The sequence below is a fragment of the Bacillus sp. L381 genome (assembly GCF_030284525.1).
Taxonomy (GTDB): domain Bacteria; phylum Bacillota; class Bacilli; order Bacillales; family Bacillaceae; genus Bacillus; species Bacillus amyloliquefaciens.
This window is the reverse complement of the sequence record NZ_CP127224.1, coordinates 1,437,539-1,495,209: the sequence shown is the minus strand read 5'-3', so window position 1 is coordinate 1,495,209 and position 57,671 is coordinate 1,437,539. Positions and strand designations below refer to the sequence as shown.

Sequence of the window (57,671 nt, the reverse complement as noted above, 5' to 3'; positions counted from 1 at the left end):
TTGGTGATGACGAACTGCTTTTTTTCTTTATCTTCTACGATGACGGTCATCATTTTGCGGACGGAGTCAAACGGAAACTCGGCAACCACCCGGTATTGTTCACTGAGCCAGTCGTTTGAATAGCCGCCTTTTCTCGCAGCCGTCAGCAGCGCACCTTCTGTCGGATCGCCGTCGAGCACATAATGGCCGTCTTTCAGTTCAATTTCTGACGTATTGCATAATGCGCCGAACACCAGCATCTGTTCAAGAATCTTCTCATCTTTCGGCTTGATTTCCCGCTCATCACACGTGAACTCACCCGCTGGCTCATAGCCGATGCCTGACACTTTAAATGTTTTTCCGCCTGACCACATATGGGTGACGGTCATTTTGTTTTGTGTCAGCGTGCCGGTTTTGTCAGAACAAATGACAGAGGCGCAGCCCAATGTTTCAACTGCCGGGAGCTTTCTGACAATTGATTTTTGTTTAATCATGCGCTGGACGCCGATTGATAACGCCACCGTGACAATAGCGGGAAGCCCTTCCGGAATCGCGGCGACGGCCAATGACACCCCGGCCAAAAACATACTGTAAAGCTCATGTCCCTGTAAGACACCGACCGCAACGACCAATACCGTCAAAAGCAGCGCGATGATAATTAAAATTTTGCCGAGCTCTTCAAGTCTTCGCTGCAGCGGTGTTGAAAGGTTGCCCGCGGATTCCAGCATATCGGCAATTTTCCCCATTGCCGTATTCATTCCTGTCCCGACGACGACGCCGACACCGCTGCCGCGCGTCACGATCGTACCCATGAACGCCATATTATTAATATCGCCTAAAGAAACATCCGGCTTTCTCAGCTTATCAGCTTGTTTGACAACCGGAATTGATTCCCCTGTCAGCGCCGATTCTTCAATTTCAAGGCTCTTCGCTTCAACGATCCGCACATCCGCGCCAATCCGGTCGCCGCTTGTAAATTTCACGATATCGCCGGGAACGAGCTCCTTGGACTGAATTTTCTTCCAGCTCCCGTCCCGTAATGCTGACACATACGGCGTTGACAGCTCTTTTAATGCATGTAAAGACTTTTCCGCCCGCCTCTCTTGGAAAAAACCGAGCACCCCATTGACAAATACAATCGCCATAATAGCTACGGCATCTACATATTCGCCTAAAAACCCGGAAATTAAGGTTGCCACCAGCAGCACGAGCACCATAAAATCCTTAAATTGGGCGAAAAACACGACGATCGCCGGTGTCCTCTTGCCCTCCTGAAGCTCGTTCGGTCCGTGCTTTTCAAGGCGTTTTTTCACCTCTTTTTCGGTCAATCCCTGTTTAATGGACGTATTTGTTGCTTTCAGCAAATCGGTTTGTCCCATTTCATGAAACTTCATTCTTCTCGTCCACTCCCCCTGCTCGCTTTAGAGATGTCACTCTACAAACAAGCTTATTCTGACTCGTCCCTTTTCATGCTATAATTATCGAATGCAGGAAGAAGGAAAGGGTGTTTTATATGTCTTTTGATGGCATGTTTACATACGGAATGACACATGAATTAAACAGCCGGATCGCCGGAGGCCGGATTACGAGAGTCCATCAGCCTTTTAAGCACGATGTGATATTCCATATCCGCGCTAACGGAAAAAACCATAAATTATTATTATCGGCGCATCCGAGCTATTCACGGGCGCACATAACGAACCAGGCCTATGAAAATCCGAGCGAGCCCCCAATGTTTTGTATGCTGCTCAGAAAGCATATAGAAGGCGGTTTTATTGAGAAAATAGAACAGGCCGGATTAGACCGGATTATGATATTCCGCATAAAAAGCAGAAATGAAATCGGCGACGAGACCGTAAGAACACTGTATGTTGAAATTATGGGGCGGCACAGCAATATTATTCTGACTGACGGAGAAGGAGCCATCATCGACGGGCTGAAGCATTTATCTCCGTCGATGAACAGCTACCGGACCGTTCTGCCGGGCTATGATTACAAGCTCCCTCCCGCACAGGAAAAAATTTCGCCGCTGGCCGCGGACGAAGAGGATATTTTGCGTTATCTCAGTTTTCAGGAAGGACGGCTTGACCAGCAGATTGTCAGACATTTCTCCGGAGTTTCTCCGCTGTTTGCAAAAGAAGCCGTTCACAGAGCGGGCCTCGCGAACAAAATAACGATGCCGAAGACGCTGACAGAGATGTTCCATGCCGTAAAAGATTGCAGGTTTACACCGAACATTACGACAGCCGCCGGAAAGGAATACTTTTATCTTCTGTCTCTCACGCATGTAAATGGAGAGGAGCGCACCTTTCACTCACTGAGTGAGCTGTTAGACCGGTTTTATTTCGGCAAAGCGGAGCGCGACCGCGTCAAACAGCAGGCTCAGGATCTCGAGCGTTTTGTCGCAAATGAACGGAAAAAGAACGCCAATAAGATTAAAAAGCTGGAAAAGACGCTGGACTACTCAGAGAACGCGAAAGAATTTCAGTTATACGGCGAACTGCTGACGGCGAATTTGTATATGCTGAAAAAAGGTGACAAAGAAGCGAATGTCATCAATTATTATGATGAAGAGAGTCCGACGGTGGCCATCCCTTTAAATCCGAACAAAACGCCGTCAGAAAACGCGCAGATGTATTTTACAAAGTATCAAAAAGCGAAAAATTCCGTTGAGGTTGTAAAAGAACAGATCCGTCTGGCCGAGGAGGAAATCGCTTATTTCGATCAGCTGATTCAGCAGCTTTCCTCCGCTTCCACAAAGGATATTCACGAAATAAGGGAGGAGCTTGTTGAAGGCAAATATCTGCGTCCGAAACAGCAGAGAGGACAGAAAAAACAGAAACAGCACGTTCCTGTTTTAGAGCAGTATGAATCTTCACAGGGATTGACGATCCTGGTCGGCAAAAACAATAAACAAAATGAGTATTTAACGACAAAGGCCGCCGCAAGGGATGATGTATGGTTCCACACGAAAGACATTCCGGGATCCCACGTTGTGATTAAAAGCAGCGACCCCGATGAACAATCCATATTGGAAGCAGCTGCGATCGCCGCTTATTTTTCCAAGGCGAAAGATTCCGGCTCCGTGCCTGTTGATTATACAAAAATCAGACATGTGAAAAAGCCAAACGGCGCAAAACCCGGATTTGTCACCTATGACAACCAGCATACCGTATTTGTCACACCTGATGCCGACCTTGTCATACGGCTGAAAAAATAAACGCACCTCCAAGCTGATACCCGCACTCAGCTTGGAGGTGTTTTTTTATTTCCTTATTTCTGAACATAAATGGAGACGGACCCTCCATTTACATGAAACTCTCCCCAGCCGTCAGATCCGATTTTTACAGTATCTGAACGGTTGCCCGTTATGTCATACCATGTCTCGCCGGCATTTTTCAGGCCGGCATACATCCGCTTCGATCCGCCGGGTCCGTCCGTGATTAAAGCGGCCAAACCTGATTTGGCGGCGGAGCTGTCGCCTTCCCTCGTCCATCCGATCACATCCGGGTGGTCAATATAATCGTGCTGGGGCCCGTATGCATACTCCTTACGCGCTTTTAAAATCGGCTCTATCTTATCTTTCAGTGAGGGAATTTCCTTTGGCGATGTCCCTTTTGTCCCGTACATATCCCCATAGAACACCTGCGGATAACCGGATTCTCTTGTCAAAATAAAGGCGTATGCAAGCGGTTTAAACCAAGTTTGGACTGTCGATTCCAATGACTGTCCCGGCTGTGTGTCATGATTTTCAACAAATGTAACCGCCTTTTCCGGATGCCTGGACACAACGGTACCGTCCAGCAAACGCCTCATATCATATCCGCCTCCTTGTGAGGAAGCCGCCTGTAAATTGAAATGAAGCGGAACATCAAACACGGACTGATTAAAGCTTGTTTTATTCAAGTAGTTTTCGAGTTCCCCGGCATTATTCTGCCAATACTCCGCAACCGTAAACATTTCTTTTCCCGTCGCCTGCCTGACCGCCTGCACCCAATCGCGGAGAAATGAAAATTTAATATGTTTGGCGGCATCAATACGGAAACCGTCTAATGACAGTTCATTCGCATACCAGACACCCCATTTTTTTGTCTCTGCCACGACATCAGGGTGGCCGTAGTCAATATCAGCGTACATTAAATAGTCATAGTTGCCGTTTTCACTTGATACTTCCCAATCCCACGCCTTTCCTTCCCCACGAAACTTAAAGATGCGGCTGAGCTTCCGGGATTCATCCCAGTCCGCTCCGTCGAAATGATACCAATGCCACTTAAAATCACTGTACGTGTTTCCGCGGCCCGGGAAACGAAAATCCGTCCACGCTTTGATTTGATACTCCCCCGAAGTTTCCTGATTTCTATTGGCCGGATTGACTTCGACGGCAGTTACATCTTCTGTTGCATCAGCACCAGCCTTATGATTCAAAACGACATCTCCGTATACTTGGACGTTCCGGGCATGCAGTGAGCCGATCGCATCTTGAAGCTCTGATTTTGTGCCGTATTTCGTTCTGACCGTCCCTTTTTGCTGGAATTCTCCTAAATCATACAAATCATAAGGTCCGTATCCGTTATCGGATTGGCTCGTTCCTTTGTATGCGGGAGGAATCCAGACGGCGGTGATTCCGATATCCGATAAATGTTCCGCATCATTCTGCAATCGCTTCCAATGCTGGCCGTCGTTCGGCGTATACCATTCAAAATACTGCATCAGCGTGCCATTTACGGCTGATGTTTTTGTAATCGGCAAACTGACAAATAACAGCGTGCACATAAGCACAAGTCTGAACGAAACTGTCCGCTTTCGTTTTTGAATCATGTTTCCTCTCCCTCTCATTTTCTTAAACAAATTATATTTTACATAGCAGTAAAATAATAACAAACCCCCTTTATTCCTATTTTTCACATCAGCGGACAGTCTGGACAGCATAAAAAATACCCTGTCTGATGACAGACAAGGTGTTTTTTATGGTCTTCTTCTTTTCTCAAACAATCGATCCACTTCTTCAGCCAAATCATCAGTCATCAGAGGCTCAATGTTTTCAGCTAGTCTTTTCGTATGTGCGGGGCTTGCGCCGCTTGTTGATACTGATACTTGAATGCGCCCTTTGCGGATGATTTTCGGCATATATACGCTGCCCTGTTCAGCCTTGCTTACACAGTTGACCAGCTGCGTTTCAGAAGCGTTTGCGGCTATCTCCTGATTCACGCTTCGATCATTTGTCGCGGCAATAATGAAAAAAGCGGGCTTGAGATCTTTCATTTCAATTCTCCGGGGAATCCAGCGGATGCGTCCTTCATCCGCCAGCTTTTTAATTTCAGGCAGGACCTCGGGACTGATCACGGTAATATCAGCTCCTTCCGGAAGCACCGTTTTCAGCCTTCTTAATGCAACATTGCCCCCGCCAGCGATGATGATTCTTTTTCCGCCGAGATTAATGTGAAGAGGCAGCATACTGTCCCCCCTTAAAATCAAACCGCCCGCCGGGGTTTTGAACAGCTTCTGTCACACGGTTCAAAAACGCCTGCTTAATATGCGGGTGAAAACCTAAGTATGAAGCGAGATGCACATTTCGATTGACCGCTTGAAGCTTTTGGACTTCCCGTTCAATCTCAGTCATCAAAAGCCCGGTAAACAGAAGATACGGGACGATAAAAACCGGTGCTCCGTCATCCACTTTAAGGCTGGTAAACACTTCTTTATAATGCGGGTCACAGGCTGTTAAAAAGCAAGGAATAACTTCTTTAACAGATGTGATCGCCTCAAGTTTTCCGGCAATCTCACTGACGGCGTTTTTAACCGCCGGATCTCTGCTTCCTCTTCCGATCAGCACCACTTTCGCCTGCTCAATCGGCACTCCGGTATCCTCAATGCGATGATGCACCGCTTTTACGACTTCATCATCCACTCCGATCGGAACACCATATGTCACTTTTATATCGGGATGCCGGGCCGCTGCGCGGGCTATTTCAGCCGGGATGTCATGTTTTGCGTGGGCAGCGGTCAACAAGAGCAAAGGCACTGCGGCAATATGAGTGGCGCCTTGTTTGACACATGCTTCAAATCCCGCTTCAATAGACGGTTCCTGCAGTTCTAAAAAACAGATTTCCTGAATGGGAGCGTCTGCGTGCGGCCTGCACCCTTTTAAAAATGCGGCCGACTCTGTCTGCGCTTTTTTCAGCCGGCTTCCGTGCCCGATGTATAAAATCGCCTGCTTCATTTACAACGCCTCGCTCAGATCCAGATTTTTCAGTTCAGATTCAAACCAGTCCAGCTTACAGTGATAATTGACGACATCACCGATGACAATTAAGCTCGGGTTTTTGATCTCTTCTTTTATCACTGTGTCTGAAAGTGTGCTGACGGTGCAGATGACTGTTTTTTGCCTGTCCGTCGTCCCCCAGTGAATAAAGGCTGCCGGGGTGCCGCCGTCTCTGCCGTTTTCCAGCAGCATTCTTTCAATCTGCCGGATATTTTTAATTCCCATATAAATCACCAGCGTATCAATACCCGTCGCCAGCGCTTTCCATTTTTCTTCAAAGTCGTCTTCTTGTTTATAATGTCCTGTAACGAATGCGACATTGGAGCTCGCCTCCCTGTGCGTCACTGGTATGCCGGCGTAAGCAGCTGCCGCAATTCCTGACGTAATGCCGGGAACGATCTCAAACGGAATGGCGTTTTGCGCGAGAGCCTCGGCTTCTTCGCCCCCGCGGCCGAAAACAAACGGGTCGCCCCCCTTGAGCCTTACAACGGTTTTTCCCTTTTTCGCATACTTCACGAGGAAACGGTTGATCGTATCCTGCTTCATAATGTGAAAATCCGGGAGCTTGCCGCAGTAAATCAGATCCGCTCCTTCTCTTGCATACTGTAAAATCTCTTTGTTTACCAATCTGTCATATAAAATAACGTCCGCTTTCTGTATGGCTTTCATTGCCTTCACCGTTAATAAGTCCGGATCTCCCGGACCGGCTCCAACGATAAATACTTTCCCCATAGCATGTCTCCCCGATCCGTTTTGACATCTCTCAGAACAGCCGCGAGGCCGCACTTCAGCTATTTTACCATATCCCGCCATTCGCAGGGATATCCGGCTGATTGCGCGGCCTTTTTGGACTTATTATGCTAAGCTGTTTTTCACAAAATCAATCAGTCTGCCGGTGCATTCCTCACGTTCATATTTGCCTGAATCAAGTACGAGCTCAGGCGCTTTCGGCTCTTCATACGGTGAGTCGATCCCCGTAAAGAACGGGATTTCACCGTTTCTTGCTTTTTTATATAAACCTTTCGGATCGCGCTTTTCACATATATCGAGGTCGCATTTCACGTAAATTTCATTAAATTCGCCTTCTGCCACAAGCTCTCTCACCTGATCTCTGTCCTCACGGAACGGAGAGATAAAGGCTGTAATGACGATGGTGCCCTGCTGAACGAAAAGCTTCGCCACTTCCCCGATTCGGCGTATATTTTCCTTGCGGTCATCATCAGAAAAGCCTAAGTCTTTGTTTAAACCGTGGCGGATGTTATCGCCATCAAGCACAATGACTTGATAGCCTTGTTCAAACAGCTCGCGCGCTGCGGCGTTTGCAATCGTGGATTTCCCTGAGCCGCTCAAACCCGTCAGCCAGAGGATAGAGCTTTTATGCTTATTTTTCTGCTGGTATTCTTCTTTCGTTATTGAAGCTTCATGCCATACGATATCACGATTTGTCACTCTTTTTCCTCCTTAAGAAACGCCTGCTTCTTCTTTCGTTTTCATCCCTTTAATTAACACCTCGACAACTTCGGGACGGCTGAATTCCGCCGGCGGCATGACGCCGCTTCGCAGCATTTCTCTGACCTTTGTTCCTGACAGAATGACGTGGTCTTCTCTGTCATGCGGACATGTTTTGGCCGTTCCCATGTTGCCGCATTTTTGGCAGAAGAAGCTGTGCTCGAATTTCATCGGTGTAATCCCAAGCTCCTCCGCTGTAAATTGATCAAACAGCTCTTGCGCTTCATATGTGCCGTAGTAATCACCGACGCCGGCGTGATCGCGGCCGACGATAAAATGCGTGCAGCCGTAGTTTTTGCGGACAAGCGCGTGGAAAATGGCTTCTCTCGGTCCCGCATACCGCATCGCTGCCAAAAATACACCGAGGAAAACGCGGTCTTTCGGATAATAATGATCGAGCAGCACCTGGTAGCTTTCCATTCTGACATCCGCCGGAATGTCATCTGATTTCGTTTCACCGACGAGCGGGTTCAAAAACAGCCCGTCAACCGTCTCAAGAGCGGTTTTCTGGATATATTCGTGAGCGCGGTGAACCGGATTTCTCGTTTGGAAACCGACGATGGTTTTCCAGCCTTTTTCTTCGAAGCTTCGTCTCGTTTCAGCAGGTTCAAATGTAAACTCCGGAAACTGCTTTGACGCTTTTTTAATTAATGTGATCGGCCCGCCGACATACGTATCGCCGCGTGAAAATAGTTTTTTCACGCCGGGATGCGCGGCATCATCGGTTTTATATACGTGAACGGCTTCTTTTTGTTTATCCGGCGTATAAATATCTTCGATGTCAACGACGCCGTATGTTTCTCCGCCGTAAATCAGTTTCACGGTGTCTCCGACGGCAAGCTCAGCCGCTTTTTCTGAATCGACCGGAAGCGTGATCGGCAAAGACCAGACGGCACCGGATGCCAATCGCATATTTTCTACGACTGACACGTAATCTTTTTCTGTGAAAAATCCTTCAATCGGGCTGTAGCCCCCGATCCCGATCAGTTCTAAATCAGCGAACGAAATCAAATCAAGCTCAATTTCTTTTTGAACGGATGTAAGATCATACTGCTCATTCACCCGATTAATTAATGTGCCTCCGTGCGGTGCTAAACTCATAATTCATTATTCCTCCCAGTTAACAGATAAATAAACTCAGATTAATAGTTAAATGCCCCCGCCTTGTTCATGGACAGAGCGTTTCTCTTTTCGGATGGCTTTCATCAGACTGGCGGCTCCGCCAGCTGCCAAAAGCACGCTGGCCATCATAAAGATGGAATAGTAATCTCCTTTTAACAGCAAAGAGACAAGCAGATACGAAATCGACAGTGACAAAAACGGGGAAACGACCCATACTTTGAGCATCGTTTTCACGACTTCTTTATGAAAAACGTTCGGCCCGTTTTTGGCCATTCCGATACCGATAATTGATGATGATGTCACCTGCGCCAAAGGGACAGGCAGACCGAAGACGGAACTGATAATGACAAGCCCCGCGCCGGTTCCGGACAGCAGGATGCCTTCGCCGGCTGAAAATCTCGTAATCTTTTTTCCGTTGGTTTCAAGCACTTTGCGTCCTAATAGCAGAGCGCCGAGAGCGACAAATACGCCTCCGTACAGCGTCCCTTTGGACACGCTGAGCACGCCGGCCGCAACCAACGGTCCTACCGCATTTGCGACGTTGTTCATTCCGGCTGAAAAAGCTTCCCAAAACCCCGCAATAAGCAGCACAATCCCCAATATCTTCTGTTTCCGATTCGAAACGACCCGAATATTCAGATAACTGAATACCTTCGATACGAGAAATGTGAAACAGAACGCGACAAACGGAACAAGCACCCAAAAGATCACAATCACCAGAAGATGCTGTAAAAACAACACTTTGTATGCGACGCCGACACCGACAATCGCCCCGACAGTGACCTCACTCGTCGACAGCGGAATGCCGAGCACATTCGCCGTGAATAACGATAGCGCCGCCGCCCCGATAATAATGCAGACAATGGTGAGCGTAATCGTCTGTTCGGGAATGATTCCGCCGCTGATTGTCTTAACGACTTCTCCGCCGCCGATAACCGCCCCTGACAGGACGCCGGCTGCGCAGATGATCAGCGCATACGTTTTCTTTTTAACGGCGCCTGACCCGTAAGCGACTCCCATTGAAGCTGCGGCTCCGCTGGCTCCGATATTCATGGCAAAAAACAGGCTGAATAAAATAGCGGCTAATTCCATCTTGCAGCTCCTTTATTCATGCAGTCCGCATTCTGTTTTCGCCATGCCGTTCCATCTGCCGCTGCGCAAATCTTCTGCGGTAAACGCAGGTGAAGTGCACGGTTCACAGCCGATGCTCGGATAGCCCTGATCATGAAGGATATTATAATCCAGCTCATGCTTGGATGTATATCTCCAGATGTCTTTCCATGTCCAATGGATCAGCGGGCATACTTTAATTGATTGAAACTTGTCGTCTTTATTCAGGAAATTCGTATTCGCCCGGCTCGGCCCTTGATCGCGGCGAAGGCCTGACAGCCATGCCGGACGCCCGGCGAGCGCTTCTCTTAATGGCAGAATTTTTCTAATGAAGCAGCACTGGTTCGGTTCTCTTTCCCATAGTTTATCTCCGTGAGCCTCGGCCTGTTCCTCAAGCGTAAGGCCGGGCTGTTTCAGGATGATGTTCAGTCCCGGGTAACGTTCTTTCACTTTTTCGATCGTTTCATAGGTTTCTTTAAAGTGAAGGCCCGTATCGAGAAACACGATTTCCGCGTCTTTTTTCACTTTAGAAATCAAATCGATCAGGACGATGCCCTCAATCCCGAAGCTGCACGCGTAAACAAGCTGGTCTCCGTAGTGGCCGTACGCCCATTTTAAAACGGACAGCGCGCCTTTATAGGAATCGTCTTCCGGAAATGTAATCGCCGGTTCTTCCCATGTGTCATACGTTAGCATTTTTTCTTTCCTCCTCCCGGAGACAATCAAACAGCTGATGTTTTCTGCCGGTTGTCTTATCCCTCAATCTTTTTTTCATAAAAAAACTTTCAATCCAGCGGAATGAAAGACAGTGACCCGATATAGCCCTTATCTTCAAAATGCTGTGCATTTTTCTGGATGCGGCACCTTGCAATACATGCAGGTTGCCGGGCGTCATCGGTCCAGTCCCTCAGCCGCTCTTGATAAGCTTTTAGATTTGTACTAAATTTTAGCACAATTCTAACAGAAGTCAACCCGAGTTTTTTGATAGGAATAATAAAAACAGGCTCTGAGGCCTGTTTTTATTATCATTATTTTTTAAACCAATCTTTTGACTCGGGATTCTGTTTCCATGATTTCAGTTTCTCAATGTCATCTGAATGAATCGTTCCGTTTTCTAGCGCCACTTCAATCAGCGTGTCATAATCCGTTAATGAGTAATACGGCAGACCCGCTTTTTTAAAGGCTTCTCTTGCTTTCGGCAGGCCGTATGTAAAAATGGAAATGACGCCGAGGACTTCCGCACCCTCTTTTTTAAGGGCTTCCGCAGCTTCGAGCACGCTGCCTCCGGTAGAAATCAAGTCTTCAATCACGACTGTTTTTTGCCCTTTTTTAACGGCGCCTTCTATTTGATTTCCTTTGCCGTGCGCTTTCGGCTTGCTTCTGACGTAGCACATCGGCGCGCCTGTACGGTCTGCGAGAAGCGCAGCGTGAGGAATGCCTGCCGTTGCAGTTCCCGCGATCATCTCCGCCTCTGGGAAATGATCTTTCAGCAGTTTGCTGAGCCCGTCCGCTACATCATTTCTCACTTCCGGATACGATAATGTCAGACGGTTGTCACAATAGATCGGTGATAAAATGCCGCTCGCCCAAGTAAATGGCTCATTCGGACGTAAAAAGACAGCTTCAATGTGTAATAGATGTTTTGCGATAGCTTGTTTCATCGGCGAACACCCTCCCATTCCAGTTTAATTGCTTCATATGCTTTAACGGGATTTTCCGCTTTTGTAATTGAGCGGCCCACGACAATGGCTGACGAGCCGTTTTCTTTCGCAAATGACGGAGTCGCCGTCCGGACTTGATCGTCAGCTGCGTCACTAGCGGTGCGGATGCCGGGCGTGACTGTCAGAAATGACGGCCGGACCGCTTCATAAATGGCTTTTGTTTCATGAACCGAACATACCACTCCGTCCAGACCGCACTCTTCCGCCATTTTTCCGTAATGAACAACCGTTTCTAAAAGCGGCTTTTGCAGCAGAAGCTCTTCCTTCGCCATCTGCTCTGAAGTGCTGGTCAGCTGGGTGACTGCAATTAAAGACGGGCGTTTTTTGCCTCTCGGTGTGCCCTCTTCAAGCCCTTCTAGAGCCGCTCGCATCATACGTGCGCCTCCCGCTGCATGGACATTGACGAGATCAACGCCGAGGCCGGCAAGCCGTTTCATCGCTTTATTGACTGTAGTCGGAATATCGTGAAGCTTCAAATCTAAAAATATGTCACAATTCCGTTCTTTTAATTGGTGAATGATGGCCGGGCCTTCCTGATAAAAAAGTTCCATCCCCGTTTTGACAAACAGCCTTTCCTTTTCAAACAAATCTAAAAACGCTAAAGTTTCTTCCCCTGATGCAAAATCAAGCGCGATGATGGGCAGGTTGTTTTTCATGTTTCCAGCTCCTTCCGATGCATTCACTTACAGATTGAAAGCCGTATTGGCGCAGCACACGAGGGAGCTGTTCTATGATTTCCGGGCAGACAAACGGATTGACGAAGTTTGCCGTGCCGACCGCAACCGCACTCGCCCCGGCAAGTAGAAATTCCAGTGCATCCTCTGCGGTCTGGACGCCGCCCATCCCGATAATCGGAATTTGAACGGCCTGACTGACTTCGTATACCATCCGGATGGCGACCGGTTTGATTGCCGGGCCTGACAACCCGCCCGTTTTATTTGCTAAAATCGGCCGTCCTGTCTTAAGATCGAGCCTCATCCCGACGAGTGTATTAATCATCGTCAGGCCGTCAGCACCGGCTGCTTCAATCGCCTTGGCAATTTCGGTTATGTTGGCGACATTAGGCGAAAGCTTCACATATACAGGCACTGCGGAAACTTCTTTTACCGCCTTTGTCAGATCAGCCGCCATGACGGGATCAGTGCCAAAAGCAATCCCGCCCGTTTTGACATTCGGACACGAAATGTTAAGTTCAAGCGCATGCACATTCGGCGCTTTGCTGATATGCTCGGCCACTTCTTTATAGTCTTCCACCTGAGAACCGGCGACGTTTGCGATAATCGGCGTATCAAACTGTTCAAGCCAAGGCAGCTCATGTTTGAGTACATGCTCAAGTCCGGGATTTTGCAGGCCAATGGCATTCAGCATTCCCGCGTTTGTCTCCGCTACTCTCGGTGTCGGATTTCCGAAACGCGCTTCGTTCGTAGTGGCTTTAATCATGATGCCTCCGAGGCATGATAAATCATAAAATCCGGCATATTCCTTTCCGAAACCGAAACATCCGGAAGCGGGGATGATCGGGTTTTTCAATCGGAGACCCGGCAAATTCACCTCTAACATTACAGCGCCACCTCCTCAGCTTTAAATACCGGCCCGTCAAGGCAGACTTTCACATATGATGTATCGCTTTCGCCCGTACGGCACACGCAGGCGAAGCAGGCCCCTATTCCGCAGCCCATCCGCTCCTCCATCGAGAGATAAACCTCTTTATGGCCGTACTGCTGCTTCAGTGCTTTCAGCATCGGTGTCGGCCCGCAGCTGAGCAGGACATCGAATTCGAGCTGCTTTTCGCGGATGATGTCAGTGACAAATCCTTTTTCTCCATATGTCCCGTCAGCCGTCGCCACATAGGTGTCTCCGTACGCGAGACATTCCTGTTCATAAAAAACATCCTTTGCTGATTGAAACCCCAGCACGTGAATGACGTTTACGCCTTTTTCCGTCAGGCGCTTTGACAGTTCCTGCAAAGGCGGAACCCCGACTCCGCCTCCGACTAACAGCGCGGTTTTGCCGGGTTCAATCCGCCGGACGGGGAATCCGTTGCCGAGAGGGCCGAGAACATCTATCCTGCTGCCCTCTTTTTTCTCGGACAAAAGACGCGTTCCCTCACCGTCAGTTCTGTAGATAACGGATACTTCATTCACGGCGAAATCGACGTCCGCAATGCTGAGCGGCCTTCTTAAAAGCGGCGTGACCGCGTCACTCACCTTTAAATGAAGAAACTGTCCCGGCTCGGTAAAGTGCCGGACAAGTTCTCCTTTCAGCACCATCTTATAGATCCGGTCGGCAATTTCCGAGTTGGATTGAACAGTCAAATGCGCTTTTTTCATATCGTGAGAGCCGCCTTTTGATTGGTTTCAGATGCAGGCATATGATCCGCACAGAATGTCATGCTTTCCAATACCCGCAAAATGGCTTCGGCCGTATCTAAAGATGTCAGGCAGGCGACTCCGTTCTCAACGGATTCGCGGCGGATTCTGAAGCCGTCTCTGGCCGGCTGTTTGCCTTTTGTCAGCGTATTGATGACAAATTGCGCTTCACCGTTTCTGATGACGTCGATGAGATTTTTTCCTTCTTCGCCGATTTTCCCGACGACCTGAGCCGGAATCCGAGCGTCTTTCAAATAAGCCGCCGTTCCTTCCGTCGCCAAGATGTTATAGCCGATTGCATGGAACCGCTTTGCGATCATAAGTCCTTCTTCTTTATCTTTATCGGCAACGGTCAATAGCACTGAGCCGTAATTCGGGATTTGAATGCCAGAGGCAATCAGCGCTTTGTAGAGCGCTTTTTCCAGGGTTGAATCTTTGCCCATGACCTCTCCCGTCGACTTCATTTCAGGCCCTAATGTAATATCCACTCTTCTCAGCTTCGCGAATGAGAAGACAGGCGCTTTCACGTATACCCCCTGCTGTTCAGGCTGCAGCCCTTCTTTGTAGCCGAAATCAGCAAGCTTTTGGCCGAGAATGACCTTTGTCGCCAGATTCGCCATCGGAATCTTTGTGATTTTGCTTAAGAACGGCACGGTTCTGCTTGACCGCGGATTTACTTCGAGCACGTACACTTCACCTTGCGAAAGTACGAACTGGATGTTCAGCAAGCCAATGATGTTGAGGCCTTTTGCTAAAGCTACAGTGTATTGTTCGATTTTTTTCTTAATGTCTTCGCTTAAAGACTGAGGCGGATAGACGGCGATTGAATCTCCTGAGTGGACGCCGGCCCGCTCGATATGCTCCATAATTCCCGGGATGACGACTGTTTCGCCGTCGGATACGGCATCGACTTCGATTTCTTTCCCCGTCAGATAACGGTCAATTAACACCGGATGCTGCGGGTTGATTTTGACCGCGTTTTTCATATAGTGAAGCAGCTCTTCTTCATGATAGACGATTTCCATCGCCCGGCCGCCGAGCACGTATGAAGGGCGGACAAGAACCGGATAGCCGATGGATGCAGCAATTTTGACCGCTTCGCTCACCGATACAGCGGTTTTTCCGAGCGGCTGCGGCACATTCAGCGCCTCAAGCGCCTGCTCGAACTTATCCCTGTCTTCCGCACGGTCTAAATCCTCAAGTGATGTGCCGAGGATTTTGACGCCGCGGGCGCTCAATTCTTCCGCAAGGTTGATCGCCGTCTGGCCGCCGAATTGGACGACAACTCCTACCGGCTGTTCCAAATCGATGATGTGCATGACATCTTCAACCGTCAGCGGTTCAAAATACAGCTTGTCTGATATGCTGAAATCAGTGGACACCGTCTCAGGGTTGTTGTTGATAATAATCGCTTCATAGCCTGCCTGCTTGATCGCCCAGACAGAATGAACGGTCGCATAGTCAAATTCGACGCCCTGTCCGATGCGGATCGGACCTGAGCCGAGGACGACGACACTTTTTCTTGGTGTAACCTCAGACTCATTTTCTTCCTCATATGTGCTGTAGAAGTACGGGGTTTCTGATTCGAATTCCGCCGCGCATGTATCCACCATTTTATATACAGGCTTGATGGCTGCTTCTTTTCGCATTTGATACAGCTCTCGTTCCGGCATGTTCCATTCCCGGCTGATATATTTGTCGGAAAAGCCGAGTTCCTTCGCTGTCTGAAGGACGGCGAGGCTGCCTTTTTCCGCTTTCAGCTTTCTTTCAAAAGCGACCAGCTTATAGAGCTTGTGCAAAAAGAAAACGTCAATTGCGGAAAACTCATGAAGCTGCTCTACCGTGTAGCCTCTTCTGAAAGCTTCAGCGAGGTAAAACAGCCGTTCGTCTCCGGCCTTTCTGATCCGTTTTTCCAAAAGCCCGTCAGAAATTTCTTCCGCATCCTTCAGTTCGAGATGATAGACATCGGCTTCCAGTGAGCGGACTGCCTTTAACAGCGATTCTTCAAGGGTGCGTCCGATGGCCATGACCTCTCCGGTCGCTTTCATTTGTGTTCCGAGTCTGCGGTTTGCCGATTCAAATTTATCAAACGGCCAGCGCGGGATCTTAGAAACGACATAGTCAAGCGCAGGCTCAAAAGCCGCATATGTTTTTCCCGTTACGGGGTTCATCATTTCATCAAGAGAAAGCCCGACTGCGATTTTCGCCGCAAGTTTTGCGATCGGATAACCCGTTGCTTTTGAAGCGAGGGCAGATGAGCGGCTCACCCGCGGATTCACTTCGATAATGTAGTATTGGAAGCTGTCGGGATCCAGCGCGAGCTGAACATTACAGCCGCCTTCTATGCCGAGCGCGCGGATCAGCTTTAATGAAACATTGCGCAAAAGCTGATATTCCCTGTCGCTCAAAGTCTGACTCGGAGCAACGACGATGCTGTCGCCCGTATGAATGCCGACCGGATCGATATTTTCCATGTTGCAGACGACGATCGCATGATCTCTGCTGTCTCTCATGACTTCATATTCGATCTCTTTGTAACCGGCGATGCTTTTTTCCAAAAGGCATTGATGAACGGGGCTGAGTTTTAATCCGTTTTCGACGATCTCCTTCAATTCCGCTTCATTCGAGCAGATGCCGCCGCCCGTTCCGCCTAATGTGTAAGCGGGGCGGACGATAACCGGAAACCCGATCCGGCTGACAAATTCCTCAGCTTCCTGCAAAGTGCGGATAATCTCACTTTCGGGCACCGGTTCATTCAGCTCATTCATCAGCGTACGGAACAAGTCGCGGTCTTCCGCTTGCTGGATGGCTGACAGCTTTGTGCCGAGCACTTCCACTCCGCATTCTGCAAGAACTCCGAGATCAGACAGCTCGACCGCAAGATTCAGCCCTGTCTGTCCTCCCAAAGTCGGCAGGATGGCGTCCGGCCGTTCTTTTCTGATAATACGCGTGAGAAATTCCGGCGTCAGCGGTTCGATATATACCCGATCGGCCATTTCCGTATCCGTCATAATCGTTGCCGGATTTGAATTGACGAGAATGACTTCATAGCCTTCTTCTTTTAAAGCAAGACACGCCTGTGTGCCTGCATAATCAAATTCCGCCGCCTGTCCGATAATAATCGGGCCTGATCCGATCACTAATATCTTTTTAATATCTACGCGTTTTGGCATGCCGCTTCCCCTTCTTTCTCAGTTGTTTCGATCAAGTCGATGAATCTGTCAAATAAATGATTGGCATCTTCCGGCCCCGGTGAAGCTTCAGGGTGGTACTGAACCGTAAATGCCGGCAATGTTTTATGCTTGAGTCCTTCGATCGTTTGATCATTAATCGCAATATGTGTCACTTCAAGCTCTGTCTCGTCTATAGAAGAGACTGTATATCCGTGGTTTTGGGCGGTTAAAGCGACTTTCCCGGTCGCAAGCTCTTTAACCGGATGGTTGGAGCCCCTGTGTCCGAATTTCATTTTTTCGGTATCCGCTCCTGATGCCAGTGCAAATAATTGGTGACCGAGGCAGATTCCGAATAAAGGCACTTTTCCGAGTACTCCTTTTATCATCTCAATCGCTTCCGGCACATCTTTCGGATCTCCGGGTCCGTTAGAAAGCATAATGCCGTCCGGCTTCAGCTGGAGCACTTCTTCCGCCGTTACATTGTACGGCACAACGATGACATCGCATTTTCGTTTGTTTAATTCTCTTAAGATGCCATGCTTCATGCCGAAATCAACGAGTACGATGCGTTTTCCGCGGCCTGGACTCGGATATGCCGTTTTCGCTGATACTTGAGCGACTTGATTTCTCGGAAGTTCCGTTTCTTTCAGACGTGCAAGAACCGCTTCGACATTCTCCTCACATGATGCAAACGTTCCTTTTAATGCACCTGCCGTGCGGATCATTCTTGTAAGCTTTCTCGTGTCAATCCCTTGTAAGGCGGGGATATTTTTCATTTTCAAATACTCATCAAGCGTGTAAGCCGATCTCCAGTTGGATGGCAGCTCGCACAATTCTTTTACGATCAGCCCTTTTACAAACGGAGTGATGGATTCAAAGTCATCTCTGTTAATCCCGTAGTTGCCGATCAGAGGATACGTCAGCGTCACGATCTGCCCGCAGTAGGAAGGGTCTGATAAAATTTCCTGATAACCGGTCATTCCCGTATTGAATACGACTTCACCCGCGGTATGCTCCAAGCTCCCGAATGCTTCTCCCTCAAATACCGCTCCATTTTCCAGCACTAGTCTTCTTTTCATTTGACGAGTCTCCCTTCTTCGTATGCAAGCTTTCCGCAAGCCATCGTTGTGACAGGCCAGCCGAAGCACTTCATCTTGTTGAATGGCGTATTTTTTCCTTTAGATAAAAATGTATCTTTGTCAATAGCCGCTTCTTTTTCCAGGTCGATCAGGGTAATGTCAGCCGGCGCGCCCGGTGCAAGTGTTCCGTACGGAAGACCGAACGCCTCACAAGGTTTTTTCGTCATGAAGTCAATCAGCTGCTTCAGCGTCCACGATCCGTTTTTCACAAAGTGTGTGTACAGAAGCGGGAAGGCTGTTTCTAAACCGACGATACCGAAAGGCGCAAGCTTCATGTCCGTGTTTTTCTCTTCTTCGGTATGCGGGGCATGGTCAGTGGCGATGAAATCAATCGTGCCGTCCAAAAGCCCTTCAATCAGCGCCGCTCTGTCCTCTTTGCTGCGAAGCGGCGGATTCATTTTAAAATTGGTATCAAGTCCCGGAATATCTTCGTCACAAAGCAGCAGATGGTGCGGCGACACTTCGGCTGTCACGCGGATTCCCGCTTTTTTTGCGTCTCTTACGGCTCTGACGGATTCTTTCGTGCTGATATGACACACGTGGTAATGGCAGCCCGCCGCTTCCGCCAGCAGCACGTCACGGGCGATATGTACCGCTTCACAAATGGAAGGTATGCCGTTCAGGCCGTTCGCTTTTGAAAAAGCACCTTCATGCACGCTTCCGCCGTAAATAAGAGAGTTATCCTCACAATGAGCGACAATCGCTTTATTCATTGAAGCCGCCCTTTTCATTGCTTCATACATCATTCCGGCAGTCTGAACGCCGACGCCGTCATCGGTGAAAGCGAATGCGCCGGCTTCGCGAAGCGCCTCAAAATCTGTCATTTTTTCCCCGGTTTGTCTGATCGTAATCGAAGCGTAAGGAAGAACCCTGACAGATGAGGTTTCTTTGATCCGGTTTTGCAGCCATTCCATCTGCTCCTTCGTATCCGGCACTGGCCTTGTATTCGGCATGGCGGCGACTGTGGTAAAACCGCCCCGCGCCGCAGCTTTAGAGCCTGTTTCAATCGTTTCTTTTTTCTCACCGCCCGGTTCTCTGAAGTGTACATGAAGGTCTACGAGCCCCGGTGAGACGAACAGACCGGAAGCGTCGATCACGATTTCTCCGTCTTTTGCCGTCAGAATGCCGGTTTCCGCAATGATTTCTCCTGTTACCCGGATATCCTGCGCCACTTTTTCTCCCTGTTCATTTAACATCCAGCCGTTTTTAATGAGATAAGACATAAGCCGCTTCTCCCCTTTTCGCATTGGTTTGCAGTGCTCTTTTTAAGACTGCCATTCTGATATACACACCATTTTCCATTTGTTTAAAGATTCTTGATTTTCCGCATTCCACTAATGTTGTGTCAATTTCGACCCCTCTGTTTACCGGTGCGGGATGCATGATGATGGCATGCCGCTTCATGCTTTCCGCACGCTTTGCGGTCAGCCCGTATGCTTCCAGGTAGCCTTTTTGGTCTGCTTCTGTCTGATGCCTTTCATTTTGAATGCGGAGCAGCATGACGACATCTGAAGCTTGTATGGCTTCATCCGTCTGAACACAGGTGCCGAAGGAGTTTTTCTCATCCTGCCATTGCGGCGGACCAGAAAACAGCACGCGTGCGCCGAGCCTTGTCAGCACCTCGGCATTTGATCTTGCCACCCTGCTGTGTTTGATATCGCCATGAATGGAAACCGTCAGGCCCTGAAAATTCTCAAATTCCTCTTGAATCGTCATTAGATCGAGCAATGATTGGGTCGGATGCTGGCCGCAGCCGTCGCCCGCGTTTAAAATCGGAATATTGACTTTGCCAGTCAAATCCTTGTAATATTCATCCGTGCTGTGTCTGATGACGCAGGCGTCCGCTCCGATTGCTTCCAGTGTTTTAATCGTGTCGTATAAAGACTCGCCTTTTTGAACGCTTGTACTCGTGCCGTCTAAATTGAGCACGTTCATACCGAGCTTTTTTTCCGCCACTTCAAAGCTGAACCGCGTTCTCGTGCTTGGTTCAAAAAACAGATTCGCAACGAATTTTCCCGAGAGATCGGGGCACTCTGTTCCCTCTTTTATCGCTTTTGCCTCACGCAGCAATTCTGTAATTTCAGCCGTGCTCAGTTCAGACATCGCCGTTAAATGATTCATGTTTTTTTCTCCTCCGTTTCCGATTGAAGGCCGTAAAAAAACACCCCGGCCTACAGACTCGGGGTGCGGTTAAAGAGAGAAGCAGCGTACAGCTTCTTCCCGTTATAACCCTTCCAAGCCTCTCTGGACTTTCTTTAAAAGGTTTACATATTATTTTGTTGTTCCGTTGCGTCCGCGTCTTCATCATTTGTGTGCGGCAGGATCAGGTTCAGGATGACTCCGACGATTGCCGCAAGCGCCATGCCGGATATTTGAAACCCTCCTTTTGATACTTGAATGAAAGCACCGCCGACGCCGATCACGAGGATGACGGATGTGATAATTAAGTTTCTCTTGTTTTCATAATCAATGTTGTTGTCAATCAGCATTCTCAAGCCGCTGGAGGCGATGATTCCGAAGAGCAGGAAGGAAACGCCCCCCATAACCGCGGACGGAACAGAGCTGATCAGCGCTGAAACTTTGCCGATAAATCCGAAGCACAGCGCAATCACACCCGCGCCGCCGATGACAAAGACGCTGAAAACCCTCGTAATTGCCAGTACACCGATGTTTTCGCCGTACGTTGTCGTCGGCGGGCCGCCGATTAACGAAGCGATGATCGTCGCAACACTGTCCCCCATTATGGAGCGGTGCAGCCCCGGCTTTTTAATGAAATCCTGTCCGACAACTTTACTCAGCACCATTTGATGGCCGATATGCTCTGACATCGTCACGAAAGCGACCGGCACCATCGCAGCCGCAATGCCCAATGTCACTGACGGCGTATAGTCTTTGAAAGGTATGATAAATTCAGGAACGGCGAACCATTTTGCATCAATGACCGGCTGGAAATTGACGATGCCCTGCGTCAGCGCAAACAGATAGCCGCCTATAATGCCGATCAATACCGGGATCAGGCTTAAAAACCCCCGTAAAAAGATGGCGCAGATAATGGTGATGGCCAAGGTGACACCGGCTACACTGAAATGCTTCAGACTGTAGACGAGCTCTTTCGCATTCGGATCGGCATACATTGCCATATTGACGGCTGTGCTTGCCAGTCCGAGGCCGATGACGATGATGACCGGCCCGACGACCACCGGCGGCAGCAGCTTCATCAGCCACCCCGTTCCAAGCTGCCTGATGAAAAGCGCGATCAGCCCGTACACAATTCCTGCCAGGAAAGCGCCGACCATGGCAGCCCCCGGTCCCCCCGTCGCTTTCACCAAGATAATCGGTGAGATAAAAGCGAATGATGAGCCGAGATAAGCCGGAATCCGGCCTTTTGTCACCAAGAGGTAAGCGAGTGTTCCGATTCCGCTTGTGACAAGCGCGACTGCCGGGCTCATCCCGACCAGTTTCGGCACGAGAATGGTTGAGCCGAACATGGCGAATAAATGCTGCAGGCTGAATGACAGCCAGGATAATGGATTGGGGACGTCCCTGACTCCCAGGTTTACTTTTTTCTTACTCATGGCGTGTTTCCTCCCGGTTGACTTTCAAATGGTATAAAAAAACCTCTTTGCTTTATGTGCAAAGAGGCATACAAAACCCGGCCGCGTCGATCCGCCCGGCTTTGTGTTTTAAAATCCTCTTCGCAAACTCTCTGGAATGCATTTAAAAAGGGTGATTATTCATTTTCGTAAATGGCGACCATATCAGTCTGATCAACTTCGCTCAGCTGAACCATCACTTTTTCAGCTTTTGAGGTGGGAATGTTTTTCCCGATATAGTCCGCTCTGATCGGCAGCTCCCGGTGCCCTCTGTCGACAAGCACGGCAAGCTGTATCGATGACGGCCGCCCGACATCAACGAGTGCATCCATCGCTGCTCTCACCGTCCGGCCGGTATAAAGCACATCATCAACCACAATGACCTTTTGGTCTGTAATATCGGCCGGAATGTCCGCGCCTTTTACAAGCGGTTCTTCATTGCTCGTTTTTTTCGTCAGATCGTCACGGTAAAGGGTAATATCGATTTCTCCCACGGTGACCGGATTCCCTTCAATCTGCTCAATCCGTTCGGCCAGCCGCTTTGCTAAATAAATGCCTCTTGTTTTAATCCCTACAAGAATGCAGTCATTCATTCCTTTATTCCGTTCAATCATTTCATGGGCTATCCTTGTCAGCGCCCGTCTGATGGCCTGTTCGTCGAGAATAACAGCTTTTTGATTCACTCGTGACACCTCTCCATTCGTATATAAGAAGAAAAAACCCCTCCTGCCAGAGCATAGAGGGGTTCCTTTCCAGGACGAAGACACACACGTATCTCTTCTGTCCTATCCGTTATCCTTCTCAGCCTCTCTGGACTGTGTTAAAGAATCTATTCAGCTTGTTTTTATTATTTCAGAAAAGAAACTCGCTGTCAATGACTATTTCTCAAAAGTTCAATGAGTTTTTTCATATCTTCAGGAAGGGGCGCTTCAAACTCCATGTATTTGCCCGTCCGCGGATGATCAAAGCCTAATATTCCGGCATGCAGCGCCTGGCCGTTGAAATCAACCGTTTTTCTCGGCCCGTACTTCGGATCGCCCGCCAAAGGAAATCCGATATATTTCATATGGACGCGGATCTGATGCGTTCTCCCGGTCTCAAGACGGCACTCTACGAGCGTGAAATCTTGAAAACGCTCAAGCACGTGGAAATGTGTGACCGCGTTTTTGCTGCCTTCTCTTGTTACGGTCATGCTTTGACGGTCTTTTTTATCCCTTCCGATCGGAGCGTCAATCGTTCCGTCATCGTGTGAAATCACTCCGTGGACAACCGCTGTGTACTTTCTGGTCACGGTTTTATTGACGAGCTGGTTAACGAGTGATTCATGCGCCATATCGTTTTTGGCGACCATTAACAGGCCGGAAGTATCCTTATCAATCCTGTGGACGATTCCCGGGCGCATTACGCCGTTAATGCCGGAAAGGTCATTGCAGTGAGCCATCAGCCCGTTTACAAGCGTCCCTGTCACATGACCGGGCGCCGGGTGTACGACCATCCCCCGAGGTTTGTTCACAACCAAGACATCCTGGTCCTCATAGTAAATGTCCAAGTCCATCGGCTCTGCAAGCACGTCCAGTTCTTCCGGTTCAGGAATGGTGACGTTTACCTGATCGCCGGGCTGCATTTTATAATTGGCTTTGACGGATTTGCCGTTAACGGATACCAATCCTTCTTTTACCCATTGCTGCACTTGAGTGCGTGACCAGTTTTCGCCTGTTGAAGCCAAAAATTTATCAATCCGTTCGCTTTTTTGTTCAGGCTGAACGGTTATCTCAAATTGATTCATGTTATTGCTCCTTCTTTTTCCCGCTGTCAAACAGCATATGAATAAATAAAAGTATCACACCGACGCACAGTGATGAATCCGCGATATTAAAAATCGGATATTGATAATTCACGATGATGACATGAATAAAATCCACCACTTCTTGGCGCGCCGCCCGGTCGATAAAGTTTCCGGCCGCGCCTCCCAGCATTAAGCCGAGAGAAATCCCGAGTAACATCTGCCCTTTTGCATAACGCTGTATGTAATAAACGATTCCGATAATCACGGCGATGGTAATGACGTAGAAAAACCACATTTGCCCGGCTAAAATTCCCCATGCCGCTCCCGTGTTGCGATGAGAAGTGATATAAAGCACCTGATCGATGACAGGTATGCTTTGTCCCAATTCCATATGGCTGACGACAAGCCATTTGGTCAATTGGTCGGCAATAATAATAAAAAGAGCGATAAGATAATAAAGCACACACGTTCCTCCAGTATACAGTTACTTTTACCTTTATGAATTTTATCAGTAAAAGATGGCGGAGTAAAGGCAGATCATAAGCGCATGCAGACAGACGCTGTCACTCATACAGCGCCTGATCATATGCATAATCTCCGGGTACCCAGTATGGAAGGGTTTTCTTTTCAAATTGAGCGGGATAATAAAAATCATCAGCGGTTCTGGCCGTCGGCAAAACCGCAAGCTTGTCAATCGGAATGGGGGCGCCTGTTTTTTCACAATAACCGTACGTATTGTTTTCAAACTTAGACAGGGCAAGAAGAACGTCCTGAAGTTCTTCTTTAATATGATAGATCAGAGTTGCTTCTTGGTCGTTCATTGAAGGTTCAACAGATGCTGACATGTGAAAGCAAGAATATTCGAATAATCTTGATTGAAGTTCTTCTTTCATCATGAGAAGCTCCGTGTGGATTGCGGTCAGTTGATCATTCATTCATCACAACTCCTGCTCTTGATGTTATAGCTTTATTGTTGCCCCGGCTGCGTCATTTGAAGCCCATAAGATTTTTCCTATCGTTCTAATCGATGACATTGCTGGCATGTAAAAAAAGCGCCCGGCTGACCGGGCGCTTTCTCATTCATTATTTTTGATAATATTTTTCAACGATTTCCGCATTGCGCAGTGATAATGTCGGATACTTCGGATTGGCTCCGACATCTTTAGAAATCACGCGGGACCGCTCACACATCTGGCCTTCCGCTTTTTCTACGGTCATTTTTCCTGTCGTGAAGCTTTGCGCTGTTTCCGGCGCTTCACTTTCGTCTTTTACTGTCAGTTCTGAGACGATAAACAGCTGCGCGATATTTTCTTTAATGGATGACAAAAGGTCGCGGTTTTCTTTGTTCGGATACAAAGTCAGGCTCGCTTCCAATGATCTTCCGATAATTTTCTCGTTACGGGCTGTTTCCAAAGCCTTCAGCACGTCGTTGCGAAGCTCCATGAAGCGGTCGAATTTTTCTTCTGTCGCTTGACTGTCCGGAACAGAGATGGTTTCCGGCATATCTGTCAGCTGTACGCTCGCTTCTTCAACAAATGATAAGTGAGACCACATTTCATCCGCCGTATGCGGGAGGATCGGCGCCGTCAGCTTCACTAACGCCAGCAGCGTTTCATAAAAGACGGTCTGCATGCTGCGGCGGTCCGGATGATCCGCATGCTCGATGTACACAACATCTTTTGCGAAATCAAGATAGAAAGAGCTGAGCTCGATCGTGCAGAAATTGTGAATACTGTGGTAAACAACCGCAAATTCGTATTCATCGTACGCTTTTTTCACCTTATCGATCAGCTTATTGAGCTTGATCAGCATATATTGATCTACTTCCCGAAGATCTTTAACAGCAACGGCATTGACACTTGGATCGAAATCGAACAGGTTGCCGTGAAGGAAGCGGAACGTGTTGCGGACTTTCCGGTATACTTCAGCGACCTGCTTCAGAATGTCTTCAGAAACCGGGTGGTCGGCCTGATAGTTTACGGAAGATACCCATAAACGCAGAATTTCTGCTCCAAGCTGTTTTGCGATTTTTGTCGGGTCAATCGTATTGCCGAGTGATTTACTCATTTTACGGCCGTTTGCATCAAGTGTAAATCCGTGGCTTAATACGCCTTTATACGGTGCTTGGCCGGTGACTGCAACAGCGGTTGAAAGAGATGAGTTAAACCAGCCGCGGTATTGGTCAGAGCCTTCAAGGTATAAATCAGCCGGGCGGACGAGATCATCACGTTCTTCAAGAACGGCCTGATGAGAAGAACCTGAATCAAACCATACATCCATAATGTCTTGTTCTTTCGTGAAAATTCCGTTCGGGCTTCCCGGATGTGTAAACCCTTCCGGCAGGAGGTCTTTTGCCTCTCTTTCAAACCAGACGTTTGAGCCGTGTTTTTTGAACAGCTCAGAAACGTGTTCAATCGTTTCGTCAGTGATGACCGGCTCACCGTTTTCAGCATAAAATACAGGGATCGGAACGCCCCAGACGCGCTGTCTTGAAATACACCAGTCACCGCGGTCGCGCACCATGTTGTAAAGGCGCTGTTCGCCCCACTCCGGAACCCACTTCGTTTGTTGGATGGCATCAAGCAGATCGGATCTGAAATCTTTAATTGATGCAAACCATTGCGCTGTCGCTCTGAAGATGGTCGGTTTTTTTGTTCTCCAGTCATGCGGATAGGAGTGTGTAATAAACTCGAGCTTCAAGAGCGCGCCGTTTTCTTCGAGCTTCTCTGTGATCGGTTTATTGGCTTTATCGTAAAACATTCCTTCAAAGCCCGGCGCTTCGTCGGTCATGTTTCCTTTTTCATCAACAGGGCAAAGTACTTCTAAGCCGTACTTTTGGCCGACGATAAAGTCATCTTCCCCGTGGCCCGGAGCAGTATGAACACAGCCTGTTCCGGCATCGGTTGTGACGTGGTCACCGAGCATGACGAGTGAATCTCTGCCGTACAGCGGATGTTCTGCAGTGATGTATTCTAATTCTCTGCCTTTATATGATGCGACAACTTCCGGATTTTCAAATCCGCATGCCTGCGCGACGCTTTCGATTAATTCAGCCGCCACTACGTAACGCTTGTCTCCAACCTTGATGACATTGTATTCAAGGTCAGGATGAACGGAAATTCCGAGGTTGGCAGGGATCGTCCAAGGCGTCGTCGTCCAGATAATAAAGCTTTCTCCGTTTTCCAGAACGCCTTTGCCGTCTTTTACCTTAAATGCAACATAAATAGACGCGGAACGTTTGTCCTGATATTCAATTTCCGCTTCTGCTAAGGCAGATTCACTGGAAGGCGACCAGTTGACAGGCTTCAGGCCTTTATAAATATAGCCTCTTTTCGCCATTTCACCGAAAACGCGGATCTGCTGCGCTTCAAATTCAGGCTGAAGCGTAACATATGGGTTTTCCCAATCGCCTCTGACGCCGAGACGCTTAAATTGTTCGCGCTGTCTTTCGATCTGCTGCCATGCATATTCTTCGCAAAGCTTGCGGAAATCGGCTACGGACATTTCTTTCCGGTTTACTTTTTTATTTTTCGTCAGCGCCGTTTCGATCGGCAGGCCGTGTGTGTCCCAGCCCGGCACATACGGTGCATTATAGCCGCTCATTGATTTATAACGGACGATAAAATCTTTCAGAATTTTGTTCAGGGCATGGCCCATGTGGATGTCTCCGTTTGCATAAGGAGGTCCGTCATGCAATACGAATTTCGGGCGGTCTTTCGTCCGTTCTTGAACAAGACGGTAAATGTCCTGCTCCTCCCAATCTTTTTGCATGTCCGGCTCACGGTTCGGCAGATTTCCGCGCATCGGAAAATCTGTTTTCGGCATTAACAGCGTATCTTTGTAATCCATTTTCATTCCTCCACAACATTATTCAGAAAATAAAAAAAGCCCTCTCATCCCATAAGGGACGAGAAAGCTTATCTCGCGGTACCACCCTTTTAGAAAAAACGGGTCAGCCGTCCTTTCCTCTCGAACATCGTAACGTGATGGAACGTCCTTTCCTACTGGCGGTTCAGAAAGGAAACTAAAGGGCTGATCTGCATGCTTCCGGCCATCCCGGGCTTTCACCTTCCCCGGTTCGCTTTATAGCCTGTTTTGAGTCATGCCGGTCCCTTTCAATCGTCTTTTCATCTGAATTTATGAACGTATTATATTCGAACGGGCCGGAGAATGTCAAGAAAATCAGAAAATTATTCTTTTTCCTCAAATACCGCGTCGACTTCGTATTCTAACAGATGATCCCAATCATCGTTTTTCAGCAGGTCGAGCTGCGCTTCAATCAGCATTTGGAAACGCGTTCTGAACACTTTAGACTGTTTCTTCAGCTCTTCAATTTCCATTGCGATTTTTCTTGATTTGGAAAGCGACTCATTGATAATGCGGTCGGCATTTTTTTCAGCTTCACGGACGATCAGCTTCGCTTCTTTCTGCGAGTTGCGCTTTACGTCTTCTGCCGCTTCCTGGGCTACGAGAATTGACTTATTCAGCGTTTCTTCAATATTGGCAAAGTGGCCGATTTTTTCGTCCAGCTCGTTCACTTTCGCCTCAAGCTCCGTTTTTTTACGGAGTGCAATTTCGTAATCTTTTCTGACCTGCATTAAAAATTCATTTACTTCATCTTCATCATATCCGCGAAAACCTTTTGTAAACGTTTTGTTATGGATATCATTCGGCGTTAATGGCATATTGCCACCTCCATTTTTACATTTCTGTACGGTTATCTAGTTCACATTATAAAACAAATACGGCACAGATGGAGAAAAAAACTGAAAAAACGACTTATTTTTGCCGTTCAAACGTAACTTTCCATTTGTCTTTTTTCGTTTTTCCGTCAACTTTTGTCAAACTGCATCGTCCGAAGCCCCGAATCGAAAGCATGTCCCCTTCAGCAACCTGATAGGAAGGATCCTCAACGGCTTTCCAATTCACCTTAACGAGCCCGTTTTTCACAAGCGTCTGGGCTTTCTGCCGGGATTGCCTGCTCATTGAAGCGCAGACGGCGTCAAGGCGTAATGAAGAAACCGTGTCATCCCTTATTTCGACATCTGAAGCGGGAATGTGAAGTGCGGAAAGCTCGATTTTCTCAAGCTTTACCGGCGCTTTGCCCGCTTTGGTCAGCTGGGTGCCGACAAAATCGGCGATTTCACCTGAGACGATAAGCTGCACGGCTTCCTCCGAGAAAATCAGATCACCGTATTTCTGCCGCTTTAAGCCGATTCCCATTAATGACCCGAGAAGAGAGCGGTGGTCGATGCTGACGAATTTTTCAGCGTATTGAACTTCAAAAGCCCGGAGCTCAAAATCATCCTGTTCAGGTTCCATATATTCAGGGTATAAAATCGCGCGTTTGCGTTCAGCCCTGTCATAGCCTCCGAAAAACGCAAGGCCGCAGGTATCACCGATAACGGCTTTTACAATCACCTGTTCCCGGGGATCTAAGAAATCAGTCAGCTTCATCCGGTACTGGTCCAGGACAATCTGTTTCCATTCAAGCACCTGATCAATAAAAGGCCGCTCGTCTTGTCTGAAGTGCTGGTAAATATCGCTCATGTTCTTTCCTTTCTATGTAAAGAGGCTTGGCTGGTGCCAAGCCCGTATCAAACTGTCACATTCAAGTATACATTGCGATCATGCGGTACAGGCCCCAAAGTCCCGTCGTGGCAAATCGAAGCACGATAATCGCTACAATCGGGGATATATCCAGCATGGCAATGGGCGGAATGATCCTTCTGAACGGTTCTAGGTACGGTTCGCAAATCGCTGCGAGAAACCGTCCGACCGCCGTTTCTCTCGTACTCGGCACCCATGACATAAAGATATAGATAATCAGGGCAAACGAGTAGATGTAAATTAAATAACTCAGAACGGAAAAAATTTGATAAAGAATCATCCTGCTTTACCACCTCTGATGTTCGTCTTCATTTATGAGCTCCGAAATCGTGCCGGAAACATCGACATTATCAGGCGTGCACAGAAAAATATCCGAACCGATTCTTTGAATGTCGCCGCCGATAGCATAGACGGTTCCGCTTAAAAAGTCGACGATTCTTTTCGCCTGATCATGCTGGATGCGCTGTAGATTGACGACAACCGCCCGCCTGTTCTTTAAATGATCGGCGATTTCCTGCGCTTCCGCATATACACGCGGTTCACTCAACACCACTTTAGAGGATTTCTGAACACTTTGCAAGCTTACTACGTTCTGCTTCCCCGCCGGCTTCTGGGCGTAGGCAGGCTGTTTATCTTTCTGCTGTTCGTGTTCTTCCGGATGATCCTTCTCTGTTTCAATGTATTCGTACTCGTACTCCTCCTCATCCATTGAGAAAAAGTTTTTCAGTTTATTTTTCATGCTCATTTGTTTACACCCCCCGTTTCATTTCCGACTAATGAAGAGCCGATTCGGATAAAAGTAGCGCCCTCTTCAACAGCGATTTCATAATCATTTGACATGCCCATTGAAAGTTCCCGGCACGGCGCGTTTGTCTGATTCAGCTGCTGCACCTGTTCCCTCAGATCACGCAATTGCCGGAAGCAGGCTCTGATCGTTTCTGTATCGTCTGTCAGGGGAGCCATCGTCATCAGGCCCTCTACAGAAATGTTTCTAAAGTCAGAAAGCTCTCTGATAAAGGGGATGACCTCCTCTGTTTTCAAACCGTGCTTAGACGGCTCAAGCGAAGTATTCACCTGCACAAAACAGCGAACCGCATGCGGCGCCCGTTTTTCAATCTCTTTTGCCAATGACAGTCTGTCTAAGGAATGAATATAAGATACACGGTCAACGACCGCCTTCACCTTTCTGGTCTGAAGACTGCCGATAAAGTGCCACTCCGGGCTGCCTTTGATGACATCCTGCTTGCGGATAAGCTCTGCATCCCGGTTTTCTCCCAGACTTGTAATACCAGCATCGACGGCCTCTTGAGCCCTTTCGGCTGATACGTATTTTGTAACCGCGATGACGGTTACATCTTCGGGGCTTCGGCCCGATCTGTTACATGCTTCGTTTATTCTTTCGTTTATATGTCGTAATTGATCAGCAACACGCAAGATAACTTATGCCTCCTTCATTCCGATAAAGGACATCATGCGTCCCGTTTTCCCTTTGTCGCGGCGGTGTGAAAAGAATAATTCACGCTCTCGTTCAGTGCATAAACCGCTGACTGAAATGTTTTCTTCCGGAATGCCGCAATGTATCAGAAGAAGGCGGTTGACCTCTTTTAAATCAAGCTGATACTGGCCTTTTTCCGTTTCACATATGGCGGATTCAGCCGAAAAAGGCAGCGCCCGGACTTCATTGATGACGCGGTCGTCGACGGTATAGCTTCCTGCACTGATAGACGGACCGATGACAGCCTGAATATCTGTTAAGCGCGAGCCTTCTTCGTTTACCCAGCGTTCCGTCATGATGCGCCCGATTTGTCTGACCGTCCCCTTCCATCCGGCATGGGCAGCGCCGATAATGGAATTCACCGGGTCATAAAAATACAAGGGCACACAGTCTGCAAAACACAGGGCCAAAAAAAGATTCGTATCTTTCGTATAGAGCCCGTCCGTCCCGCGGAATGCGGAGGAATAGTCTCTCGCCCCTTTTCCTTTATCCCCGGCCGTCACGTGTCGGACGCGGTTTTCATGTGTCTGATCTGCGAATACCCAGGAATCCAGATCAGTACCGCATAAGGACGCTATGACTTCACGGTTTTTCACAACATCATGAGCTTCGTCCCGGACGTGCAATCCGGTATTTAATGACTCATACGGAGGATTGCTGACACCGCCGTTTTTGGTTGTGAATCCGGCGATGACCTTTGTGTTATGCTGATTCACACGATTCCAGTCTTCTATCATGAGTGCCGAGGGGGTGGTAAAACTAAACGGGTGATATGTATTCATGAGGATCCAACCTTTCGACAAACATTAAAAAAGCGTAATTTCCCACTCATTTTAACACAATTTCAAGCATACGTTTAGCGGCTGATTGAAAAATCGGATAAATAAATGTGCCGGAAACATTGAGATTTCCGGCATTTTACAAGTAAAGGGAGGATTACGCTCCCCCCTTTGGTTCGTTTACACGCACTAAGATGACATCTTCCCCAATTTTAACTATATTTCGCCAAGGAATGATCATTTCCTCTTCTTTTCCGAAAAAACCGAGAACTTTTCCGCTGCCGCCTAAAATAATCGCCTGAATTTTCCCCGTCGTCACGTTAATATCAATATCACCGATGCTGCCGAGCTTTTTTCCGTTCGACACGTTTACCACATCTTTTATTTGAAATTCAGATATGCTGATCATTCGTATCACGCCCTTCGCCCATTCTTTTTCCCATTATATGAACGGCCGGGCTGAACCTTGTCACATCGGGCAATCTTTTTTGCGGTTACACCAGGTGAGGATAAAGCTCAGCATGACTTTTGTATAGTCCATAAGCTCATCAACGGATACTTCCTCGTTTACGGAATGGGCGTTTTTTAAATCACCGGGCCCGTATATTACACTCGGAATCCCGGCATTATGAAGCCACCCTCCGTCAGTTACGGTTTGGGAAACATCAATGACCGGCTCCTGTTTTTTGACAGCTGAGTGTGATGCCGCCAGGACAGAAACTGCCGGATGATCGGGGTCGATTTCAAGCGCGGGGAACACCTCGCCTCTGTCTTCAATCATGGAAGATCCGCCCCATTTGAACACCGGCCTGTTCTCCCTGAGCCACAGATCGCTGTCAGAAACACGGTTTATATAGTCTTCGATTTCAGCGGCTGCTTGTTCGTGTGTTTCGTTCGGATAAAAGTGGACGGTAATCCATAACCGGCATTCATCGGCGACAAACGCTGCGTGTCTTCCCCCTTCAATGACGGCGGGGTTGATTGTATTGGTGCCGGGCGCAAAGCCGGGATAGCTTTTCGTTACCGCCCAGTGGCGCTCCAGCTCACCCAAGGCAGTGATGATTTTCGCCATTTTTTCGATTGCGCTCGCTCCGAATGCGCCTCCGCCCGCATGAATCAGATTACGCCTCATGCCGTCATGAAATGTTTTTTTGCTTTTCAATTCTATCCAGCCGGTGATTACACCGCCCTGCCCTTGAATATGCAGGCTGCTTGTATCCGCGACAACCGCAAAATCCGCGTGATAGCCGCGTTTGCAGCACTCCAGCGTCCCCGCCTCACCGACTTCTTCTCCGATCACAGACTGTACAATAAGGTCGCCCGCAAGCTTAATGCCCGCATCATGTATCAGCTTCAGAGCAAAAAGAACACACGCCAATCCCCCTTTCATATCAGCAGCGCCCCTTCCGATCAGCATGCCGTCTTTTACGAGCGGCTGAAACGGGTCAGAGTCCCAGTCTTCACCCTGAACCTCGGCGACGTCAATGTGTCCGTTTAAAATCAGGCTTTGATGCCGGTTTGAATCTGTCCCTTTTAAAACGCCGACTACGTTCGGATCTTCCGGATACACATCCCACATATCGACCGAGCAGCCGGTTTCTTTTAAAAATCCGGCCACCCACTTCTGAGCTTCTGCCGTATTTCTTGCCGGCGGGGCCGGAGTCGGAAAGGCTATCAACCTTTCAGCAATATGTATTAAGTCGTCCCGCCGTTTTTCCGCTTGGTGCAGCAGCATGTCAAGCTGATTCATTGAGCATCTCTCCTTTGGCTGTATCAAAAAAACCGTTTCATCAAATGAAACGGGTAAAAAACGGATCTTCCTCCGCTTTTTTCACCGCTTCCCTCCGCCGGCATGATCCGGATCAGGTCCGTTAAGGGTTGAGACAAACGTCTCTCTCAGCTGCATGGCAGCACCCCCAGGGTGAACGTTATGTTATTTTACGGATGATGCCGCTTTTACACGTGTTAAAAACGGGCGGCCGTTGTTCCATAAGACATTGACAGGCATATCAAAAAACGCTGTAAGCCGCTCATCTGAAAGCATGTCTCTGATTTTCCCGGAGGCGAACACCTCGCCTTGTTTTAAAAGCAGCGCCTGATCAAATACCGGCAGAATTTCTTCAGCATGATGGGTGACATAAAGGATGGACGGCGCATTTTCTTTTTCAGCGATAGACGTAATCGTGTCCAGCAGCTGCTCTCTTGCCATAAAATCCAGACCCGTCACGGGCTCGTCCAAAATCAGCAGTTCCGGATCAGCCATAAGCGCCCGCGCAATCAGCGCTCTTTGCCTTTCCCCCTGTGATAACGTCTCATACCTTCTGTCGGCGTAACTGATGGCGCCTAAATCCTTCAGAAGACCGATCGCTTTTTCCCTCACCTGTTCACTCGGGGTTTCGTACAGCCCGATTGAGGCGTACGCGCCGCTCAGGGCGATTTCAAAAGCGGAATCCGCGGTATATAATTTGTGCTGAAGTCCTGCTGAAACAAGGCCGATTTTCCTTCTGAGTCTGTCACCGAGCTCTGTTTTGCCGAAATGGTGGCCGAGCACCTGCATCTCTCCTGAAGTGGGGAAGTAATATGAGCATAACATATTCAGCAAAGCGGTTTTTCCGGCACCGTTTAATCCGTACAGCACCCAATTTTCGTTTTTCTCAACGCGCCAGTTGATATCTTTCAAGATCCATTTGCCGTTTCTTTTTAATGATACATTGTCCAGATGTAAAATCATTGCGGTTTCCCCCGTTTATTTATTTAAATTTTCTTAAAACTTTTACACATTAGAATACAGTACTTTTTTACAGACGTAAACCGGCGCATGAAAAAAGCCTTTAACACAATGTTTAAAGGCTTTTTCCGTTATTGATGGATATTCTTATTCATTTGTTTAATGGCTGCCTTTTCAAGCCTTGAGACCTGAGCTTGGGATATGCCGATTTCTTCCGCGACTTCCATTTGGGTTTTCCCCTGGAAAAAGCGTTTTCGCAAAATCATTTTTTCCCGTTCGTTCAGTCTTCTCATGCCTTCTTTCAAAGCCAGCTCCTCAATCCATTGTGTATCCTTATTGCGCTCATCACTGATCTGGTCCATCACGTAGATCGGATCGCCGCCGTCATTATAAATCGGCTCAAACAGTGATACCGGATCTTGGATGGCGTCAAGGGCAAACACAATTTCTTCATGGGGCACTTCAAGAACTTTGGCGATTTCCTCTGCTGTCGGCTCCCTGCTTGTCTCACTGATTAACCGCTCTCTTACTTGAAGCGCTTTATATGCGATATCGCGAAGCGACCTCGAGACGCGGATCGGATTGTTATCCCGCAAATATCTGCGGATTTCTCCGATAATCATCGGTACAGCGTATGTTGAAAACTTAACATTATGGCTGAGGTCAAAATTATCAATGGATTTCATTAGTCCGATGCAGCCGACCTGGAATAAGTCATCAACATACTCTCCTCTGTTGTTAAACCTCTGAATGACGCTTAAGACAAGGCGCAGATTGCCGTTTACAAGCTTTTCTCTCGCTGAATCATCGCCCTCATCCTGCAATTGCTTAAACAGCTTTCTCATCTCTTCATTCTTGAGCACCGGTAATTTGGAGGTATCCACCCCGCAAATTTCGACTTTATTTCTTGACACGTTTTTCCCTCCCACTAGGAGCTGCTGTACAACGTTAAGTATCTCCTCGGGTGGGAAAAATATGCACCGGCATTTTACAGAAATAAACATCCGTCTCCGACAATCCTTGCAGCAGTAAGGGCCGTCAGATGGAAAAAATTTTACACCATTTTGTTAAACTCTTTTCGCAGTCTTTTGATAATCCGCTTTTCGAGCCGTGAGATATAAGATTGTGAAATCCCCATCATGTCGGCTACATCTTTTTGGGTTTTTTCTTCTTCTCCGATAAGCCCGAAACGCAGTTCCATGATCTGCTTTTCTCTATCGTTTAATTGCTCAAGCGCTTTTTTCAGAAGTTTTTTATCCACATTGGCTTCAATGTCTTTTGTAATAATATCATCATCTGTACCGAGCACATCCGAAAGAAGCAGTTCGTTTCCGTCCCAATCAATATTCAGCGGTTCATCAAAAGACACCTCTGAACGGATTTTATTATTTCGGCGCAAGTACATTAAAATTTCGTTTTCAATACATCGTGACGCATAAGTCGCAAGTTTTATTTTCTTCTCAGGATTAAAAGTGTTTACCGCTTTGATCAAACCGATTGTGCCGATGCTGATTAAGTCCTCGATATTGATGCCCGTGTTTTCGAATTTGCGGGCAATGTAAACGACAAGGCGTAAGTTTCTTTCAATCAGGATGGCCCGCGCCGCCTGATCCCCGCTCGGCAGCTTTAATAAGAGCACCTGCTCCTCTTCTTTAGACAAAGGCGGCGGCAGCGCCTCACTTCCTCCTATGTAATACACTTCATCACTTTTCAGTCCGAGTTTCATCAGCCATTTATACCACAAATATGTCAGACGCAGCTTTAGTTTTTTCATCTTCCTCCCCCTTCTAAATACAACTCGTTTTGAGTATGATGAATAACAGACTTTTCGTCAGGATACATGTTTCACAGCCTTTCCGGTCAGCATCTTCGGATGAACGATTCCGTCAAATTCACCGTCCGCTGATAGTTGTTTCGTGCTGATGCCGATCAGGCATTTTTCACATGCGATCATCTCGTCTTTTGTTAAAATCGTGACGTAATCCGGCTTTAAACAGAGTAAAAATTGATTGTCCTGGCCGACGCCCCTGTATGGAATCAGCCTCAGCTTATCCGCATGGCGGAACGATTCATCAAGCTGCTCTATCACTTCAAGCGGACCAGCGGAATTGATGATGTCCGTTTCCTTTTCGCTGAGAATCGGAGCGAATTTGTCAATGTGGAGAATCATGACCGGCGTTTTCGTCAGCGGATCATACAGCTGATTTCCGGAATCCACCAAACCTTTCGCGCGGATTGTCTGTCCGCTGAATTCTGCCTGAACCATGACAAGTTCATCGTACTGAATGGACTTTGTCTCGATGTCTTCGATCCTCTTTTTCGAAAAAAACCATACGGCCGGAAATCCGATGACAACAAACATCCAGCTGATCGGGTCGCCGAAGCCGGTCTGGCTCGTGACCATGACGCCATTTTGCACAATTGATTCTGTCTGCAGCAGGGAATGTACGCCGATCATTCCCCCGCCGACGAGAAAGGTCGCGAAATAAAAGGCGAACAAATTTTGAAAAAAGTACCGAAACCGTTTAAACCCGAAAGCCGTAAGCACGATCACAACTGAAAATGCCATTTTTCCCGCCGGATGCTCCACGAAGGGAGAAGCAGGCGTAAACATCAGAAGTACAATGGTTGACCCGATGAAACCGCCGGCGGCCACTCTTCTTTTTTTGACCTGACGTTTTAAAATAAAGGCGGTTAATAAAAGCAAAAGAGAATCAAAACAAAAGTTCAACAGCCAAATGACATCCAGATAGATTTTCACATCTGACCCCTTTCCTCTTTTGTCTTACATATCTGTTTCTCTCTCTTGTTTCATAAGTATAAAGCAAGCTCTGTGGGAAAGTCTGTCAATTAATGTTGAGGGGAAAGTACAATTTTTAAGGGATAATCGTTTTATTTGTCGAGGGCCGGGGGGATTGATTCCTATTGACCGCCGCAACAAAAAAAGCGCTGCCGTGTCTTGGCAGCGCTCTGTTTTAATCGTTAATATAGAGTTTTCCTTTTGCTGTCTGTCTCGTTTCATTTCCGTAGTCGTCTCTTACGATAACGTCAATTTTTGCTCCGCTTGCTTTGATAGAAGAAGTCGCCGTCCAGTAACTCTCATATCTTCCCGGAGAAATTTCTCTCAGCGGAAGCTCCGTTGCGTTTAGGCTCCCTGCCCGCGCGTTTGTCAGAGGCAGACGGATAACGAAGGATGCGTCTAATTTCTTCCCGCTTGAAAAGGCGATTTTCACTGATTCTCCGGCTTTTAATTCTTTATCCGCTCCGGGAACCAGCCCCGAAATGACGGGAGCGTTGTAATTGACATCGATCACCGTCTTTTTCGTTGTTTTGTTACCCGCTTCGTCTGAGGCCGTGACCTTGATCTCATTGCTGCCGTTTTCCAAAAGGATTCTTGCTTGATAAGAGCCGTTATTCACTTCTGCTTTTTTGCCGTTCACCTTTACCTCTTTTAAATGGGCGTCATAAGCTTTTCCTTTTACGGTCACTGCTTCTTTATTAGTTTTATCTCCGTTTGCCGGACTGTCAATCGTCACATCCGGCTTATCCTGGTCCAGTATGACCGTGACAGGGCGTGACTCATCTGTTGATCCCCTGTCTGTCACAGATGCCGCCGTCAGCCGATTGGCATCTTTACGGAGTGTGACATCAGCCTGGAAATTGCCGTCTGCACCGGCTTTCGTTTCAGCGGCGGTTTTACCGTTATTGGTAAGGCGGACAGCGGTTCCCGGAGAGGCCGTTCCTTTTACCGTGATTGTCTTCTTGTTTGTAAACGACCGGTCATCAGGCGACGTAATGTCAGGCACAATAGCTTCGTAGTCGACCAGAGCCCGGATCATAAAGTTTCCGTCTGATTTATCGGCTTTTGACCAGCTGCCGTCGAGGTATTGCCAATTTCTGTTCGAATACGGACTGCCGTCATCAGATGACAGGGCCGGTGAATAAGGATCGGGTTTCGTCTGGCGGAACACTAAATAAAAATCCTTTCCGACCGCGATTCCTTTTGAGCTGAGATCCACTTTGGTCCATTCTCCGTTTCGAAGCGCTTCAGCTTGGAACGGACCGGCAATTTTGCTGCCCGGAGCCCCGCCAGGTCCGGATGAGTCATATACTTCTGCTTGAAATTCGGTGCCGCCCGGATCAGGCCAGTCCGCGCCCCAAAATTTAAAGAGACCTCCCGTCAGCATACCGTGTTCTTTTCCGTCTTTAAGCGTCATCTTGACCGCGGATTTGCTGCCTGCCTTAAAATATGACAGCGCGGCTTCTTCGGTCCCGTTATCATAGGCAATTTCCCCTTCATAGCCGATATACGGCTTAAGCTTGGCGTTTTTTTCAGCAGCTCCTTTGATATCAACAGAAAATTCACTGTTGTAAAAGCCTTTTGCGGCTGCTTTAATTGTATAGGACCCCTCGTACGCCTTAAGCGAATATTCCCCTTTATCATTTGTCACCGCCGGCTCAATTGCGGCATCCTCTACAACATAAAGCACAGCCCCTTCCACCGGTTCGCCTGTTGACTGATTGGTGATGGTTCCTTTTAACGTACCGGACGGCATTTGCTCCAAGGTAAAGTCTGCCTGTGCGGTTTTGTCTGATTGAATGGAAACTTGTTTCACAGCTGGCTTAAATCCGTAAGCCTCAGCTTTCAGCGTGTAGTTTCCCGCTTTATGAGACAGGCTGTAGCTTCCGGTTGCAGGGTCGGAATACACGGATTTCCCCGTCTCGGCGACACTGATTTGCGCTCTGAGCGGCAGGAGATTGGTTTCACGTTTCACCGTTTTCCCGGGTGATTTCACCGCTGGTTTAGCCTGTTTCGGACTGACAGCTTTTTTCTTCAGGTGACCGGGCGTTGTTTGCCTATTAGTTTTCCTTTTTTTGGCCGCCTTGCCGAGAGAGCTGCTTGAAAGCCGGACATCATCGATATACCATCCGTCTTCATTGAGTACTTCGTCTGACTGCATATTAAACATAAGCTTTATGTTTTGGCCTTTATACGCAGATAAATCTGCTTCTTCATCGTTCCATCCGGCGGAGTCACCATTGTAAACAGCCGCCTGCTCCCAATTTGATTTTCCTTCCGGAAGAACGAACACATACCCGTAATCAAAAAATTCTTCGAGCTTGTGCCAGCTTTTAAATTGCAAAAACAACCTTCCTGAATCCGGAACCTGGATCGGAGGCATCACCAAATTCATATTGGCCGAATCGGCATAAGGTCCGGACAGGTTCGTCGCATACACTTTATCTCCGGAAAATGCAGCGTCGGGCCCTGAACTCGGGATCCCCCATTCCCATTGGTCATGTGTCCCGTAACTGGACCAGCCGGCCGGCTGTGATTCAAAATCCTCTTTGTACCCCGCAGTAATGCTTGGTTTCACGTCAGCCCGATACGTATCAGATTCTGCAGAATGACCTCCGAAATCTTTTATTGTCCATTTATAACTTACCGTGCTGCCCGTTACGTGCGGAATGTCCGCCTGGTATGTTCCCTTTTTTTCATCACCGCTTTTTCGAACGGCAGCGATCGTTTTCCACTCTCCTTTATCAAACTGATAGGAAAGTAACACCTCCGTCACACTTACATCATCTTCCGCCGTGACCGTTAACGGGAGGTTTGCTCCTTTGTAGGCTTCTGAGACGGGTTCATGATGCCAGCTGGGCGGATTGTGATCTTCACCCGCAGAGGATACCTTGCCTTCTATGCTTCCGATTCCGTCTGTTACAGCAGAAACGGCGTCAAAAGCATTGACTAAGCCGTGGCCGTAACCGTTATTCGGTGATTCCGGAAAATCGGAGTCTGTCAGCTTTTCGGCGGTGCGCGTCAAAACGTCTTCCATTTCATCGACCGTAATAGAAGCGTTCGCCTGCCGTAACAAAGCCGCCGTCGCCGCCACATGCGGTCCGGCCATTGAAGTTCCGTTCCAGCCGCCTTCATATGTTCCTCCTGGAATAGAGGAACGGATATTCACTCCCGGTGCCGAAATATCCGGTTTTGTTTCATGATACGGTGAGGGGCCTTGAAGTGAGAAATCAGCGAGTTTCTTTTGGCTGTCGGTCGCACCTGTCGCAAATGCTTCCGGATAATTGGCTGGATTTGCGATTGAACCGGGTCCCCCGGGTGTAAACAAGTCTACATTTCCCGCAGAGAATTCCGGAAAAATCTCTGCTGCTCTCCATGCATTCACCATATCGCGGTACCACTCGTCGATTCCTGAGCCGCCTGCCCAGGAATTATTGACAACATCCGGTGCCATCTCGGGATGAGGAGTGCCGTTTTTATCTTTTGGCGCGAGCACCCATTCACCTGCATCCAAAATGTCGGCATCGGTTCCACCATCATCCGAAAATGCTTTTACTGCAATCCATTTCGCGCCAGGAGCCACACCGATTTGATTTGAGCCGTCAGGTTCTGAACCCGTCATGGTGCCTGTTACATGAGTGCCGTGTTCAAGGTCATCGTAGGGCGCGTCTTTTTTAGACACAGCATCATACCAGTTCATTTCATGGTTCGGCGCAGCGGGATTTTCAGGATCGTACCCCCGGTATTTTTCCTTAAGCGCCGGATGGTCCCACTGAACCCCTGTATCAATGGAGGCGACAACCGTACCGGTGCCGTCATACCCTGAGGCCCATGCCTTCGGCGCGTCAATTTGGCTGATGTTCCATTCAACGCCTCCCTTTGCTTTGATCTCTTTTTGTTTTTTCTTCATTTGAAAAGGAGCTTTGATTGAGTAAGCTGACGCTTTTCATTCGGGAGAACTTTTTCCACTTCAGGAAATGAGGCGGCTTTTTCCATTACCTCTTTCGAAGCAGTGACTGCCATTCCGTTGACAATATAATAGGAATGGATATGATCCGCCTTGCCTTTCTTTTTTTGTTTTTCCAAATATGTTTTCATATGTTGCTGCGCATCATGAGCCGCCGCTTTTAAAGAAGAGATGACGGCTGACCGCTTTTGATATTCGGTTTTTGCTGCGGAAAGCGATTGAGACTTGGCGTTTTTTTCTGCTTCTTTAACTGCTTTTTTCGTATTGGCTTTCTCTTTAAATTTGATGAGAAACGTGACTTTCTCATTTTTTTCAAAACGCTTTTTGACTGAATCGGAAATCTTATGCTGAATGCTCTTAGAGGAAGAAAGATCTTTGGTGAAAGAAACCGCTCCCGGTGTGCTGTTCGCTCCGGCTGCACCCGGAAACAGCAGTGAACTGACGACAATCGCGCTTAAAACGGAGCCTGTCCATCTTTTTCTCGTTTTTTTCTTCAATCGTATCCCCCCTTATTTGGAAACGCAATATTAAATTTGTATCCCTCCCTCATAATTGGAATGGTTTGTCATTTCAATGTTGTACGTTAAATGTAGACAATCTTCTATTCAGATATTGTCACATTCTGTCAGATGGTCGCCCAAATCAAAAAACAATCAAATCGTCATAGGAATAAAGTTTCTTTTTCTACTGTATGAATCATTGGGGATAGGAAGGAAGGCTGGCCGTAAAAAAGAAAAAGGACAAAACCATGTGGTCTTGTCCTTTTTGCATTATCCGCGTTTGTTGCGGTTTCTTAAAAATGTAGGAATATCGAGGGCATCATCAGCCGGCTGTGACGTATGACGGTTCACCGTATTTTGATGCTGTGTTTCTTCTCGTTTCGGCTCACGTTTCGCAGCAGGCTGACTTTGAGACTTCAATCCTTGGTTCAAAGTCGGACGCTGCGGTTTTGAGTCATCTTTTTCCTGTTCGATAAAACCGGTCGCGATGACGGTGACGACGATTTCATCTTTCAGATTTTCATTGATAACTGAACCGAAAATCATATTTACATCAGGGTCAGATGCAGAAGCGACGATATCGGCTGCCTCCTGCACTTCGTAGAGGCTCAGGTTTGTACCTCCCGTAATGTTCATTAGAACACCTTGCGCGCCGTCGATTGCCGCTTCCAGTAACGGGCTGGAGATTGCCTTTTTGGCAGCTTCCGCAGCACGGCTTTCGCCTGTAGCAATCCCGATCCCCATCAATGCTGAACCTTTGTTGGACATGATGGTTTTGACATCGGCAAAATCCAGGTTGATTAAACCAGGTGTTGCGATAAGGTCAGAGATACCTTGCACCCCTTGGCGAAGCACGTTATCAGCTTCACGGAATGCTTCAAGCATCGGTGTGTTTTTATCGACAATTTCCAGAATGCGGTCATTCGGGATAACGATCAGCGTGTCAACGGCTTCTTTCATTGCCGTGATACCGCCTGCAGCCTGCAGCTGGCGTTTTCGCCCTTCAAATGTAAACGGTCTTGTTACGACTCCGACAGTCAAAGCCCCTAAGTCCTTGGCGATTTGCGCAATAACCGGTGCGGCTCCCGTTCCGGTACCGCCTCCCATTCCGGCTGTAACGAACACCATGTCAGCGCCTTTTAACGCTTCTTCGATTTGTTCTTTACTTTCTTCAGCGGCTTTTTTGCCGACTTCCGGATTCGCTCCCGCTCCGAGACCGCGGGTCAGCTTTTCTCCGATCTGCATTTTCACTTCCGCTTTTGACAGGTTAAGAGCTTGGGCATCGGTATTTACCGCGATGTACTCTACACCCTGTACTTCGTTTTCAATCATTCGGTTGACCGCGTTATTACCGCCGCCTCCTACTCCGATTACTTTAATTGATGCTAAGCCGTCTATGTTTGTTTCGAAATCCAACATGCTAAATCCTCCTAATCTGCCGAATGACTATCAATCTATTCCCAAAACATGCTTAATAGTTTTTTCATTTTGCTCGGTTTGTTGTGTTCGGCTTGTGTTTTTTGTTTTGCTTTTGGACGCTGCTGCGCCTCTGGCCGCTGATGATGTTCTTCTTCGTAAGAGACCGCGATTTCCTGCACGGCTTCTTCCGGCATATGAAAGCCTATTTTTCTTCCCTGAATTCTGGCATTTCGGCAGGCAAATTGTATCAGGCCGACACCCGTCATATACTGAGGGTCTCTTACACCGATATAATTCGGGCTTGCGACCCTTACATTGTGCCTCAGCACTTCCTGTGCCAATGAAAGCACTCCGGGCATTGCGGCCTGTCCGCCGGTCAGCACAAAGCCGCCGGGCAGATCTGTAATTCCCATATGCTCAATTTCGGTTGCGGCAATCTCCAGAATCTCTTCCACTCTTGCTTCAATAATATTCGCAATTTCCTGCTGTGTAAAAGATTGCTTTTGATTCGTTCCTATGACGGTGACTTCGAATACTTCATCTTCTGAAGCCTCATCGTAGAATGCATGTCCGAATTGTTTTTTTACTCTTTCAGCCTCTTCGGTGGAAGTGCGCAATCCGATCGATACATCTTTAGTGATGTTTTCGCCTCCGAGGGGAATGACGGCTGTCTCCTTCAGGTGCCCCTGTTCAAATACCGCCACCGTCGTCGAGCCGCCGCCGATATCAATCATGGCGACTCCGAGGTTTTTTTCGTCTTTTGACAAAGCCGCCGAACCGGCCGCAAGCGGCTGCAGGCAGATATCAGTAATTTCAACGCCCGCTCTCTCCACACAGCGAAGTAAATTATGTAAGATCGTTTTGGAGCCGGTAATCAGCGTGCCTTCTACTTCCAGGCGCACTCCGAGCATTTTTTTCGGATCGGTAATTTCATCTCTTCCGTCAACAATAAACTGTTTAGGAATGACGTCAACGATCAGCTGCTCATGCGGCACTGACACGACCTGTGCCGCTTCCATCACTCTGCGGACGTCTTCAACGTGAATTTCTTTGTTTTCACTGGAAACAGCGACAACGCCGTTCGTATCTTGAATATGAATATAATTTCCATTAACGCCGACAATGGCTTTTTTCAGCGGAAAACCTACCATTCTTTCAGCTTGGTCAAACGCTTTTCTTATAGAATGAACGGTTTCATCTATATCAACGATTGAGCCTTTTTTCAACCCTTCAGACGGTACATTTCCCACTCCGATAATGTTAAGGGAATCATCTGTCATTTCTCCGACGATCACTTTTGTATTGGACGTACCGATGTCAAGACTGACGTAAAGTTCATTGTTGTTCATTCTATGGCACCTCCTCACATTTCGATCAATTCTATTCTATTATTTGCGGAACAACAATACAATGAATGTGGCTTTACAAGTGTGTAACAAAAACAACAGCATCAACAAATTCTTATCTGATTTCTCACAATTTATGTTTAATGAAACTATTCGTTATATTCTATGTATATCCTCTTTTATATCGCATTTTTTTTATTTTTTTTAGAGACGGCCCACCTTACCGTAAAATTTCTTGTCACGGATCACACTGTGCAATTCAGATGCAAATATCCCCGCTTTCCACTAGTCTACACTAAGATGAACCTTCAGAAAAGCTATAGATATTGCCAGAAACATCCGAAAAAAGAAGAAACAGGAGGAAAATTCCAAATGCAATGCTCACTGCAGAAAACACGCCCATTGCATTGAGAATTTTCCGCTTGTTCGGCAGCCATATCCCCGGCAGAAACAAACATAGTCATAATTATTCCGCTATCGGTTATATCGGCTGCCCCGCTGATTGTAATAGATCCTTTTGATTCACCTTAAAAATAGTTCTTTAGAACTATTCAGTTTCTTTTTTCTTGTCAGATTTACCTTTGTTAAATTCTTCAAAATACGTAGCGACTTCTAAGTGGATAATTCCCTTTTTTCCGCCGTCCAGCTGAGAAACGATTGAAGGATAGGTCTTCATCCGGCTGGCAAACGTTTTAATGGAAGCGGTGACTACATATCCGTCGTTCATATACAGCTTGATCCGATCCTGATCCATTTTTACCGGAGTGTAGTAGATTTCAGAAATCGACTGTTTTAACGAATCAGAAAGCTTATCAAGCTGTTCCGCCATTTTGACCCGCTTTTTCGCGTTTGTCCAGTCAACTAAAATCGGGCCCGCGTCATCCGGCGTGACTTCGTTCGGCAGCACGGTCCCGTTCTCCAGCACTTCATAATACACATCGTTTCGCTGCAGATACGCGATGGTCTTATATTCTTCAATGTGAATTTTGACTTTGTTAGGAAATGCTTTTGAAAGATCCGCCTTTTTCACCAGCTTGTTCTTCTCAATCATTTCTTCTGTTTTTTTCTTGTTCAGACTCCAGAACTCGGTTTGTCCGTTATGTATATCAGAAAGCTCGGTGATCTCTTTTTCAGATACGTTTTCGTTTCCGGAAACGGTCACAGAAGAGACTTTGCTGATCGGCATCTGCAAGTACACGATGATCAGCACCATCATAAAAAAGAGCACAATAAATGAAATCAGCCGGCGGTTTGCTTTTTGTTTCCGCTGCTCTTTGATTTTCGGAATCCGTTCTTCAATATTTACGATTTTTTCTCTTTCATGATTTGGGTTCACTGCCTGTCCACCTCACTAAGAATGAAACAGCTTGACATTCGTCTGATTGAAAAACAAACGGCATGCTGTGATGCCGTTTGACATTTGTTAAAAGTATATCACATGAGCTCATGTAAATCAGGGAACCTTTTAACGATTCCCGCCGATGATTTCAACTTCTGTATGCATTTCGACATCATACTGCTCACGGATTGTCTTTTTCACATATTCAATCAGGTCGAGGACGTCCTTGGCAGTCGCTCCTCCGGCATTGACGATAAAATTCCCGTGCATTTCGGACACTTTCGCTCCGCCGATCTGATGTCCTTTTAATCCCGCTTTTTCAACGAGATTGCCGGCATGATTCGGCAGCGGATTTCTGAATATGCTTCCTGCGCAAGGGCTGGAGTACGGCTGAGTATTTTTTCTGTAATCTTTGTTTTGCTGCATCTGCGCCGTGATGGCTTCCCGTTCCTTTTGCTCAAGCTTCAGAACTGCCTCGAGACACACGCCGGGACGTTTTTTCTGCAACACAGACGTTCTGTAGCTGAAATCCATCTCGTCGTTCGTCAGCCATTCGATTGTGCCGTCTTCAAATAAGATACGGGCTTTCACAAGAATCTCACTCATATCAGATCCGTGCGCCCCGGCATTCATATAGACGGCTCCGCCGATTGACCCGGGAATGCCTGCTGCAAATTCGAGACCGGACATTCCTTTTTTACTCATGGAAGTCGCAAGGCGGACAACTGAATAACCGCCTCCGACCGTCACCTGATCGCCGTCAATCTCCAAATGATCGAGACCCGCTCCCAGCTTGATGACAACTCCTCTTATGCCTTCATCAAGGACGAGCAGATTTGAACCCCGGCCGATAACCGTCCATGGCAGATCATATTTTTTCACAATATCCATAATATCTTTGACCGCTTCCACACGGTTTGGGATGATCAAAATATCCGCCGGTCCGCCGATTTTCATCGTTGTATGATTCGCGAGCGGTTCTTGTTCCAGCACTTTGCCGACTTCGCGGTCTCTTAATTCCTGAATTACGTTCTCCATCGTAAACCTCCGCATTCCATTTGCTCTATTTTTTAATGTCTTCCATGATACTGTACAGTCTGGCTGCCGCATCCGGAACACCGAGTGATTTTGTCCGCTCACTCATGTCTTTTAACGTTTCGTCATTCATTACGATTTTGTCCAGCGCAGCGATCAGTTTTTCTCCGCTGAGCTCGGTTTCCTTCAGTACGATTGCAGCGTCATGCTGGCTGAGCGCCTTTGCATTGACTTCCTGGTGATTGGCTGTCACATACGGGCTCGGAATGAGCACACTAGGAATGCCGAGTGCGGTGATTTCCGCAATCGTTGTCGCTCCTGCTCTTGCCACAATGACATCAATTGATTGTAAGTACTCCGGCATTTGATGCAAAAACGGTTTTGTCACCATATTATCAGCGGCTTTTCCGCCTTTCAGCTCAGCCGTTACTTTCTCGTAATGCACTTCCCCGGTAATATAAAGCACTTGGTAAGGTCTCGTTTTCAACTCTTCCTGCATATCAATAACGGCACGGTTAATAGGAGCCGCACCTCTGCTTCCGCCGAAAATGAGCACCGTTTTTTGATTGTCTTTCAGCCCGAATTCAGTTAATGAGCGGCCTGTCTTAATTGAGACGACTTCAGAGGCTCTCGGGTTTCCCGTAAAAACAACTTTTTCAGCAGGAAAATGCGATTTTGCCTCTTCAAAGCAAATCGCCACCTTATTAACATATTTCGAGAGAAACTTATTTGTGATGCCTGGAAGGCTGTTTTGCTCATGAATGATTGTCGGAATTCCCATTTTTGCCGCCGCGTATACAACCGGTCCGCATACATAGCCGCCTGTACCGATAACGGCATCAGGTTTAAATTCTTTTAAATACGATTTGCTTTTCTTCACGCCTTTTAAGAAACGCATGACGGTTTTTACATTTTCAAAAGAAAGCTTTCGTTTGAAACCAGTAATTTCAATGGCGCGAAACGGAATATTTTCCCGTTCAACAATTTTTTTCTCAAGACCGTTCTCTGTTCCGATATACAAAAATTCCACATCCGGATGCCGGCGCTGAACTTCTTTAATAAAGGCAAGAGCCGGATAGATGTGTCCTCCGGTTCCGCCCCCGCTTACTGCAATACGCATTTGTATGTCCCCCTTAATCACACAGCGATAACCCTGTTTTTTAGGACAGGGTTATTGATGTTGTCTGTTTTTTTATAAATAACGAATAGATCATGAGTGATGAGGCAAGATACGGATCAATACCTCGAGTACCGGCTGACATTTAAAAGCACGCCGACCGCTGCGAGCATCAGCGTCAATGATGAGCCTCCGTAGCTTAAAAACGGCAGCGTGATTCCTGTTACAGGGATCAGCCCCGTCACAACGCCGATATTAATCATGACTTGAATAGCAATCATAGAAATAATACCGATGGCGACAAAGCTGCCGTATAAATCCGGGGCGCCGAGTGCGATCCTGACGCCGCGCCATAATAAAATACTGAACAGCAGCAATATGAGCGAGCCTCCGATAAAGCCGAGTTCCTCAGATAAAATAGCAAAAATGAAATCGGTTTGCGGCTCCGGCAGGTAAAAAAACTTTTGCCGGCTTTGGCCGAGCCCCATCCCGAACAGGCCGCCCGGACCTACGGCATAGAGCGACTGAATGATCTGAAACCCGCTTCCAAGCGGATCCTCCCACGGGTTTAAGTAAGAGGTGATCCGTTTAATCCGATAAGGAGCGGACAGAACAAGCGCCGCAAATCCGCTTAAACCGATGAGTCCGAGAAACGCGAAATGAGCGATTCGCGCACCGGAAACAAAAATCATCACGATGCACGTGCCCACCATCACCGTCCCCGTTCCAAGGTCGGGCTGGCACATGATAATAATAAATGCAGAAAACACGATTCCGAGCGCGGGAACGAATCCGCGTCTGAATGACGTAATGTTCTTCTGTTTTTCAGAAAGAAATTTAGCCAGAAACGCAATCATCGCGAGTTTCATAAACTCCGAAGGCTGAATGCTGAACGCTCCCACTCCGATCCAGCTTCTTGAACCGTTCCGCACCATTCCGACTCCCGGAATCAGCACAAGCACTAGCAGAAAAAAACAAATGATCAGAAGCAGCTTCGACCATGTGCGCCATGTCCAATAATCCACATTCATAATGAAAAACATGGCAATGACGCCGATTCCCGCAAACAGCAGCTGCCGTTTCGCAAAGAAAAACGAGTCGTCAAATTTATAATCCGCCCAAACCGCACTTGCACTGTAAACCATAATTAATCCTATTGTTAAAAGCAATAACGTAATGATAACTAATAACAAATCAGGCGATGTTTTTTTAGTAGTCAAAGCAATCGACACCCCAAGCATAAGTCATTTAGGGCTGCCGGATAAACAGAGACAAGCCCTTACTTAAGCATATGCACGGCATCTATAAACATGTCACCGCGTTCTTCAAATGTTTTGAATTGATCCCAGCTTGCACACGCAGGTGACAAGAGGATGACGTCTCCTTCATTTGAGAGCGCAAACGCCGCAGATACTGCTTGTTCAACATTATCGACACGTTTGACATGTTGTATTCCCAGCTCATTGCCCAGTTTTTCTATCTTCGGCGCTGTCTGACCGAACGTAAGAACCGCTTTGACATTGTCCATATACGGTTTCAGTTCGTCAAACCCGTTGCCGCGGTCAAGTCCGCCTGCAAGCAGAATAACCGGAGCTTTGAAAGCGGAGAGCGCTTTGCTTGTGGCTAAAATATTCGTCGCTTTGCTGTCATTATAAAATTTACGATTCTGAATCGCAGTCACATACTGCAGACGGTGTTTGACACCGGTAAAGCTTGTCAGCACCTTCTGAATCGCTTTATTAGACGCACCCGCCGTTTTTGCCGCGGCCACAGCGGCCAAAATATTTTCTAAATTGTGCGCGCCCGGCAGTACGATGTCATCAACAGGCAGAATCGCTTCATCGCCAAACATCAGCATTCCGTCTTTAATGAATGCGCCGCTTGACAGTTCCTGAGAAACTGAAAACGGAACAGTGCCGGCTTTTCCGCCTTTGGCAAGCCGCACGACTGTTTCATCGTTTTGGTTAACGATGGCCGTATCACTCTCAAGCTGATGCAGATACACCTTCTGCTTTGCTTTTTCGTAATTTTCACGGCTGTGGTGGTAATCCAAATGAGCGTCAAACACATTTAAAATCAGGCCGATTTCAGGTCTGAACGCATGGGTCCCCATAAGCTGGAACGAAGAAAGCTCCGTGACGATCCATTCATCACCGTCAGCATGATAAGCCACTTCACTGGCGACAGTGCCGATATTTCCTGCGATCAGCGTTTTTATCGAGTCAGCTTTCAGCATTTCGTAGATCAGGGTCGTCGTTGTTGTTTTCCCGTTTGAACCTGTAATGCCGATGAATTTAGCATTGGTGATATAATACGCAAGCTCGATTTCCGTCCAGACCGGGATGCCTCTTCTTTGCGCTTCCTCCACCATGATATTTTCATACGGGATTCCGGGATTTTTGATCAGAATGGTAATGTCATGCTGATCAAAAAGTGATGTCGGATGCTCACCGCAGATGACCTCAATTCCTCTTTCTGAAAGCCTCTGGGCAGGTTCGTTTTCTTCAAAGGCTTTTTGATCATTCACGACGACGTTAATGCCTTTTTCATGAAGAATCGACGCAGCCGCATATCCGCTTTTCGCCAGTCCGAGGACCAGAAAGTTTTGTTTTTGCAAAAAAAGTTCGTTTTCCACTTATAACCACACCTCGATGTAAATTCCTAAAACGGCAAGCAGCAGTCCCGCAGTCCAGAATGTGACAACAACTCTCCATTCAGACCATCCGACCAATTCGTAATGGTGGTGAAGCGGACTCATTTTAAAGATTCGTTTTCCTGTCGTTTTAAAGCTGATAACTTGTAAGATAACAGATAAGGTCTCAATAACAAATACTCCGCCGATAATGACGAGCAGAATTTCAAGCTTCGTCAGAATGGCAACGGTTACGATCGCTCCCCCGAGCGCAAGCGAACCGGTATCCCCCATAAATACTTTTGCGGGATGGGCGTTGAATACAAGAAAACCGAGAACAGCGCCGACAACGGCAACCGAGAAAATCGCAACATCATATTGTGACTGATTCCACGCAAGGATCGCGAAAGCGCCGAATGCGATAGCCGCGGTACCGGACAAGAGACCGTCCAGACCGTCTGTCAGGTTGACAGCATTTGAACCTCCGACAAGCATAAAGAGAACGAGGATAAAGTATCCCCAGCCGAGATCGATTGACAGATGTGTGCCCGGCACCCTGATGCCGGTTGAAAAATGGCAATAATGATATACCCCATAAAATACAATGGCGATAATGATCTGGCCGATCAATTTCTGCTTCGATGTTAATCCGAGATTCCGTTTCATTACTACTTTAATATAATCATCCAGAAAGCCCAGCAGGCCGTATCCGATTGTGACAAACAGCAGAAGAAACATTTCCGCGCTCAGCTGCGAAAATTTCTGCGTCATCACAATTGCCGTAATGGCGATGGATACGATAATCATGACCCCGCCCATCGTCGGCGTTCCTGATTTTTTCATATGTGATTTCGGCCCCTCTTCCCTGATACTCTGGCCGAATTTTAAACGTCTTAAAAACGGGATAAGAATCGGAGATATCAGAACACTGATTAAAAATCCCATTATTATTGTAAATAAAATCACTTGCTCAAGCATTGCTCTTTTCTCCTCCCGTTTCGTTCAAACGACATACGTATTTATCATATTCACATTGTTTCCCCGTAATTCTTTTCATTTCCCTCATTCTAACACTCTTTCCTGTTTTACTTTTTATTCAGCTCAACAATAGCTCTTCCCGCTACTTCGGCGTCATCAAAATCAAATGTTTCATTGCCGATCTGCTGATAAGTTTCATGCCCTTTTCCGGCAATCAGGACCACATCTCCCTTTTTCGCGTTTGCAATGGCAAAAAAGATGGCCTGCTCGCGGTTTGCGATACTGTGATAGTAGGTTCCTTCTACCCCTCTTTCCATATCTCTTAATATGGCCAGCGGGTCCTCGCTCCTCGGGTTATCTGAAGTAAAGATCGGTTCGTCGGCAATCCGCACCGCAATTTCCGCCATTTTCGGGCGTTTCGTTTTGTCCCGGTCACCGCCGCAGCCGACAACGACGAAAAGCTTGCCCTCTGTCATGTCTTTGCATGTATTCAGGACGTTTTCCAGACTGTCGGGCGTGTGCGCGTAATCGACGACGACAGGAAACGGCTGATTGTGGTTCACCAATTCAAACCGGCCTCTGACACCTTGCAGCTCTTCAAGAGCGCTTGTGATCGTATCAAATGGCAGACCCGCTGCGATCGCTGTCGCCGCTGCAGCAAGTACGTTATACACATTGAACCGGCCGACGAGTGAAACCGTGATCTGCTTTGTTCCTTTTGGCGTAACGAGTTCAAAGCTTGTGCCTTGCGCAGAAATCTCAATTTGTTTCGCCATGACATCGGCATCGTTTTCGATTCCGTATGTAAGGATGTGCGCCGCCGTCGCTCTTTCAAAATAAGCACTGGCTTTGTCATCTGCGTTTAAGACGGCCCGCTTCGGCTTTTCATGGTTGAAGGAGCCGCCCAGCTGGGAAAACAGGAGGCTTTTAGCCTGTCTGTAGTCTTCCATTGTCTTGTGATAGTCTAAATGATCCTGCGTCAGGTTCGTGAACACGGCGATATCATAATCGCAGCCGTGAACCCTGCCGAGTGACAGAGCGTGAGAAGACACTTCCATAATAGCTGTGTCAACATGCTCATCATTCATTTTCTTGAACGTTTTTTGCAGTGTGACGCTTTCGGGCGTTGTATTTTTGACCGGGAATGTCTCATCGCCGATTTTAATGTACATCGTTCCGATTAAACCGGTCTGTCTTCCCGCTTTTTTGAAAATCTCGTCCACCATATGCGTCGTTGATGTTTTGCCGTTTGTGCCGGTGATGCCGATAAGCTGCAGCTGCTTTGTCGGCTGTCCGTAAAACGCGTCAGAAAGAACGCTGAGCGCCCGCTGTGACCGGCGGACGATAATAACAGGAACATCGACGTCAAGCTCTTTCTCGGCGACGATGGCCGCTGCGCCGTTTTCTGCGGCTTTTTGGGCGAAATCATGCCCGTCTACCGTATACCCCTTTATACACACAAAAAGACTCCCTTTTCTCACTTCCCTGGAGTCCATCTCGATTGAAGTTATGTCAGGGTCATGAAAGTCATTTTGAACAGGTTCGGTCATTAAATATGTAAGCAGCTTTGTAAGTTTCATTGTATCAAACCTCTCAGAAATTCTATTCATTCTTTTATCATGATAACCGTTTATAAAAGTCAGAATGGCTTTTAAACATACAGTTCATATTTTAGCGTAAATAAAAGGATACATCCAGTTAATCTTAAAAGTTATCTTCTTTTTTTCTCTTTATGATAAGAGGCAGCCGAAAACAATCGGCTGCCTCAAAAAGACTCATTCTTCACTCAAGTAAACCCGGATCTTAGAGCCTTCTTTTACTTTCGTTCCGGCTGCAGGTGATTGTTTCACAATTTTGCTTCCTTTTCCTGAGGAGTCTATATTCAAATTGACAAGCAGCGACTCAAGATCAGAGACAGACATCCCTACAACATTCGGAACCTCTATTGTTTTTGTGTCGTTCCATTGATATTTTTTCTCGATTTGATTTTTTCTTGGTTTAATGCCAAGCTCCGGCAGACTGTCTCTCATTATATTTCCGACAATCGGCGCGGCGACGGTTCCCCCGAATTGAATCGTGCCTTTCGGATTATCAACCGCGACATACACGACAAGGCTGGGGTCATCAGCCGGCGCAAAGCCGATAAAGGAGACAATGTGGTTGTTTTCGAGATATTTGCCGTCTTTGACTTTTTGTGCCGTACCTGTTTTACCGCCGACGCGATATCCTTCCACAAAGGCATTCCGTCCCGTTCCCTGAGCGACGACGCTTTCTAAAGCGTATCTGATCTGCTTTGACGTTTCCTGGGAAATAACTTGCCTTTTTGCAATCGGTGATTGTTTCTTAACGGTTTTTTTCGTAACGGGATCAACCCACTCTTTGGCGATAAACGGCGTGTAAAGCGTCCCGCCGTTTATTGCTGCGGATACGGCTGCCACCTGCTGAATCGGCGTGACGGAAACCCCTTGTCCGAAAGCGGTTGTCGCCTGTTCGACCGGACCGACTCTGTCAAGCGGAAATAAGATTCCCGTTCCTTCCCCTTGCAGATCGATGCCTGTTTTCTTTCCAAAGCCGAAGTCCTTAATATATTGAAACAGCTTTTGTTTTCCGAGCCGCTCCCCAAGCTCTACAAACCCCGGGTTGCAGGAATTTTGGACGACTTCAAGATAAGACTGCGAACCATGGCCGCCCTTTTTCCAGCATCTGAGGCGGGCGCCGTCCACCTCGGCGAATCCTCTGTCATAAAAGTGGTCTCTTTGCAGGTTTACTTTTTGCTCCTGCAGCGCTGCCGCAAGCGTAATGATCTTAAAGGTCGAACCCGGTTCATACGTGCTCCACACCGGCAGATTCCGGTTGTATACGGACGGATCCACTGATTGATAGTCGGCCGGATCAAAATCAGGACGGCTTGACATTCCGAGCACTTCCCCGTTTTTCGGATTCATCGCGACAGCAATCATTCCGTCCGGGTTGTATTTCGCCGCTGCATTGTCGAGCTCTCTTTCTATAATCGTCTGAACTTTGGCGTCAATCGTCAATTTCATATCAAGCCCGTCTTTCGGAGGGGTGTAATCATCTGCTTCATCCGGCATTTTCTTCCCCTTGGCATCTGTATAAAATTTCACAGATCCTTTTACACCTTTTAAGTCATCATCATAATAAGCCTCTAATCCGAGAAGACCCTGATTATCAATACCGGCAAAACCGAGAACATGGGACAAAAAGCTTCCGTACGGGTAATGGCGGATGCTGTCTTCAGCCACATAAACACCTTTTAAGTCGAGCGCTTTGATTTCTTTCGCTTTTTTATTAGAAATTTTCCGGCCCTCAGGTGAGATTTTTTCTATAGAGGTTTTCTTTGTAATGTGTTTGTAGACCTTCTCTTCCGACATATTTAAAACTGACGCGAGAAGCTTGCCCGTTTTTATGGGATTTTGAATCTGGCGCGGTACGACAAAGACGGTCGGCGCGCTTTTATTAGTAGCCAGCTTCACGCCGTTCCGATCAAGGATCTCTCCCCGCTCAGGCTCAAACGGCAAATTCCGGCTCCAAGAATCCTTAGCCAGAGAAGTCAGCTTTTCTCCCATTACAAATTGGACATAGCCTAATCTGCTGTCAATGATCAAAAAAATGATCACACCAAAAAGCAAAACCAGTAATAAACGTTTTCGAACCGTTACATTTGAAACGCGCAAGGGACCGTCCACTCCTTATTTAGGCTTGTTTCAATTTATGCCTCAGCTTGGACACATAGAACGGCGGCGCATAAAAAAGAAGCCCGCAGCAGCTGCGGGCTTCTCTATTCCGTTAATCAGGATTTTTAAATTTCACCTTGATCACGGTATTTTCTTTCAGTTCTTTACCTTTTTTGACACTTTGGCTTGCAGCGTAACCTTCGCCGCTCACATCAATGTGAATGCCTGATACTTTGCTGAATTGAAGCACTTCACGTCTCGACCATCCGGACATATCCGGCATCGTCATCTTCCCGTCTGTTTTTATGAAGATTTTCTGATTGGTGATCACATCTTCCCCGGCTTTCGGATACTGCTCTTTTACGGCAACATCACTGCCGATGACAATCGGTGTGAGATGTTCATTTTTCGCTTCCTTCTCAGCGTTTGTAACCGTCTTGTCTGTCAGGTCAGGCATTTTTTGGCTTTTCGTTTCCTCCTGACCGGCATCTGACTTTTCCGTCGGTTCGATGTTCAGATAGTGCAGGCTGTTTTTCATCGTCGGGTTAAAAATTTCCGCGACAGGATCAGAGCTGCTTTGACCCGCTTTTAATTGCGGCTGCTGAACGGCTACATAAATGACGAGCTTAGGGTCATTTTTCGGCGCCATGCCCATAAATGAAAACACATAGTTGCTCGTTCCTTTTAAATATCCGCCCGTACCGGCGATTTGCGCGGTTCCCGTTTTCCCCGCGACATCAAAACCTTCAATTTTATAAGGTTTCCCCGTTCCGATGTCTGACGTCACGACTTCTCCGAGCAGATTCCGGACTTGTTTGGCCGTATCGGCTGAGATCGGTGTGCCTACTTGTTCGGGCTTTGTCTGCTTGACGACTTTTTTCGTATCAGGGTCGACAATATGATCAATGACGTAAGGCTTCATCATTTTTCCGTTATTGGCAATCGCGGTGACTGCCTGAAGCTGCTGGATCGGCGTTATCGCCGATGCTTGGCCGTAAGCCGTAGACGCTTTGTCAAAATCATATTTGAAGTTAATTTTGCTTGAAACTTCACCAGGCAGATCAATCCCTGTTTTTTGATAAAGTCCAAATTTGTGCAGATACTCATTAAACCGGTCAAACCCCAGTTTTTCGTCTGCCAGTTTGGCGAAAGCGACATTTGACGACCTCATGAGACCGTCATGAAAGCTTGTCATGCCCCAGCCGGATCCGTTATTCCAATCTCGCACTGTTCCTCCGCCCACTTTATAGGTTCCTGATTTGTATTTCTCGTTTGCAGAAAACACATTTTCCTGCATCGCCGCGGCAAGGGTAAAAATCTTCATCGTTGATCCCGGTTCATACGCGTACGACACTAAGTCGTTGTAATAATTGGAGACGTTTCTGATATTCGGGTCAAAACTCGGGCGCTGCCCCATCGCAAGCACTTTGCCTGTTTTCGGTTCTACGACAGCCGCCATGATTTTTTTCGGTTTATATTTTTCCGCCACTTTCGTCATGCTGTCTTCTAAAAAGGTTTGAATTTTCTGATCAATGGTTAAATATACATTGTCACCATTTTTAGGTGCGGTGATTTTTTCTTTGCTGTTCGGAAGTTTCCAGCCGGATTTATCACTTTCATAAGTGACGGATCCGTCGCGTTCCGTCAGATAGTTGTTCAGTATTTTTTCAAGCCCTAAAGAGCCTTGGATCTGGTTTGTTTTTTCGTTCACATCGGCATAGCCGAGAACATTTGACAAAAATACGCCGTTCGGATAATAGCGCTTCGTATCTCTTAAGAAAGAAATACCCGGAAGATTCATTTTTTCGATCTTTTGTTTTTTCGCATAAGAGATATCGCGGCCGGCTGAACCGAATTCCACCTGCTTCGCGCCATCCCTGTTTAAGATGTCCAGAATCTCGCTTTTATCAAGGTTAATAACACTCGCCAGCTTTTCCGCTGTATTCTCTTTATCCTTGACATACTGAGGCTTCATCTTTTTATCAAGTATGGCAATGAGCTTATATGTCGCTGTGTCCTCAGCCAGCACTTTGCCGTTCCGGTCAAGAATAGAGCCGCGGCTCGCTTCTATCGTCCGCTTTTTTTCGTGCTGCTCGGTCGCTTTTGTTGCAAGTTCTACGCCGTTTGCTTTACCGGTTAATTGAATGTACGCCATTCTCCCCAGAATGACAAAGAAAAAGAGAGCGAAACAAATACTCAGTATCGCTGCTCCTCTGTTCATAAACTTATTTTTTTTAGGCATGGGTTATCATTCCTGTATGTTTTTCACTTTTTTATCTTTCAGATTCAAACCGTGTTTTTTAGCGATATCCATCAGGCGCTGAGGCTGGCTCAAGTCAGCCGCCGTTTTTTCGAGATCAGCGATCTGCTTATTCTTCTCAGATACTTTCTCTTCCAGTTTTTGCACCTCGATATTGGATTGGTATGCCGCATATGCCTTTGATACGATAAACATCGAAGTGGAGAGA

At 47.4% G+C, this 57,671-nt stretch carries 48 protein-coding genes, 1 pseudogene and 2 riboswitches (2 of these 51 running past the window's edge); of the genes and pseudogenes, 1 reads left to right on the top strand and 48 read right to left on the bottom strand.

What is annotated here, in order from left to right; genetic code table 11:
* A protein-coding gene (locus tag QRX25_RS07610) for a calcium-translocating P-type ATPase, SERCA-type (RefSeq protein ID WP_212101312.1) crosses the window boundary here: on the bottom strand, positions 1-1,373 show its 5' portion. 1,300 nt of this gene lie to the left of the window's left edge; only the first 1,373 of its 2,673 coding nucleotides appear in the window; it begins with the start codon at positions 1,371-1,373; the stop codon falls past the left edge of the window.
* Positions 1,374-1,492: 119 nt separating this feature from the next.
* Here QRX25_RS07610 and QRX25_RS07605 point away from each other — a divergent pair, with 119 nt between their 5' ends.
* Entirely contained in the window at positions 1,493-3,199 is a 1,707-nt protein-coding gene (locus tag QRX25_RS07605; RefSeq protein ID WP_212101309.1) for an Rqc2 family fibronectin-binding protein, read from the top strand.
* Between the two features lie 53 nt (positions 3,200-3,252).
* Here the strand turns inward: QRX25_RS07605 and amyS are convergent, their stop codons facing one another.
* From amyS to ftsL, 47 genes and pseudogenes are all read right to left on the bottom strand, one after another.
* Positions 3,253-4,797, bottom strand: coding sequence for an alpha-amylase (gene amyS / locus QRX25_RS07600; RefSeq protein ID WP_212101306.1), 1,545 nt, complete (start codon positions 4,795-4,797; stop codon positions 3,253-3,255).
* Between the two features lie 147 nt (positions 4,798-4,944).
* Positions 4,945-5,433, bottom strand: coding sequence for a precorrin-2 dehydrogenase/sirohydrochlorin ferrochelatase family protein (locus tag QRX25_RS07595; RefSeq protein ID WP_065981420.1), 489 nt, complete (start codon positions 5,431-5,433; stop codon positions 4,945-4,947).
* On the bottom strand, positions 5,414-6,199 hold the full coding sequence (locus QRX25_RS07590) for a sirohydrochlorin chelatase (protein WP_212101303.1): 786 nt from the start codon (positions 6,197-6,199) through the stop codon (positions 5,414-5,416). Before QRX25_RS07590 ends, QRX25_RS07595 begins: the two co-directional genes overlap by 20 nt.
* Entirely contained in the window at positions 6,200-6,973 is a 774-nt protein-coding gene (gene cobA, locus QRX25_RS07585) for a uroporphyrinogen-III C-methyltransferase (protein ID WP_065981418.1), read from the bottom strand.
* A gap of 123 nt (positions 6,974-7,096) precedes the next feature.
* Positions 7,097-7,690 carry an adenylyl-sulfate kinase gene (gene cysC, locus QRX25_RS07580; protein WP_013352204.1) on the bottom strand — a complete coding sequence of 198 codons (594 nt, stop codon included), beginning with the start codon at positions 7,688-7,690 and terminating at the stop codon, positions 7,097-7,099.
* A gap of 12 nt (positions 7,691-7,702) precedes the next feature.
* Entirely contained in the window at positions 7,703-8,851 is a 1,149-nt protein-coding gene (sat, locus tag QRX25_RS07575) for a sulfate adenylyltransferase (protein WP_212101300.1), read from the bottom strand.
* Between the two features lie 48 nt (positions 8,852-8,899).
* Entirely contained in the window at positions 8,900-9,964 is a 1,065-nt protein-coding gene (gene cysP / locus QRX25_RS07570; protein ID WP_212101297.1) for a sulfate permease, read from the bottom strand.
* 12 nt (positions 9,965-9,976) lie between these two features.
* Positions 9,977-10,678, bottom strand: coding sequence for a phosphoadenylyl-sulfate reductase (locus tag QRX25_RS07565; protein WP_013352201.1), 702 nt, complete (start codon positions 10,676-10,678; stop codon positions 9,977-9,979).
* 126 nt (positions 10,679-10,804) lie between these two features.
* A riboswitch (SAM riboswitch) is annotated at positions 10,805-10,909 on the bottom strand.
* Between the two features lie 101 nt (positions 10,910-11,010).
* On the bottom strand, positions 11,011-11,643 hold the full coding sequence (gene pyrE, locus QRX25_RS07560) for an orotate phosphoribosyltransferase (RefSeq protein ID WP_283092429.1): 633 nt from the start codon (positions 11,641-11,643) through the stop codon (positions 11,011-11,013).
* The gene (gene pyrF, locus QRX25_RS07555) at positions 11,640-12,359 is read right to left on the bottom strand and encodes an orotidine-5'-phosphate decarboxylase (RefSeq protein WP_061573881.1); all 720 of its coding nucleotides are present in this window, start codon (positions 12,357-12,359) and stop codon (positions 11,640-11,642) included. Before pyrF ends, pyrE begins: the two co-directional genes overlap by 4 nt.
* Positions 12,328-13,263, bottom strand: a complete 936-nt coding sequence (locus tag QRX25_RS07550; RefSeq protein ID WP_212101294.1) for a dihydroorotate dehydrogenase — start codon at positions 13,261-13,263, stop codon at positions 12,328-12,330. Before QRX25_RS07550 ends, pyrF begins: the two co-directional genes overlap by 32 nt.
* A complete protein-coding gene (locus QRX25_RS07545) occupies positions 13,263-14,033 on the bottom strand; it encodes a dihydroorotate dehydrogenase electron transfer subunit (RefSeq protein WP_065981413.1) in 771 nt (256 codons plus the stop codon). The genes QRX25_RS07550 and QRX25_RS07545 overlap by 1 nt, the downstream gene beginning before the upstream one ends.
* The gene (gene carB, locus QRX25_RS07540; protein WP_212101290.1) at positions 14,030-17,245 is read right to left on the bottom strand and encodes a carbamoyl-phosphate synthase (glutamine-hydrolyzing) large subunit; all 3,216 of its coding nucleotides are present in this window, start codon (positions 17,243-17,245) and stop codon (positions 14,030-14,032) included. The genes QRX25_RS07545 and carB overlap by 4 nt, the downstream gene beginning before the upstream one ends.
* A complete protein-coding gene (locus QRX25_RS07535; RefSeq protein WP_065981411.1) occupies positions 17,230-18,324 on the bottom strand; it encodes a carbamoyl phosphate synthase small subunit in 1,095 nt (364 codons plus the stop codon). The genes carB and QRX25_RS07535 overlap by 16 nt, the downstream gene beginning before the upstream one ends.
* The gene (gene pyrC / locus QRX25_RS07530) at positions 18,321-19,607 is read right to left on the bottom strand and encodes a dihydroorotase (protein ID WP_065981410.1); all 1,287 of its coding nucleotides are present in this window, start codon (positions 19,605-19,607) and stop codon (positions 18,321-18,323) included. Before pyrC ends, QRX25_RS07535 begins: the two co-directional genes overlap by 4 nt.
* Positions 19,591-20,505, bottom strand: coding sequence for an aspartate carbamoyltransferase catalytic subunit (locus QRX25_RS07525; protein WP_065981409.1), 915 nt, complete (start codon positions 20,503-20,505; stop codon positions 19,591-19,593). The genes pyrC and QRX25_RS07525 overlap by 17 nt, the downstream gene beginning before the upstream one ends.
* Before the next feature lie 143 nt (positions 20,506-20,648).
* Positions 20,649-21,959, bottom strand: a complete 1,311-nt coding sequence (pyrP, locus tag QRX25_RS07520; protein ID WP_065981408.1) for a uracil permease PyrP — start codon at positions 21,957-21,959, stop codon at positions 20,649-20,651.
* A 155-nt stretch (positions 21,960-22,114) separates the two neighbouring features.
* Positions 22,115-22,660 (bottom strand): bifunctional pyrimidine operon transcriptional regulator/uracil phosphoribosyltransferase, encoded by a 546-nt coding sequence (gene pyrR, locus QRX25_RS07515; protein ID WP_003154392.1) that lies wholly within the window; start codon positions 22,658-22,660, stop codon positions 22,115-22,117.
* A 188-nt stretch (positions 22,661-22,848) separates the two neighbouring features.
* Positions 22,849-23,763 (bottom strand): RluA family pseudouridine synthase, encoded by a 915-nt coding sequence (locus tag QRX25_RS07510; RefSeq protein WP_212101287.1) that lies wholly within the window; start codon positions 23,761-23,763, stop codon positions 22,849-22,851.
* A gap of 1 nt (position 23,764) precedes the next feature.
* The gene (gene lspA / locus QRX25_RS07505) at positions 23,765-24,226 is read right to left on the bottom strand and encodes a signal peptidase II (RefSeq protein ID WP_013352190.1); all 462 of its coding nucleotides are present in this window, start codon (positions 24,224-24,226) and stop codon (positions 23,765-23,767) included.
* A 100-nt stretch (positions 24,227-24,326) separates the two neighbouring features.
* Entirely contained in the window at positions 24,327-24,698 is a 372-nt protein-coding gene (locus QRX25_RS07500) for a TraR/DksA family transcriptional regulator (protein ID WP_013352189.1), read from the bottom strand.
* 148 nt (positions 24,699-24,846) lie between these two features.
* Positions 24,847-27,612, bottom strand: a complete 2,766-nt coding sequence (gene ileS / locus QRX25_RS07495; RefSeq protein ID WP_013352188.1) for an isoleucine--tRNA ligase — start codon at positions 27,610-27,612, stop codon at positions 24,847-24,849.
* Positions 27,613-27,953: 341 nt separating this feature from the next.
* Entirely contained in the window at positions 27,954-28,448 is a 495-nt protein-coding gene (divIVA, locus tag QRX25_RS07490; RefSeq protein ID WP_003154406.1) for a septum site-determining protein DivIVA, read from the bottom strand.
* Between the two features lie 94 nt (positions 28,449-28,542).
* Positions 28,543-29,313: a YlmH family RNA-binding protein gene (locus tag QRX25_RS07485; protein WP_212101284.1), complete on the bottom strand. Its 771-nt coding sequence runs from the start codon at positions 29,311-29,313 to the stop codon at positions 28,543-28,545.
* A gap of 61 nt (positions 29,314-29,374) precedes the next feature.
* Positions 29,375-29,653, bottom strand: coding sequence for a YggT family protein (locus QRX25_RS07480; protein ID WP_003154408.1), 279 nt, complete (start codon positions 29,651-29,653; stop codon positions 29,375-29,377).
* A gap of 6 nt (positions 29,654-29,659) precedes the next feature.
* Positions 29,660-30,118: a cell division protein SepF gene (gene sepF, locus QRX25_RS07475; RefSeq protein ID WP_013352186.1), complete on the bottom strand. Its 459-nt coding sequence runs from the start codon at positions 30,116-30,118 to the stop codon at positions 29,660-29,662.
* A complete protein-coding gene (locus tag QRX25_RS07470) occupies positions 30,115-30,807 on the bottom strand; it encodes a YggS family pyridoxal phosphate-dependent enzyme (protein WP_212101281.1) in 693 nt (230 codons plus the stop codon). Before QRX25_RS07470 ends, sepF begins: the two co-directional genes overlap by 4 nt.
* A gap of 6 nt (positions 30,808-30,813) precedes the next feature.
* On the bottom strand, positions 30,814-31,650 hold the full coding sequence (gene pgeF / locus QRX25_RS07465) for a peptidoglycan editing factor PgeF (RefSeq protein WP_065981405.1): 837 nt from the start codon (positions 31,648-31,650) through the stop codon (positions 30,814-30,816).
* 154 nt (positions 31,651-31,804) lie between these two features.
* On the bottom strand, positions 31,805-32,056 hold the full coding sequence (locus tag QRX25_RS07460; RefSeq protein WP_003154415.1) for a YlmC/YmxH family sporulation protein: 252 nt from the start codon (positions 32,054-32,056) through the stop codon (positions 31,805-31,807).
* Positions 32,057-32,116: 60 nt separating this feature from the next.
* Positions 32,117-33,397 (bottom strand): acetylornithine deacetylase, encoded by a 1,281-nt coding sequence (locus tag QRX25_RS07455; RefSeq protein WP_212101278.1) that lies wholly within the window; start codon positions 33,395-33,397, stop codon positions 32,117-32,119.
* 72 nt (positions 33,398-33,469) lie between these two features.
* A riboswitch (TPP riboswitch) is annotated at positions 33,470-33,575 on the bottom strand.
* A gap of 5 nt (positions 33,576-33,580) precedes the next feature.
* The gene (locus QRX25_RS07450; RefSeq protein ID WP_212101275.1) at positions 33,581-34,378 is read right to left on the bottom strand and encodes an ABC transporter ATP-binding protein; all 798 of its coding nucleotides are present in this window, start codon (positions 34,376-34,378) and stop codon (positions 33,581-33,583) included.
* A 128-nt stretch (positions 34,379-34,506) separates the two neighbouring features.
* Positions 34,507-35,289, bottom strand: coding sequence for an RNA polymerase sporulation sigma factor SigG (gene sigG / locus QRX25_RS07445; protein WP_013352181.1), 783 nt, complete (start codon positions 35,287-35,289; stop codon positions 34,507-34,509).
* A gap of 140 nt (positions 35,290-35,429) precedes the next feature.
* A complete protein-coding gene (gene sigE, locus QRX25_RS07440; RefSeq protein WP_013352180.1) occupies positions 35,430-36,149 on the bottom strand; it encodes an RNA polymerase sporulation sigma factor SigE in 720 nt (239 codons plus the stop codon).
* A gap of 57 nt (positions 36,150-36,206) precedes the next feature.
* On the bottom strand, positions 36,207-37,136 hold the full coding sequence (gene spoIIGA / locus QRX25_RS07435; protein ID WP_212101272.1) for a sigma-E processing peptidase SpoIIGA: 930 nt from the start codon (positions 37,134-37,136) through the stop codon (positions 36,207-36,209).
* Between the two features lie 214 nt (positions 37,137-37,350).
* Positions 37,351-41,639 (bottom strand): annotated as a pseudogene (locus tag QRX25_RS07430) (S8 family serine peptidase).
* A gap of 273 nt (positions 41,640-41,912) precedes the next feature.
* Positions 41,913-43,061, bottom strand: a complete 1,149-nt coding sequence (gene ftsZ / locus QRX25_RS07425) for a cell division protein FtsZ (RefSeq protein WP_013352177.1) — start codon at positions 43,059-43,061, stop codon at positions 41,913-41,915.
* Between the two features lie 35 nt (positions 43,062-43,096).
* On the bottom strand, positions 43,097-44,410 hold the full coding sequence (gene ftsA, locus QRX25_RS07420) for a cell division protein FtsA (RefSeq protein WP_013352176.1): 1,314 nt from the start codon (positions 44,408-44,410) through the stop codon (positions 43,097-43,099).
* A gap of 544 nt (positions 44,411-44,954) precedes the next feature.
* Complete coding sequence (locus QRX25_RS07415; protein WP_212101269.1) at positions 44,955-45,743, bottom strand: cell division protein FtsQ/DivIB; 789 nt, start codon at positions 45,741-45,743, stop codon at positions 44,955-44,957.
* A gap of 129 nt (positions 45,744-45,872) precedes the next feature.
* On the bottom strand, positions 45,873-46,784 hold the full coding sequence (gene murB / locus QRX25_RS07410; protein ID WP_045506284.1) for a UDP-N-acetylmuramate dehydrogenase: 912 nt from the start codon (positions 46,782-46,784) through the stop codon (positions 45,873-45,875).
* Between the two features lie 25 nt (positions 46,785-46,809).
* Positions 46,810-47,901 carry an undecaprenyldiphospho-muramoylpentapeptide beta-N-acetylglucosaminyltransferase gene (murG, locus tag QRX25_RS07405; protein WP_045506286.1) on the bottom strand — a complete coding sequence of 364 codons (1,092 nt, stop codon included), beginning with the start codon at positions 47,899-47,901 and terminating at the stop codon, positions 46,810-46,812.
* A 116-nt stretch (positions 47,902-48,017) separates the two neighbouring features.
* A complete protein-coding gene (gene spoVE / locus QRX25_RS07400; protein ID WP_013352172.1) occupies positions 48,018-49,118 on the bottom strand; it encodes a stage V sporulation protein E in 1,101 nt (366 codons plus the stop codon).
* A gap of 59 nt (positions 49,119-49,177) precedes the next feature.
* Positions 49,178-50,533, bottom strand: coding sequence for a UDP-N-acetylmuramoyl-L-alanine--D-glutamate ligase (gene murD / locus QRX25_RS07395; protein WP_013352171.1), 1,356 nt, complete (start codon positions 50,531-50,533; stop codon positions 49,178-49,180).
* Positions 50,534-51,508, bottom strand: a complete 975-nt coding sequence (gene mraY, locus QRX25_RS07390) for a phospho-N-acetylmuramoyl-pentapeptide-transferase (RefSeq protein WP_013352170.1) — start codon at positions 51,506-51,508, stop codon at positions 50,534-50,536. It lies immediately after the preceding gene.
* Between the two features lie 107 nt (positions 51,509-51,615).
* Positions 51,616-53,088 (bottom strand): UDP-N-acetylmuramoyl-L-alanyl-D-glutamate--2,6-diaminopimelate ligase, encoded by a 1,473-nt coding sequence (locus tag QRX25_RS07385; RefSeq protein ID WP_065981398.1) that lies wholly within the window; start codon positions 53,086-53,088, stop codon positions 51,616-51,618.
* A 195-nt stretch (positions 53,089-53,283) separates the two neighbouring features.
* Positions 53,284-55,203: a stage V sporulation protein D gene (locus tag QRX25_RS07380; protein WP_014470432.1), complete on the bottom strand. Its 1,920-nt coding sequence runs from the start codon at positions 55,201-55,203 to the stop codon at positions 53,284-53,286.
* Positions 55,204-55,315: 112 nt separating this feature from the next.
* Complete coding sequence (gene pbpB / locus QRX25_RS07375; RefSeq protein ID WP_212101266.1) at positions 55,316-57,445, bottom strand: penicillin-binding protein; 2,130 nt, start codon at positions 57,443-57,445, stop codon at positions 55,316-55,318.
* Between the two features lie 6 nt (positions 57,446-57,451).
* A protein-coding gene (gene ftsL / locus QRX25_RS07370) for a cell division protein FtsL (protein WP_013352166.1) crosses the window boundary here: on the bottom strand, positions 57,452-57,671 show its 3' portion. 134 nt of this gene lie beyond the right edge of the window; the window shows 220 of its 354 coding nt (coding positions 135-354); the start codon falls outside the window, past its right edge; its stop codon occupies positions 57,452-57,454.

Excerpts from the sequence above, each read along its gene's own strand:
- QRX25_RS07605 (WP_212101309.1), top strand. The coding sequence starts at position 1,493 with ATGTCTTTTGATGGCATGTTTACATACGGAATGACACATGAATTAAAC.
- amyS (WP_212101306.1), bottom strand. The coding sequence starts at position 4,797 with ATGATTCAAAAACGAAAGCGGACAGTTTCGTTCAGACTTGTGCTTATG.
- QRX25_RS07595 (WP_065981420.1), bottom strand. The coding sequence starts at position 5,433 with ATGCTGCCTCTTCACATTAATCTCGGCGGAAAAAGAATCATCATCGCT.
- QRX25_RS07590 (WP_212101303.1), bottom strand. The coding sequence starts at position 6,199 with ATGAAGCAGGCGATTTTATACATCGGGCACGGAAGCCGGCTGAAAAAA.
- cobA (WP_065981418.1), bottom strand. The coding sequence starts at position 6,973 with ATGGGGAAAGTATTTATCGTTGGAGCCGGTCCGGGAGATCCGGACTTA.
- sat (WP_212101300.1), bottom strand. The coding sequence starts at position 8,851 with ATGAGTTTAGCACCGCACGGAGGCACATTAATTAATCGGGTGAATGAG.
- cysP (WP_212101297.1), bottom strand. The coding sequence starts at position 9,964 with ATGGAATTAGCCGCTATTTTATTCAGCCTGTTTTTTGCCATGAATATC.
- QRX25_RS07565 (WP_013352201.1), bottom strand. The coding sequence starts at position 10,678 with ATGCTAACGTATGACACATGGGAAGAACCGGCGATTACATTTCCGGAA.
- pyrE (WP_283092429.1), bottom strand. The coding sequence starts at position 11,643 with ATGAAACAAGCTATCGCAAAACATCTATTACACATTGAAGCTGTCTTT.
- pyrF (WP_061573881.1), bottom strand. The coding sequence starts at position 12,359 with ATGAAAAACAACCTGCCCATCATCGCGCTTGATTTTGCATCAGGGGAA.
- QRX25_RS07550 (WP_212101294.1), bottom strand. The coding sequence starts at position 13,263 with ATGTTAGAGGTGAATTTGCCGGGTCTCCGATTGAAAAACCCGATCATC.
- QRX25_RS07545 (WP_065981413.1), bottom strand. The coding sequence starts at position 14,033 with ATGAAAAAAGCGCATTTGACTGTTCAATCCAACTCGGAAATTGCCGAC.
- carB (WP_212101290.1), bottom strand. The coding sequence starts at position 17,245 with ATGCCAAAACGCGTAGATATTAAAAAGATATTAGTGATCGGATCAGGC.
- QRX25_RS07535 (WP_065981411.1), bottom strand. The coding sequence starts at position 18,324 with ATGAAAAGAAGACTAGTGCTGGAAAATGGAGCGGTATTTGAGGGAGAA.
- pyrC (WP_065981410.1), bottom strand. The coding sequence starts at position 19,607 with ATGTCTTATCTCATTAAAAACGGCTGGATGTTAAATGAACAGGGAGAA.
- QRX25_RS07525 (WP_065981409.1), bottom strand. The coding sequence starts at position 20,505 with ATGAATCATTTAACGGCGATGTCTGAACTGAGCACGGCTGAAATTACA.
- pyrP (WP_065981408.1), bottom strand. The coding sequence starts at position 21,959 with ATGAGTAAGAAAAAAGTAAACCTGGGAGTCAGGGACGTCCCCAATCCA.
- QRX25_RS07510 (WP_212101287.1), bottom strand. The coding sequence starts at position 23,763 with ATGAATCAATTTGAGATAACCGTTCAGCCTGAACAAAAAAGCGAACGG.
- QRX25_RS07500 (WP_013352189.1), bottom strand. The coding sequence starts at position 24,698 with ATGAATGATCAACTGACCGCAATCCACACGGAGCTTCTCATGATGAAA.
- ileS (WP_013352188.1), bottom strand. The coding sequence starts at position 27,612 with ATGGATTACAAAGATACGCTGTTAATGCCGAAAACAGATTTTCCGATG.
- divIVA (WP_003154406.1), bottom strand. The coding sequence starts at position 28,448 with ATGCCATTAACGCCGAATGATATCCATAACAAAACGTTTACAAAAGGT.
- QRX25_RS07485 (WP_212101284.1), bottom strand. The coding sequence starts at position 29,313 with ATGAGCGATATTTACCAGCACTTCAGACAAGACGAGCGGCCTTTTATT.
- QRX25_RS07480 (WP_003154408.1), bottom strand. The coding sequence starts at position 29,653 with ATGATTCTTTATCAAATTTTTTCCGTTCTGAGTTATTTAATTTACATC.
- sepF (WP_013352186.1), bottom strand. The coding sequence starts at position 30,118 with ATGAGCATGAAAAATAAACTGAAAAACTTTTTCTCAATGGATGAGGAG.
- pgeF (WP_065981405.1), bottom strand. The coding sequence starts at position 31,650 with ATGAATACATATCACCCGTTTAGTTTTACCACCCCCTCGGCACTCATG.
- QRX25_RS07460 (WP_003154415.1), bottom strand. The coding sequence starts at position 32,056 with ATGATCAGCATATCTGAATTTCAAATAAAAGATGTGGTAAACGTGTCG.
- QRX25_RS07455 (WP_212101278.1), bottom strand. The coding sequence starts at position 33,397 with ATGAATCAGCTTGACATGCTGCTGCACCAAGCGGAAAAACGGCGGGAC.
- QRX25_RS07450 (WP_212101275.1), bottom strand. The coding sequence starts at position 34,378 with ATGATTTTACATCTGGACAATGTATCATTAAAAAGAAACGGCAAATGG.
- sigE (WP_013352180.1), bottom strand. The coding sequence starts at position 36,149 with ATGAAAAAACTAAAGCTGCGTCTGACATATTTGTGGTATAAATGGCTG.
- ftsZ (WP_013352177.1), bottom strand. The coding sequence starts at position 43,061 with ATGTTGGATTTCGAAACAAACATAGACGGCTTAGCATCAATTAAAGTA.
- ftsA (WP_013352176.1), bottom strand. The coding sequence starts at position 44,410 with ATGAACAACAATGAACTTTACGTCAGTCTTGACATCGGTACGTCCAAT.
- murB (WP_045506284.1), bottom strand. The coding sequence starts at position 46,784 with ATGGAGAACGTAATTCAGGAATTAAGAGACCGCGAAGTCGGCAAAGTG.
- murG (WP_045506286.1), bottom strand. The coding sequence starts at position 47,901 with ATGCGTATTGCAGTAAGCGGGGGCGGAACCGGAGGACACATCTATCCG.
- mraY (WP_013352170.1), bottom strand. The coding sequence starts at position 51,508 with ATGCTTGAGCAAGTGATTTTATTTACAATAATAATGGGATTTTTAATC.
- QRX25_RS07385 (WP_065981398.1), bottom strand. The coding sequence starts at position 53,088 with ATGAAACTTACAAAGCTGCTTACATATTTAATGACCGAACCTGTTCAA.
- pbpB (WP_212101266.1), bottom strand. The coding sequence starts at position 57,445 with ATGCCTAAAAAAAATAAGTTTATGAACAGAGGAGCAGCGATACTGAGT.